General features: G+C 69.0%; 54 protein-coding genes and 3 pseudogenes (2 of these 57 running past the window's edge). 24 read left to right on the top strand and 33 right to left on the bottom strand.

Annotated elements, in window-relative coordinates; genetic code table 11:
* Positions 1–1,957: the 5' portion of an alpha/beta fold hydrolase gene (locus BLR21_RS33445; RefSeq protein ID WP_090012460.1), read on the bottom strand. 890 nt of this gene lie to the left of the window's left edge; 1,957 of the gene's 2,847 nt are visible here — the first part of the coding sequence; it begins with the start codon at positions 1,955–1,957; its stop codon lies off the left edge, out of view.
* 357 nt (positions 1,958–2,314) lie between these two features.
* Here BLR21_RS33445 and BLR21_RS33440 point away from each other — a divergent pair, with 357 nt between their 5' ends.
* Positions 2,315–3,319: a TerC family protein gene (locus BLR21_RS33440; RefSeq protein WP_090012457.1), complete on the top strand. Its 1,005-nt coding sequence runs from the start codon at positions 2,315–2,317 to the stop codon at positions 3,317–3,319.
* Positions 3,320–3,333: 14 nt separating this feature from the next.
* Here BLR21_RS33440 and BLR21_RS33435 read toward each other — a convergent pair whose 3' ends face one another.
* On the bottom strand, positions 3,334–4,536 hold the full coding sequence (locus BLR21_RS33435; RefSeq protein ID WP_090012455.1) for a metal-dependent hydrolase family protein: 1,203 nt from the start codon (positions 4,534–4,536) through the stop codon (positions 3,334–3,336).
* An 89-nt stretch (positions 4,537–4,625) separates the two neighbouring features.
* Here BLR21_RS33435 and BLR21_RS33430 point away from each other — a divergent pair, with 89 nt between their 5' ends.
* Positions 4,626–6,485 carry a S9 family peptidase gene (locus BLR21_RS33430; RefSeq protein WP_090012452.1) on the top strand — a complete coding sequence of 620 codons (1,860 nt, stop codon included), beginning with the start codon at positions 4,626–4,628 and terminating at the stop codon, positions 6,483–6,485.
* Here the strand turns inward: BLR21_RS33430 and BLR21_RS33425 are convergent, their stop codons facing one another.
* Together BLR21_RS33425 and BLR21_RS33420 are read right to left on the bottom strand one after the other, a co-directional pair.
* Positions 6,486–7,142, bottom strand: a complete 657-nt coding sequence (locus BLR21_RS33425; protein WP_030466547.1) for an RES family NAD+ phosphorylase — start codon at positions 7,140–7,142, stop codon at positions 6,486–6,488. It lies immediately after the preceding gene.
* A 28-nt stretch (positions 7,143–7,170) separates the two neighbouring features.
* Positions 7,171–7,755 (bottom strand): DNA-binding protein, encoded by a 585-nt coding sequence (locus BLR21_RS33420; protein WP_090012450.1) that lies wholly within the window; start codon positions 7,753–7,755, stop codon positions 7,171–7,173.
* A 156-nt stretch (positions 7,756–7,911) separates the two neighbouring features.
* Between BLR21_RS33420 and BLR21_RS33415 the strand changes: the two genes are divergently transcribed.
* The gene (locus tag BLR21_RS33415) at positions 7,912–9,081 is read left to right on the top strand and encodes a glycosyltransferase 87 family protein (RefSeq protein WP_090012448.1); all 1,170 of its coding nucleotides are present in this window, start codon (positions 7,912–7,914) and stop codon (positions 9,079–9,081) included.
* Here BLR21_RS33415 and BLR21_RS33410 read toward each other — a convergent pair.
* The gene (locus BLR21_RS33410; protein ID WP_090012446.1) at positions 9,023–9,568 is read right to left on the bottom strand and encodes an HdeD family acid-resistance protein; all 546 of its coding nucleotides are present in this window, start codon (positions 9,566–9,568) and stop codon (positions 9,023–9,025) included. The two genes, BLR21_RS33415 and BLR21_RS33410, sit on opposite strands and share 59 nt — an antisense overlap.
* A gap of 54 nt (positions 9,569–9,622) precedes the next feature.
* Between BLR21_RS33410 and BLR21_RS33405 the strand changes: the two genes are divergently transcribed.
* Positions 9,623–10,144, top strand: coding sequence for a hypothetical protein (locus tag BLR21_RS33405; RefSeq protein ID WP_090012443.1), 522 nt, complete (start codon positions 9,623–9,625; stop codon positions 10,142–10,144).
* Here BLR21_RS33405 and BLR21_RS33400 read toward each other — a convergent pair.
* The 8 genes from BLR21_RS33400 to BLR21_RS33365 all read right to left on the bottom strand — a co-directional run bounded on the left by BLR21_RS33400 (position 10,141) and on the right by BLR21_RS33365 (position 18,622).
* On the bottom strand, positions 10,141–11,034 hold the full coding sequence (locus tag BLR21_RS33400; protein WP_090012440.1) for a hypothetical protein: 894 nt from the start codon (positions 11,032–11,034) through the stop codon (positions 10,141–10,143). The genes BLR21_RS33405 and BLR21_RS33400 overlap by 4 nt on opposite strands.
* A 176-nt stretch (positions 11,035–11,210) precedes the next feature.
* Entirely contained in the window at positions 11,211–11,924 is a 714-nt protein-coding gene (locus tag BLR21_RS44765) for an immunity 49 family protein (protein ID WP_090012438.1), read from the bottom strand.
* Positions 11,925–12,032: 108 nt separating this feature from the next.
* Entirely contained in the window at positions 12,033–12,506 is a 474-nt protein-coding gene (locus tag BLR21_RS33390) for a hypothetical protein (protein WP_090012435.1), read from the bottom strand.
* A 6-nt stretch (positions 12,507–12,512) separates the two neighbouring features.
* Entirely contained in the window at positions 12,513–12,983 is a 471-nt protein-coding gene (locus tag BLR21_RS33385; protein WP_090012433.1) for a hypothetical protein, read from the bottom strand.
* On the bottom strand, positions 12,955–17,235 hold the full coding sequence (locus BLR21_RS42865; RefSeq protein ID WP_090012431.1) for a hypothetical protein: 4,281 nt from the start codon (positions 17,233–17,235) through the stop codon (positions 12,955–12,957). Before BLR21_RS42865 ends, BLR21_RS33385 begins: the two co-directional genes overlap by 29 nt.
* Positions 17,235–17,543 carry a type VII secretion target gene (locus tag BLR21_RS33375; RefSeq protein WP_090012429.1) on the bottom strand — a complete coding sequence of 103 codons (309 nt, stop codon included), beginning with the start codon at positions 17,541–17,543 and terminating at the stop codon, positions 17,235–17,237. Before BLR21_RS33375 ends, BLR21_RS42865 begins: the two co-directional genes overlap by 1 nt.
* A 35-nt stretch (positions 17,544–17,578) precedes the next feature.
* Complete coding sequence (locus BLR21_RS33370) at positions 17,579–18,109, bottom strand: YbaB/EbfC family nucleoid-associated protein (RefSeq protein ID WP_090012426.1); 531 nt, start codon at positions 18,107–18,109, stop codon at positions 17,579–17,581.
* A 138-nt stretch (positions 18,110–18,247) separates the two neighbouring features.
* On the bottom strand, positions 18,248–18,622 hold the full coding sequence (locus BLR21_RS33365; RefSeq protein ID WP_090012423.1) for an FKBP-type peptidyl-prolyl cis-trans isomerase: 375 nt from the start codon (positions 18,620–18,622) through the stop codon (positions 18,248–18,250).
* A gap of 144 nt (positions 18,623–18,766) precedes the next feature.
* On the opposite strand from BLR21_RS33365, the gene BLR21_RS33360 reads away from it, so the two are divergent.
* Entirely contained in the window at positions 18,767–20,728 is a 1,962-nt protein-coding gene (locus BLR21_RS33360; RefSeq protein ID WP_090012421.1) for a beta-propeller domain-containing protein, read from the top strand.
* On the opposite strand, the gene BLR21_RS33355 is transcribed toward BLR21_RS33360, so the two are convergent.
* Positions 20,718–21,473 (bottom strand): EI24 domain-containing protein, encoded by a 756-nt coding sequence (locus BLR21_RS33355; protein ID WP_090012522.1) that lies wholly within the window; start codon positions 21,471–21,473, stop codon positions 20,718–20,720. The two genes, BLR21_RS33360 and BLR21_RS33355, sit on opposite strands and share 11 nt — an antisense overlap.
* Positions 21,474–21,565: 92 nt before the next feature.
* Between BLR21_RS33355 and BLR21_RS33350 the strand changes: the two genes are divergently transcribed.
* On the top strand, positions 21,566–22,831 hold the full coding sequence (locus BLR21_RS33350) for a helix-turn-helix domain-containing protein (RefSeq protein WP_090012419.1): 1,266 nt from the start codon (positions 21,566–21,568) through the stop codon (positions 22,829–22,831).
* A gap of 261 nt (positions 22,832–23,092) precedes the next feature.
* Here BLR21_RS33350 and BLR21_RS33340 read toward each other — a convergent pair whose 3' ends face one another.
* Complete coding sequence (locus BLR21_RS33340) at positions 23,093–23,836, bottom strand: GNAT family N-acetyltransferase (RefSeq protein ID WP_218131043.1); 744 nt, start codon at positions 23,834–23,836, stop codon at positions 23,093–23,095.
* 61 nt (positions 23,837–23,897) lie between these two features.
* On the opposite strand from BLR21_RS33340, the gene BLR21_RS33335 reads away from it, so the two are divergent.
* On the top strand, positions 23,898–24,263 hold the full coding sequence (locus tag BLR21_RS33335) for a hypothetical protein (RefSeq protein WP_090012417.1): 366 nt from the start codon (positions 23,898–23,900) through the stop codon (positions 24,261–24,263).
* Here the strand turns inward: BLR21_RS33335 and BLR21_RS33330 are convergent.
* Both BLR21_RS33330 and BLR21_RS33325 read right to left on the bottom strand, forming a co-directional pair.
* On the bottom strand, positions 24,234–25,154 hold the full coding sequence (locus tag BLR21_RS33330) for a YihY/virulence factor BrkB family protein (RefSeq protein ID WP_256335102.1): 921 nt from the start codon (positions 25,152–25,154) through the stop codon (positions 24,234–24,236). The genes BLR21_RS33335 and BLR21_RS33330 overlap by 30 nt on opposite strands.
* A complete protein-coding gene (locus BLR21_RS33325; RefSeq protein ID WP_030476799.1) occupies positions 25,141–25,326 on the bottom strand; it encodes a hypothetical protein in 186 nt (61 codons plus the stop codon). The genes BLR21_RS33330 and BLR21_RS33325 overlap by 14 nt, the downstream gene beginning before the upstream one ends.
* A 96-nt stretch (positions 25,327–25,422) precedes the next feature.
* Between BLR21_RS33325 and BLR21_RS33320 the strand changes: the two genes are divergently transcribed.
* On the top strand, positions 25,423–27,036 hold the full coding sequence (locus BLR21_RS33320) for a hypothetical protein (protein ID WP_090012411.1): 1,614 nt from the start codon (positions 25,423–25,425) through the stop codon (positions 27,034–27,036).
* On the opposite strand, the gene BLR21_RS33315 is transcribed toward BLR21_RS33320, so the two are convergent.
* From BLR21_RS33315 to BLR21_RS33310, 3 genes and pseudogenes are all read right to left on the bottom strand, one after another.
* The gene (locus tag BLR21_RS33315; RefSeq protein WP_090012408.1) at positions 27,029–28,171 is read right to left on the bottom strand and encodes a cysteine desulfurase-like protein; all 1,143 of its coding nucleotides are present in this window, start codon (positions 28,169–28,171) and stop codon (positions 27,029–27,031) included. The two genes, BLR21_RS33320 and BLR21_RS33315, sit on opposite strands and share 8 nt — an antisense overlap.
* A gap of 122 nt (positions 28,172–28,293) precedes the next feature.
* Positions 28,294–28,434 (bottom strand): annotated as a pseudogene (locus BLR21_RS44760) (YqeB family protein); the annotation flags it as partial.
* A 15-nt stretch (positions 28,435–28,449) separates the two neighbouring features.
* Entirely contained in the window at positions 28,450–29,529 is a 1,080-nt protein-coding gene (locus BLR21_RS33310) for a GNAT family N-acetyltransferase (RefSeq protein ID WP_476737560.1), read from the bottom strand.
* Between the two features lie 117 nt (positions 29,530–29,646).
* Here BLR21_RS33310 and BLR21_RS33305 point away from each other — a divergent pair, with 117 nt between their 5' ends.
* Complete coding sequence (locus BLR21_RS33305) at positions 29,647–30,150, top strand: DinB family protein (RefSeq protein WP_090012403.1); 504 nt, start codon at positions 29,647–29,649, stop codon at positions 30,148–30,150.
* Positions 30,151–30,282: 132 nt separating this feature from the next.
* On the top strand, positions 30,283–31,383 hold the full coding sequence (locus BLR21_RS44560) for an endonuclease (protein WP_338061082.1): 1,101 nt from the start codon (positions 30,283–30,285) through the stop codon (positions 31,381–31,383).
* Here the strand turns inward: BLR21_RS44560 and BLR21_RS33295 are convergent.
* Complete coding sequence (locus tag BLR21_RS33295) at positions 31,370–31,816, bottom strand: NUDIX hydrolase (RefSeq protein ID WP_090012517.1); 447 nt, start codon at positions 31,814–31,816, stop codon at positions 31,370–31,372. The genes BLR21_RS44560 and BLR21_RS33295 overlap by 14 nt on opposite strands.
* A gap of 10 nt (positions 31,817–31,826) precedes the next feature.
* Between BLR21_RS33295 and BLR21_RS33290 the strand changes: the two genes are divergently transcribed.
* The gene (locus tag BLR21_RS33290; protein WP_090012397.1) at positions 31,827–32,888 is read left to right on the top strand and encodes a DNA polymerase IV; all 1,062 of its coding nucleotides are present in this window, start codon (positions 31,827–31,829) and stop codon (positions 32,886–32,888) included.
* A gap of 28 nt (positions 32,889–32,916) precedes the next feature.
* Positions 32,917–33,129 (top strand): hypothetical protein, encoded by a 213-nt coding sequence (locus tag BLR21_RS33285; protein ID WP_030476787.1) that lies wholly within the window; start codon positions 32,917–32,919, stop codon positions 33,127–33,129.
* Here BLR21_RS33285 and BLR21_RS33280 read toward each other — a convergent pair.
* Positions 33,108–33,293, bottom strand: a complete 186-nt coding sequence (locus BLR21_RS33280) for a hypothetical protein (RefSeq protein WP_143027999.1) — start codon at positions 33,291–33,293, stop codon at positions 33,108–33,110. The two genes, BLR21_RS33285 and BLR21_RS33280, sit on opposite strands and share 22 nt — an antisense overlap.
* A gap of 486 nt (positions 33,294–33,779) precedes the next feature.
* On the opposite strand from BLR21_RS33280, the gene BLR21_RS33275 reads away from it, so the two are divergent.
* From BLR21_RS33275 to BLR21_RS33265, 3 genes are all read left to right on the top strand, one after another.
* On the top strand, positions 33,780–33,959 hold the full coding sequence (locus BLR21_RS33275) for a DUF397 domain-containing protein (protein ID WP_090012392.1): 180 nt from the start codon (positions 33,780–33,782) through the stop codon (positions 33,957–33,959).
* 181 nt (positions 33,960–34,140) lie between these two features.
* The gene (locus BLR21_RS33270; RefSeq protein WP_090012390.1) at positions 34,141–34,995 is read left to right on the top strand and encodes a helix-turn-helix domain-containing protein; all 855 of its coding nucleotides are present in this window, start codon (positions 34,141–34,143) and stop codon (positions 34,993–34,995) included.
* A 290-nt stretch (positions 34,996–35,285) separates the two neighbouring features.
* Positions 35,286–36,878: a hypothetical protein gene (locus BLR21_RS33265; RefSeq protein WP_143027997.1), complete on the top strand. Its 1,593-nt coding sequence runs from the start codon at positions 35,286–35,288 to the stop codon at positions 36,876–36,878.
* A 55-nt stretch (positions 36,879–36,933) separates the two neighbouring features.
* Here the strand turns inward: BLR21_RS33265 and BLR21_RS33260 are convergent, their stop codons facing one another.
* Both BLR21_RS33260 and BLR21_RS33255 read right to left on the bottom strand, forming a co-directional pair.
* A complete protein-coding gene (locus tag BLR21_RS33260; protein WP_256335101.1) occupies positions 36,934–37,824 on the bottom strand; it encodes an SRPBCC domain-containing protein in 891 nt (296 codons plus the stop codon).
* A gap of 2 nt (positions 37,825–37,826) precedes the next feature.
* Entirely contained in the window at positions 37,827–38,138 is a 312-nt protein-coding gene (locus BLR21_RS33255) for an ArsR/SmtB family transcription factor (RefSeq protein ID WP_090012383.1), read from the bottom strand.
* A 101-nt stretch (positions 38,139–38,239) separates the two neighbouring features.
* On the opposite strand from BLR21_RS33255, the gene BLR21_RS33250 reads away from it, so the two are divergent.
* Complete coding sequence (locus BLR21_RS33250; RefSeq protein ID WP_176929912.1) at positions 38,240–39,376, top strand: aminotransferase-like domain-containing protein; 1,137 nt, start codon at positions 38,240–38,242, stop codon at positions 39,374–39,376.
* A complete protein-coding gene (locus BLR21_RS33245) occupies positions 39,373–39,996 on the top strand; it encodes a class I SAM-dependent methyltransferase (RefSeq protein WP_256335100.1) in 624 nt (207 codons plus the stop codon). Before BLR21_RS33250 ends, BLR21_RS33245 begins: the two co-directional genes overlap by 4 nt.
* A 655-nt stretch (positions 39,997–40,651) precedes the next feature.
* Here BLR21_RS33245 and rnhA read toward each other — a convergent pair.
* From rnhA to BLR21_RS44465, 4 genes and pseudogenes are all read right to left on the bottom strand, one after another.
* A pseudogene (rnhA, locus tag BLR21_RS33235) lies at positions 40,652–41,095 on the bottom strand (ribonuclease HI); the annotation flags it as partial.
* A gap of 11 nt (positions 41,096–41,106) precedes the next feature.
* Positions 41,107–41,484, bottom strand: a complete 378-nt coding sequence (locus tag BLR21_RS33230) for a DUF1801 domain-containing protein (protein ID WP_030476779.1) — start codon at positions 41,482–41,484, stop codon at positions 41,107–41,109.
* Between the two features lie 51 nt (positions 41,485–41,535).
* Positions 41,536–42,189, bottom strand: coding sequence for a hypothetical protein (locus tag BLR21_RS44135; RefSeq protein WP_256335099.1), 654 nt, complete (start codon positions 42,187–42,189; stop codon positions 41,536–41,538).
* 44 nt (positions 42,190–42,233) lie between these two features.
* Positions 42,234–43,196, bottom strand: coding sequence for an amidase family protein (locus BLR21_RS44465; RefSeq protein ID WP_090012376.1), 963 nt, complete (start codon positions 43,194–43,196; stop codon positions 42,234–42,236).
* Positions 43,197–43,206: 10 nt separating this feature from the next.
* Here BLR21_RS44465 and BLR21_RS33215 point away from each other — a divergent pair, with 10 nt between their 5' ends.
* Both BLR21_RS33215 and BLR21_RS33210 read left to right on the top strand, forming a co-directional pair.
* A complete protein-coding gene (locus BLR21_RS33215) occupies positions 43,207–43,788 on the top strand; it encodes a DUF7711 family protein (protein WP_143027996.1) in 582 nt (193 codons plus the stop codon).
* A 39-nt stretch (positions 43,789–43,827) separates the two neighbouring features.
* Complete coding sequence (locus BLR21_RS33210; RefSeq protein WP_143027995.1) at positions 43,828–45,120, top strand: hypothetical protein; 1,293 nt, start codon at positions 43,828–43,830, stop codon at positions 45,118–45,120.
* Here the strand turns inward: BLR21_RS33210 and BLR21_RS33205 are convergent.
* Complete coding sequence (locus BLR21_RS33205; protein WP_090012367.1) at positions 45,051–45,728, bottom strand: MBL fold metallo-hydrolase; 678 nt, start codon at positions 45,726–45,728, stop codon at positions 45,051–45,053. The genes BLR21_RS33210 and BLR21_RS33205 overlap by 70 nt on opposite strands.
* Positions 45,729–45,866: 138 nt before the next feature.
* Here BLR21_RS33205 and BLR21_RS33200 point away from each other — a divergent pair.
* Positions 45,867–46,826 (top strand): annotated as a pseudogene (locus tag BLR21_RS33200) (acyltransferase family protein); the annotation flags it as partial.
* Between the two features lie 47 nt (positions 46,827–46,873).
* On the opposite strand, the gene BLR21_RS33195 reads toward BLR21_RS33200, so the two are convergent.
* A complete protein-coding gene (locus BLR21_RS33195) occupies positions 46,874–47,626 on the bottom strand; it encodes a maleylpyruvate isomerase family mycothiol-dependent enzyme (protein WP_090012365.1) in 753 nt (250 codons plus the stop codon).
* Between the two features lie 225 nt (positions 47,627–47,851).
* On the opposite strand from BLR21_RS33195, the gene uvrA reads away from it, so the two are divergent.
* The 3 genes from uvrA (at position 47,852) to BLR21_RS33180 (ending at position 51,507) form a co-directional block, all read left to right on the top strand.
* Positions 47,852–50,731, top strand: coding sequence for an excinuclease ABC subunit UvrA (gene uvrA / locus BLR21_RS33190; RefSeq protein ID WP_090012363.1), 2,880 nt, complete (start codon positions 47,852–47,854; stop codon positions 50,729–50,731).
* A complete protein-coding gene (locus tag BLR21_RS33185) occupies positions 50,731–50,913 on the top strand; it encodes a hypothetical protein (protein WP_143027994.1) in 183 nt (60 codons plus the stop codon). The genes uvrA and BLR21_RS33185 overlap by 1 nt, the downstream gene beginning before the upstream one ends.
* 129 nt (positions 50,914–51,042) lie before the next feature.
* The gene (locus tag BLR21_RS33180) at positions 51,043–51,507 is read left to right on the top strand and encodes an SRPBCC family protein (RefSeq protein WP_090012506.1); all 465 of its coding nucleotides are present in this window, start codon (positions 51,043–51,045) and stop codon (positions 51,505–51,507) included.
* Here BLR21_RS33180 and BLR21_RS42860 read toward each other — a convergent pair.
* From BLR21_RS42860 to BLR21_RS33165, 3 genes are read right to left on the bottom strand one after another with little or no spacing between them, the layout of a single operon-like run.
* Positions 51,504–52,691: a hypothetical protein gene (locus BLR21_RS42860; protein ID WP_176929911.1), complete on the bottom strand. Its 1,188-nt coding sequence runs from the start codon at positions 52,689–52,691 to the stop codon at positions 51,504–51,506. The genes BLR21_RS33180 and BLR21_RS42860 overlap by 4 nt on opposite strands.
* A complete protein-coding gene (locus BLR21_RS33170; protein WP_090012358.1) occupies positions 52,688–53,821 on the bottom strand; it encodes a hypothetical protein in 1,134 nt (377 codons plus the stop codon). The genes BLR21_RS42860 and BLR21_RS33170 overlap by 4 nt, the downstream gene beginning before the upstream one ends.
* Positions 53,822–53,856: 35 nt before the next feature.
* The gene (locus BLR21_RS33165) at positions 53,857–54,453 is read right to left on the bottom strand and encodes a TetR/AcrR family transcriptional regulator (protein WP_090012355.1); all 597 of its coding nucleotides are present in this window, start codon (positions 54,451–54,453) and stop codon (positions 53,857–53,859) included.
* 75 nt (positions 54,454–54,528) lie between these two features.
* On the opposite strand from BLR21_RS33165, the gene BLR21_RS33160 reads away from it, so the two are divergent.
* On the top strand, positions 54,529–55,347 hold the 5' portion of the coding sequence (locus BLR21_RS33160; protein WP_090012353.1) for an FAD-dependent oxidoreductase. Its footprint extends 339 nt past the window's final position; only the first 819 of its 1,158 coding nucleotides appear in the window; it begins with the start codon at positions 54,529–54,531; the stop codon falls past the right edge of the window.

The following is a 55,347-nucleotide window of genomic DNA, read 5'->3' as shown; positions in this document are numbered from 1 at the left end:
GTACACCGGCCAGGTCGGGGTCCGAGTCCTGCGCCATGCGGCGGCGGAACATCGCGATGATGCCGGAGCCGATCAGCACGAGCAGCGCGATCGCGATGCCCCACAGGGCCCCGGTCGGGAAGCCCTCGGTGACGTTGCGGCCGGGCACCACGGGCACCGAGATCTCGTCGGAGGCCAGCGAGATCCGGTAGGCGGCGGGCTGCTCGGCGTTCGCGAACGCCTGGTCCGTCGTCGACACCACGAGAGCCAGCTTGTGCTCGCTCTCGACGGGACGGACGGCGCCGGGCAGCGTCACCGTCACCTCGGCGGCGGAACCGTCGGGCGGCAGCGCCACGCGGAACGGCGCGACGATCGAGCCGGGCAGCGTGCGGGTGCCGTCCGCGGAGACGTCGTAGAGCTTCGCGAACAGGATCGCCTCGCCGGAGGACTGGTCACCGCGCGCGACGCGCAGCTTCACCGTGGACGAACCGGTCAGCAGCACCTGCGAGTCCAGGGCGTCCGAGGTGAACACCGCGGCCTGGCCAGGCATGTCGAGCGACAGCCGCGACGAGATCGCCGACGACCGCGACAGCGCCGAACCCAGGCCCGGCAGGTTGCTGATCGACGCCGGGTTGCCGCCCGCCGGGTTCACCACGACCTGCTCGCGCCCGCTGAGCTTCAGCGTCCTGCGTTCGGTGGAGGAGCCCTGGGCGAGACCGGGGTAGGACGGCGCCATGACCGTGCGCAGCGACGGCTGGCCGGACGAGCGGAACGCGCCCTGCACCGTGTACTCGAAGCCCGTACCGGGATCGGTGCCCTTGCCGCGCAGGTGGAAGTCCATCCAGTCGGCGATCGAGCCGCGCAGCGCGGTACCGGGGTTGCCGCCGTCGTGGCCGCCCGCGTACCAGACCATCTTGACCTGGGCGCCGGCCGCGGCGATCTGACGCGCGGTGGCGTCGGACTGGTCGAGACCGAACAGGGTGTCCTGCTCGCCCTGCACCAGCATCGTCGGCTGCTTGATCTGGTCGGTCACGGCCACGGGGGACGACCTGCGCAGCAGCTCGAGCGTCTGCTGCGAGGCACGGCCCTTCGTGGCGACCTCGGTGTAGGCGGCGCAGACCTCGGGCGTGAAGCGGCCGCACGCGCCCAAGGACGGCGTGGGTGGCTGCTGGCCCTGGGCGCCGGAACTGCCGCCCGGCTGCTGCTGCGGTGCCTGGACCGAGTTCTGGCTCGGCTCCCGCTGGCCCTGCTCGGGCGCGTCACCCGTGGGCGACGAGAGGTCGATCGACGTCATGCCCGCCGAGAAGAAGATGCCCGCCCACGAACGCTTGAAGACACCGTCCTCACCGAACGCCGTGGCGGACGGGGTGGCGTCCGCCCGCGGTGTCGCCAGCGCCGAGTTCGGCAGCAGCGCCTGCGCGAGGTCGTTGTAGGTGATGACGGGAACGAGTGTGTCGACGCGCTTGTCGACGCCCGCGAGCAGCAGTGACAGCGCACCGCCGTACGACGCGCCTGTCACGCCCACGCGGGGGTCGCCGCCGCTGTCCTTCTCCACCTCGTCACGTGTGCCGAGGAAGTCGAGGAGCTTCTGCGCGTCGCGGACCTCGCGGTCGATGGAGTTCAGCGCGATCTGGCCCGTGCTGCGGCCGAAACCACGTGCGGACCACGTCAGCACGACGAAGCCGCGCCGGGCGAACTCCTCGGCCTGCGTGTGCACGCTGCGCAAACTGCCGCCGAAGCCGTGCGCGAGCATGATCGCGGGCGCGGGCGTCTGCTGGGGGAGGTAGAGGCGGGTCTCGATCGTCACCGTCTGGGCGCTGTCAGCGCTCTCAGGTGCGTCGATGTTCGCTTCTTTGAAGGAAACGGCTACGGGGTCGTCTCCGGATCGAGTGAAGTACACGCCACCTGCGACGAGGGCGAGTACCACGATCAATGCGGGGATCGTCCACCTGCCGCGAAGGCGGGAGAGGCGGGACACGTCGATGACGATATGCGAGTTTTGCTGAGAACGGCCTGTCGGGATCCGGTCGCGGTCTCAGCATCAGTGGATCTTCAGCAGGGCTTCAGGTAGTGGTCGGCCCAACCCGAACGACACGCTGTGTATTCCCATCGCAGCTGGTTGCGTGGGTCTGCTCACCCTGTGTGGCGCTAACCGCTCTTCGTAGAGCACAATATTGATGCAGCATGGAGGGGAGTACTCCCTAAGCAGCGGTGTCGTCAGTACGGAGCTCGGCGTGGAGCTCCCGGTGCCGTTGGTCGTTCGAGAGATCGTCTCGGCGGCGGAGGAGACCTCCGGGTTTATCTGGCATGCGCTGAGAATCCCGGAGGTTGGGTTGTGAACGTCCCCGCATGGATGTGGATCGCGACGATCGTTGGTCTACTCGTTCTGCTGGCTGTGGACCTCGTGATCGTCGATCGGAAGCCCCATGAGGTGACGATCGGTGAAGCCGCCCGCTGGGTGATCTTCTACGTGGCGATGGCCGCCGTCTTCGGCCTCGGCATCTGGTACTTCTCCGGTGGTCAGTACGCGACGGAGTTCTTCGCCGGGTACATCACCGAGTACTCGCTGAGCGTCGACAACCTGTTCATCTTCTTGATCATCATGACGACGTTCAAGGTGCCCGCGATCCACCAGCACAAGGTGCTGTTGATCGGCATCCTGCTCGCGCTCATCATGCGAGGCATCTTCATCGCGGCCGGCGCGGCGCTCATCAGCCAGTTCAGCTGGGTCTTCTTCATCTTCGGCGCGTTCCTCATCTACACCGGCTGGCAGCTGGCGCGGGAAACCCACGACGAGGAAGAGGAGTACAAGGAGAACCTGATGCTGCGCATGGTGCGCAAGGTTTTCCCGGTCACCGACGACTTCCACGGCTCCAAGTCGTTCATCAAGATCGACGGCAAGCGCTTCGTGACCCCGATGTTCATCGTGATGGTCGCGATCGGCTCCACCGACCTGCTCTTCGCGCTCGACTCGATCCCCGCGATCTTCGGCCTCACCAAGGAGCCGTTCCTGGTGTTCACGGCCAACGCGTTCGCGCTGATGGGCCTGCGCCAGCTGTACTTCCTGCTCGGCGGCCTGCTCGCGAAGCTCGTCTACCTCTCGATCGGTCTGTCGGTGATCCTCGGCTTCATCGGCGTCAAGCTGATCCTGGAAGCCCTGCACACCAACACCCTGTCGTTCCTCAACGGCGGCGAGCCGTTCAACGTGCCGACCATCGGCATCGAGGTCTCGCTGTCGGTGATCATCGGCGTGCTGGCGATCACGACGATCGCCAGCCTGCTCAAGGTGCGCCGCAACCCGGATGCCGCGAAGCACATCGGCGCCGACGCCAACCACTAGAGCCGCACCACTGGCTACAACTGGGAAACGCCGTTCTGGTAGACGGCGCGGACGGCCTGCTTCAGGGTTCCGGCCTTCACGTGCTGTTCGGCGTCACCCTCCACGAGTACGAGATCGGCGAGCTTGCCAGGGGCGAGCTCGCCGAGTTCGTTTCCGAGGCGCATGAGCTGGGCGGCGGACGTGGTGGTGGCGTAGAGCGCTTCGGCGGGCGACATGCCGTACTCGACCATCAGCGTCAGCTCGTTGAGGTTGTCGCCGTGCGGGCCGACGCCGGAGTCGGTGCCCATCGCGATCTTCACGCCCGCCTGGTGCGCCTTCTGGAACGACTGGAAGTGTTGCGAGACAACGGCATGGGCCTTGTCGAGGATCACGTCCGAGATCGCCACGCCGGCGGCGGCCTGGTCGAGCACCATGCGCGGGGCCATCAGCGTCGGCACGAGCCACGTGCCGTTCTTGAGCATCTCTTCGACGCCCTCGTCGGTGAGGAACACGCCATGCTCGATGGACCGGACGCCGTTGCGCACGGCCGTGAGGATGCCGTCGCCGCTCATGGCGTGCGACATCACCGCGATGCCCGCGGCGCTGGCCTCCTGCACGATCATCGCGATCTCCTCGTCGCGGAAGTGCGCGTGCCTGGGGTTGCTGCGCGGGGACATCACGCCGCCGCTCGACGCGATCTTGATGATGTCGGCGCCGTGGCGAACCAGCGTGCGGATGACCTTGCGCAGCTCTTCGGGGCCGTCGGCGACGGTGTCCGGCAGGCCGGGGTGCAACGGCGGTGAGACGTGGGCGCCGCACTGCATCCAGTCGTCGTTGTGGCCGCCGGTCTGCGAGACCATGTTGACCGCGATCTGCATGCGCGGGCCCTGGATCAGGCCGCGCCGCACCGCCTCCGCGACACCGAGGTCCGCGCCGAGCGCGTCGCGGACCGTCGTGATGCCGCACTGCAGCGTCGCCTTCATGTTCCCGATCGCCTCGTAGAACGGCAGCGAGAACGGCGTGTTCAGCGACCGCACCAGATCGGCGCCGCTGAACATGAAGTGCACGTGGCAGTCGAACAGTCCCGGCAGGATCGTGTGGCCGGTCGCGTCGACCACGGTGTCGCCGTCGAGCCCGATGCCCACGTCGACGATGCGGTCGTTCTCGACCACCACGTCGCCGGGCTCCGTCGCCCGGCCGGTGAAGACCCTGCCCCCAGAGAACACGATGCGCGTCATACGCGGGAATCTATGCGCTGAGTCAATTTTTGTGATCGGTCAACAAATAACTCTGAGCGTTGCTAACAAGTTCTGTTAGCGTCCACGCCGTGCGCCCTGAAGACCTGCAGCTGCTCACCACGCCCGGCACCGTAGCCGTGTCCGGAGACCTGGTGCTGGTCAGCATCACCACGCCCGACCTCGACCAGAACACGTACCGGGGCGGTCTGCACCGGGTGTTCCCGGATGGCACGACAATACCGTGGACGCACGGTGATCGTGACAATGCGCAGCGCATTTCCCCTGACGGCAGGCTGGTCGCGTTCTTGCGCGTCAGTGGAAAGTCGAAGCCGCAGCTCTACGTCGTTCCGGTGGACGGCGGCGAGCCTCGCCGGCTGACCGATCTGCCGCTGGGCGCCGGTGCCCCGGTGTGGTCGCCGGACTCGTCGCGCCTCGTCTTCGTGGCCCGCGTGCCTGAGGAAGGCCGCTACGGCACGACCGACGGCGGCCCCGAGTCCGAGGCGCCGCGTCGCATCACGCGCCTGGACTACCGCGTCGACGACGTCGGCTTCCTCGCCGACCGCCGCCCGCGCCTGCACGTCGTCGACCTGGACGGTGTCGTCTCCGAGGTCACCGACGGCGCGCACGACGTCTCCGACCCGGCCTGGCTCGACGACTCGACGCTGGTGTTCGTCGCCCCGCGCGACCTCGGCGTCTCCGAGACCCTGCACTCCGACCTGTACACGGTCCCCGCCGCCGGCGGCGAGGCCTCGCTGCTGGTGCGCGGCGCCGGTGAGGTCTCGATGCCGTTCGTGGCCGACGGGTCGCTCTACTGGCTGGGCACCGAGTTCACCGGGATCGAGGCGGTGGCGCGCAACCACGGCCTGTGGAAGTCGCCGGTGGACGGTTCGGCTCCCGTCCGGCTCACCGACGTCGAAACCGTCGACGTGGAACGGCTTTCCGGCCAGCCCGTGGCCGACTCGTCGGGCGTGCTTTTGGTCGTGCGCAACCGCGGTGCGTTGGAACTGCAGCGAATCCCGTTCGACGGCGGGCCCGGCGAGGTGCTGGCGGGTTCGTCGGCCGCCGTCCGGTCGTTCGCCTCCGACGGGTCCACTGTGGTCGCGGTCGTGTCCACTGCGGACAGCCCCGGCCAGGTCGAGTTCGTCGGAACCGGTGTGCGCACGGCGTTCTCGTCGGTCTCCGCACGCCGAGTCGTGGAGCTCTCCGGCTCCGCCTCCGACGGCTACCCGGTGCACGGCTGGCTCGTGCTGCCCGAAGGCGACGGCCCGCACCCGGTCGTCATGGCCGTGCACGGCGGCCCGTTCATGTACCACAGCTGGGGTTTCTTCGACGAAGCCCAGGTCTACGCCACCGCCGGACACGCCGTCGTGCTGCCGAACCCGCGCGGCTCGGCGGGCTACGGCCAGGCCCACGGCCAGGCCGTGATCGGTAAGTTCGGCACGGTCGACGTGGACGACGTCCTGTCCCTTTTGGACGTCGCGCTCGCCCGTGAGGACTGCGACCCCGAACGCGTCGGCGTGATGGGCGGCTCGTACGGCGGTTTCATGACCTCGTGGCTGTCCGCGCACCACGGCGAACGCTTCAAGGCGGCCTGGAGCGAGCGTGCCGTGAACGCCTGGGACTCGTTCTCCGGCTCGTCGGACATCGGCTACTTCTTCGCCGACGCCTACTGCGGCACCGACCCCGAGGCGCAGCGCGCGATGTCGCCGCTGACCTACGCCGAGAAGATCAACCTGCCGTTCGCCGTCGTCCACTCCGAGCACGACTGGCGCTGCCCGCTGGAACAGGCGCAGCGCATGTTCGTGGCGTTGAAGCGGCGCGGGGTCGAGACGGAGATGCTGATCTTCCCCGGTGAGGGGCACGAGTTGACCCGGTCGGGGCAGCCTCGGCACCGGAAGCAGCGGTTCGACGCGGTGCTGGAGTGGTGGGACCGCTACCTCAAGGCCTGATCACCCCAGCAACGTGTAGTTCAGCTCCTCGCACACGCGCGCCAACGGCAGATCCAGACCCGGATGGTCCAAAGGAAGCAACACGTCTGGGGCGGCCGGCAACCCGGAAGCCCCAGGCGGGTCCCACAGGCAGATCGCCGGGTCGCCCGAGTCCATCGACGACCGGTACCAAAGCCCGTCCAACTCCGGGTAGGCCGCCCGAATCGCCCGCGACCACGCCTGGGTCACCAGCTTCGGCCCGGTCGAGATCTCCTGCGAGGCCCCGACGCGCGTGGGCCACAGCCCGCCCAGGTCCAGCAGCCTCAGGGTGCGGCGAGGCCGGAGCACCACCAGGAACGGCGAGCGGGTGCGGCGGTCCACGATCGACGTGGCCTGGAAGACCTCGGCGATCGACGTGCGGACGGACAGGCCGAAGTACAGGACGCCGTTCTCGTGGTCCTGGACCGGGCTGCCGTCGTCGGCCGGTTGCTGCGCGTCGAAGCGCGCGTGCGGGAGTGGGCCCGTGTAGCGGAACGTGTTCCAGCGCTGGGGGTGGGAGCCCTTCGCGGTGAAGACGCGGACCAGCCGGGTCGCCCGGTGCACTGCCACCACGTCCTCGGTGCGGCGCAGGTGCGCTTGGAGCACGGCAGGGGCAGGCGGCTGCGGAAGCCGTGACATTCGGGTCCTGTCGGGTGTTCGGGAACGCTCAGGCAGGTGTGCCGAGCGTGGAGGCCAGGGCGGCGACTCGGCGCGGGTCCCCTCCGGCGAGGAGCCAGTCGCGCGGGGTCGCGGGCTTGCCGTCCACGGGCAGGTCCTCCTGGAGGGTGGTCATGAACGCGGCGACGACGAGCGCCGGTTGGTCCGGCGGGATCTCCGCCAGCACGGTTTCGAGGCCCGGCAGCACGCCGGTGCCCGCGAACTGCCACGCGGGCAGGCGCCAGCTGCCTCTGTCCTTCCAGCCCACGAGCCTGCCGACGCCGAGGCGGTGCCGGATGCGGCTGGTGTCGACCTGGAGCTGGCGCGCGGCCTCGTTCACGGTCAGCGCCGAGTCGCGCAGCACCGCGTGCGCCACGACCGTGCGGGTGCGTGGCTTGGCGTCACCGGGGCCCGCGGGCGAGAGGTCGAGGCCCACGTCGGTCAACGCCGCCTGCTGGTCCGGCGTGAAATAGGTGGCCGGTTCCGGGTGCGGCGGGGCGAGCCTTCGTGCCGCGTCGGCCACGAGGGCCAGGAACTCGTCGGGACTCACCTGCAGGCCGGCCTTGGCCAGCACCGTCTCCAAGGCTGGACTCATGCGCACAGAATAGCCCGTGCGTGCGCATCTGTGCGCCCTACGAACGGTCTAAGCAGGAACAATCGACGTTGCGCGCTCACGCGACGACGCTACGTGAGAATCCCCGGTCCGGACCGGTGACGTGGGCCTCATCTGGCACATCGATACCATTCCCCGATGCAGCTCGACCGCACCGCCAAGCGGGTCGTGGTGGCGTGGTCCGCCGTCATGGTCGCCACCGTCACCTACGTCATGCTCCGCCCACCGGGGTGGTCGCTCGACCTGCGCGTCTACCGCAACGGCGGCGCGGCGTTCCTCAAGGACATCCCCCTCTACGCCGAGGGTTTCGCCAAACCGCTCGGCGGGCCCGACCTGCCCTTCACGTACCCGCCGATCGCGGCCGTCCTGTTCAGCCTGCTGGCGCTCGTGCCGCTCGGCGTCGCGATCTTCGCGGTGGCGGCGGCGAACCTCGCGATGCTCACGGGGTTGTGCCTGATCGCGGCGGGACGAGTGGTCGGCTGGGGCCCGGACGCGGTCAAGTGGGGGCTGGGCGCGGCGGCGGTGTCGTCGATCTTCGACCCGCTGCGCGAGACGCTGTGGTTCGGGCAGATCAACCTGCTGCTGGGCCTGCTGGTGATGGCCGACTGCCTGCTCGAACGCACCCGCTGGTGGCCGCGCGGCGCGTTGATCGGGCTGGCGGCCGCGATCAAGCTGACGCCGGCGTTCTTCGCGTTGTTCTTCCTGGCGCGACGGCAGTGGAAGCCTGTGTTCGTGTCCATCGGGTCGTTCTTCTTCTTCGTGCTGGTGGGGTTCCTCGTCTCGTTCGGCGACGCGAAGGAGTACTGGACGCACGCGCTGCTCGATCCGGCCCGCGTCGGTCGTCTCACCTACGCGTCGAACCAGGCGATTCGCGGCACGCTCGCGCGCTTCGGCCTGGAGAACGGCGCCCAGGTCGGCGTGTGGCTCGTGCTGGCGCTTCTGGTCGTGGCAACGGTGTGGTGGCTGGCCTCGCAGCTCGGGGAGATCGAGGCGTTCTTCGTCGTGGCGATCGGCGGCCTGCTGATCTCGCCCGTGTCGTGGGGCCACCATTGGGTCTGGATCGCGCCTGCGCTCGTGCTGCTCTCACGGCCTGCGATGCGCCGCCACTGGGCGTCGTGGGCGATCGTGGCGGTGTTCGCCATCGGGCCGCACTGGCTGTTCCCGCGCGACAACGACGTCGAGCGGAACTGGGCGTGGTGGCAGCAGGTGATCGGCAACCTCTACGTGTTCGTCGGGGTCGCCGTGCTGGTCACGCTTGCGGTACGCGTGGTGCGAGACCGCCGTCGAGCTGCTTCAACCGCAGGCTGAACAGCACCAGCACCACACCCCACAGGATCGCGAACACGCCGATGGTGATCACGAACGCCAGCGCGCCCGCGGCCGGGTTCACGACCAGGATGATGCCGAGCAGTACCGTCAGCGCGCCGGTGACGATGTAGAACCACTCGTTCGTCATCACCTTGCGCAGACGGATGGCGTCGACGATCTGCAGCACGCCGGTGACGAGCGCCCACACCGCGATGAGGAGCAGTAGAGCCGTCGCGGTGATACCCGGCCAGAACAACGCGATCAAGCCCGTGACCAGGCCGAGCACGCCGATGAGGCCGAGTGCCCAGCGCGCGGGCCACTCCTTGTGCGTCAGCGTCAGGTACAGCATCGTCGCGCCGTCGAAGAGCGCGTAGGCGCCCCACAGGATGATCAGCGCGAGCAGGGTGAGGCCGGGCCAGATCAGGGCGGCCAGCCCGAACAGGACCGCGAACACCCCGCGCACCGTGAAGAGCCACCAGCGTTGCATGGTCCGAGATCGTCTCGGCTGTCGCCGGAGCCTGCAACCTGAGACCCTCGTTCGGTGCTGATCCGAGTGGCTGACTGGGAACGGATCCGGTCCGGCGAGATCACGCTGCAGTTCCGGCGGTGGAAACGGCCGACTGTGCGCGCCGGCGGGACGTTGCGGACGTCGCAGGGCGTCCTGGCGATCGACGCGGTGGACGTCGTGTCGCGGGTGTCGCGGGCGGAGGCGGTGGCGGCCGGGTTCCCGACCGTGAAGGCGCTGAAGTCCTCAGTGGACGGACGAGAGGGCGCGCTTTACCGGATTCGCCTGCGTTTCGTGGGCGAGGACCCTCGCGTCGAGCTGCGTTCGTCGTCCGATGTGGACGGACTGGAGCTGAAGGAGGACGCCCTCGCGTTGCTGCGGCTGATCGCCGCCAACCCCGGCGTGCGGGCCGCGGACCTGGCCGCGTCGGTCGGCCGCGAGAAGCTGCCGTTCAAGGCGGACGTCCGCAAGCTCAAGGCCAAGGGGCTCACCGAGTCCCTCGAAGTGGGGTACCGCCTCTCCCCGCGGGGAGAGGCGTACCTGCGAACCCTGGACTAGCTCTGACCCGTGATGAGCGAGACCGCCCGGTCCTGCGTCTGCTCGTTCACCTCGGCGATCTGGAAGCCGCGCGCCACCGCGTGCGCCACCAGCTCCGGCTCCGGCGGCAGGCCGTACTTGCGCAGGTAGTGCGGCACGGCGCCGGCCCAGATCCACGTGCCGTCGGTGCGGAAGTTCAGCGGCACGTCCTGCTCACCGCTCTGCGAGAACTCGTCGAGGTCGTAGCTGCGCGCGGCCAGCACGACCGGCGCCGACTCGAGGTAGTTCAGCAGGCCGTCGAGCACCTGCGGGTCGACCGGCTGACGGTTCACCATGATGCGGCCGTCGTCGTTCTTGCCGTCGTACACGCGTGCCGTGCGCAGCTCACCCGAACCGGCCTGCGGCTGGGCGGGCGGCACCTGGTACTCCTGCTGCGGCGGCTGCTGGGGTTCCGGCTCGGGCGCGGGCAGCGGCGGCAGGCCGACGCGCTGGCGCCACCAGTCCGGGATCTGCTGGTCCGGCCGCGGGAACGTCTGCAGCTCGTCGCGGAAACCGATGGGCGGCGGCGCGTTGCGCCAGCGCGGCTCGTCCTCGGCGTTGAAGTCCACCGTGAACGCCGCGGGCGCCTCGATCTCGTACGTCGCGCTCAGCCACGTGCCCCGCTCGGGGTGGTACATGCCCCCGCGCAGGTGCCCGAACATCTGCACGACGTCCATCGGCGGCCGCACCGGTCGCAGCTGGCCATCGGGCCCCGCGAACGCCAGGTCGACCTCGATGTGCCGGCCTGCCGCCCGGTACTCGGCCCGGATGCGCTGCCAGCCCTGCGGTACGGCCGGCAGCATGGCACGGCCGATCTGCCGCACCAGCTGCTGCTGGTCCTGCTCGCTCAGCGGTGTAGCCGGCTGGCTCATGTGGTCCTCGCCCCTCTCCCCGTGAAAGCCCGCTGATCTTATCGGGCTGCCGCGACGCGCGCGGGCCGGTCACACACCCCGCGCCGTTCGCACCACGTTGAGTGGGTGTAGGCGCCCGCGGTTCCAGCCGATCGGCGGCTTGACCGGGTGCTCTTGAGCGGGGGCCGGGTGGCGTTTCAGAGTTGTTTCTCGCTGACCCAGGTTCCGTCGAGGAGGTTCTTGGGGAGGTAGCCGGATTCGACGGTGATGTCGACTCCGGCGTCTTGGGCGAGGCAGGCGATGGCGAGGACACGCCAGGCGATGAATCCCCCGGGGTCGTTCGCACGCTCGGCTGTGGCGGTCCAGTACTGCCTGTGGAGTTCGAGGGCTTTGGCGAGTGACTCGTTGAACCTGGCGAGCGCTTCTCCCCCGGCGTGCCGTTCGCCGCCATGTTGTCGATGACGCTGTCGACGTACTTCGGGTGGCCCTGCTGGAAGTTCTCTCCCTCGTACCTGCGGGTGCCCGGGGGCGAGTCGCGTACCGCGTCTGCCGCTGTGTGCTCGCCGGCGATCTCTTTCTGGTAGACGTCTTCCGCGGTTTTGGTGCGGTCGAGCAAGGCTTCGCGGCGGTCGATGATGTCCTGCGCCGCCGATTTCTGATCCGGGGTCGCGTTGTGCTTGACCTCGGGCATGTGCTCGAACGCGCTCGGCTTGAGCGGCGGGACGAAGGTCGGTTCGCTGTCGTAGTCGATCTGACAGCGCCGTGTCGACGCCGTAGGTGGAGCGGAACGAGAGGTTTAGCCGCTGCCAGTCGCAGGCAGCTTGGTAAGGAGCATGCCGCCCACTTCGCGCACGAGCTCTTCCTGCTCGGGCGGGCTCAGCGGAGCCGGGTCCGTCCTCAGAGGCCCTCACTCAGAGATCGGCCGGTGGGTGGCCGCGAGCCGCCTGGCCGGGCGCCGCCCGCAACCAGCGAGGGATCTGCTTGTCCCACACCGGGTCGACCAGCTTCCGTTCAGCAGGTCACGAGCTCGCCTGAGCGAGGCCGTCGCGGTACCAGTCCGGTTGATGCGACTCGACGCGCGGGAAACGGCTCTGCTCCAGCTCGAACTGGTCGGGTGCGGGCCAGGACGAGAAGTCCGGCCTGGCGTCCCAGTTGAACTTGATGTTGAACGTGTCCGGCCGGTCCAGCTTGTACTGGGCGCCGAACCAGGTTCCTTCGCCCTCGGCGTACATGCCGCGGCGGAGGTCCTGGAAGCGGTGCCACGTCTCCAGCGGCGGATCCCAGTCTCGCATCACGCCGTCCGCCCGAACGACCCCGACGCGGCCGTCGCTGTGCCTGCCGACCACGCGGTATTCGATCTGCACCCGCTGCCAGTCCTCCGGCAGGGCGTCGAGCAGCATCAGCGTCAGCTGGTCGAGCACTTCCTTCTGTCCGGCGGGGTCGAGCGTGGGCCAGCCAGTCATCGCGTCCGGTTCCTCCTTCGGATCGGTCACCCGACCCTATCGTTCGTTCTGCCAGCCACTGGTCTCCGCCTCGGCGGCGAGGTCGACCTGCTCGCGCAACCAGTCCGGCACGTGCTCCTCGGCGCGCGGGAAGAACTCCAGGTCGCGGACGTACGTGCCAGGATGCGGCCAGGCACCCCGGCGCCACTCGGGCTTCTCGTCGTAGTACAGCCGCACGTCCGGCTCGCCGCCCTTGTGCAGCGTGATGGCCGCGGAGTACCAGGTACCCCGGCCCTCCTCGTAGCAGGCGCCGCGGAACTCCGCGAGTTTCGGCGAGAACGCCTTCTGCAGCGTCGCGGGCTTCGTCGTCCCGTCCCCGGTCACCACGGACAGTGACCACATACTGGTCAGGACCGTCGACTGCACCGAGACCCTCGCGGTCTCCCAGCTCAGCGGTGTGGACAGCTCGATGATCTCAAGCAGCTCCGCGAGCAGAGGTTCAGCGCTTGTAGGGAGTTTTCGGTCCATAGTTCGTATTCTCCGGAACGTTGACGAACTCTTTTTCGAAGATCTCGCGGGTCACCGAGCCGTCGGGGTTCTTGGTGACCTCTGTCCAGCGCATCGTGACGGTCTCGGGCAGGCCGTCCTCCCGCCTGGTCATCTGCACCTGGTAGTTCGCGATCTCCTGGTTCGGATGGCTGGCGAACTTGGCCAGCTCCGTCTCCTGGGCGCGCCACGTGGACTCGTTGAGGAACCCGTCCTTGTTGTGCCCGCTGTTGGACGCGTTCATCTGGCCGAACATGTTGATGTACTCGCCGGGGCCGCCCGCCTCGTTCGCGACGACGTGTCCGCCGGCCCACTTGACCTTGTCGTAGTCGGGATCCGTCGCGTACGCGGCCTTGCCCTCGCCGCCGGCGCGGCCCTGGGCACTGTACTGACCGGAGTCGTCGCGGTAGTTGCTGTCGGACTTCCCGTAGCTCGGCGTGCCCGTGACCGCGTCGGTCTGGCCGCGTTCGTTGGTGTGGAAGTCCCACTGGTCGTTGACGCGGTACTGGACGTCGCCCATCAGTGGATAGTCCAGGTCCGGGTTGAAGCCGTGCATGTCGTCGTTGCTGCCAGTCTTCTTACCGGCGGTGGCCTCCACCCACTTCACGTCGCCGTTGCCGTCCGTGAAGAACGTCGTCTTCGTGCCGTTCGGGTTGTTCACGTTGAACTGCGTGTTCGGCGGAAGGCTGGTGTGATCCGGCGGCATCGTGTGGTCGCGCAGCGGCGCCGGGACCGTCGGCACGTCCTCGAGCGCACGAGGCGGGCCGGGGGCGTCCCGGACGCGGTCGCGCGGCGGTGCGTCGACGTCGCGCGGCGAACCCAAGTCATCCGGCGGGTTCGGGTCGCGGGTGAAGTGCGGGTTGTCCGGGTCCGTGTGGCCCGGACGGTCGTAGTCGACGAACTTCTCGTCGAAGTCGGGCGAGGCCTCGTCGATCCTGCCGCGCCTGGGCGGCGGGTCGTAGTCGTCCTGGCCGTTGCTCGGAGACGCCGCGCGGTCCTGCGCGTCGGTCGGGTCGAGGTCCTTGTCGTTGTCGCGGGTGCCGGGTGCGAAGCCGTCGTCGCTGGCCTTGGACTTGGAGCCGTCCGGGTGGTGGGTTTCCCATTCGCCGTTCGGCGGGATCTTCGGTTCGCGGGTGCCGTCGGGTCGGATTTCGGCGTCGCTGGTGAAGACGCGGCCGTGGCTGTCGGTCCAGGCAGGTTTGGTGGGCGCGAGGACTGGGGCGTCGAGGTTCTTGGACAGTTGCTGTGCGAAGTCGTTGCTGGCCGCGTCGCAGCCGATCAGGCGAACCGGTTTGCTGCCGTCGTAGCCGCTGTGCCGGAGCATGTCGGCGTACTCGGCGGGGGTGTAGTCGTGGCCGCCGATGCGTGCCTTGCCGTCCGGGGTGATGTGGACGTCGGCGGTGAAGTAGCGCGGGTCGTTGGGGACCTTGTGGGGGAGGTCGCCTATGTCCTTGTCGCCGCCGTGGTGGGAGACGCCGGCCGGGGTGCTTTCCGCGTGGCGGGCGTGCGCGTCCTCCGGGGACGGGCGGTCCGCGGGCGGGGCGTCGGGGTCGTGGCTGTTCGGCGCGTCCGGGTCGTGAGGCTTGTCCGGGGTGTTGTCGTGCGGCTTGTTTCCGTCCGGGCCGTGGTGGGGGGCGTCGCTGTCCGGGGTGCGGTGTGGTGCGTCCGCGTCGGGGCGATGGGGCGCGTCGGGACGGTGTGGTGTGTCAGGCCGGTGTGGTGTGTCGGGCCGGGACGGTGCCTGGGCAGTATCGGTGCCGCGGTGGCGGGGGCCGTCCGGGCTGTGCGGACGCGAGCCGTCGGGCCGGGTGCCGTCAGGACGTGAGCCGTCAGGGCGGGTGCCGTCGGGACGGGTGCCGTCGGGCCGGTTGCCGTCGGGACGTGAGCCGTCAGGGCGGGCGCTGTCGGGACGGTTGCCTGGGCCGCTGCCGTCCGGGCGGGACGGGCTGTCGGGGCGGTGCGGTGCGTCCGGACGGTTGGGGGCGTCGGGACGGGACGGTCCGCCGTGCGGGGTGTTGGGCCCGCCGTGCGGTGCGTTAGGTGCGTGCGGTGCGTTGGGCGCGTGCGGGGTGTTGGGGCCGTGCGGCGCGTTCGGGCTGTGCGGTGCGTCGGTGCGTGACGACGGCGTGGTGCTGCCGTGCGGTGCGTTGGGCGCGTCGGGACGCGACGGTCCGCCGTGCGGGCCGGACGGTCCCGTGTGTGGTGCGTTGGGGCGTCCTTGGGGTGCGTCCGGGCGTGAGGACGGCGCGTTCGGGGTGTCGGTGCGGGCTGAGGGGGCCGACGGGGCGTGCGGGGTGCCTGCCGAGGGCGCGTGTGGTGTTCCCGCGGAAGGGCTGTGGGTCGGCATGTTCGGAGTGGACGGTGCCGACGGGGCGTGCGCTGCGGCTGCCGAAGGTGTGGTGGCGCGGCTTGGGGGAGTCGCGTCTGGGCGGCCCGTGTTCGGGGAGCCGGTCGACGGGCTGTGCGGGGTGCCTGCCGAAGGTGCGTGCGGCATGCCACCTGACGGTGCGCCGCCCGAAGGCATTCCGCCCGAAGGCGAGGAAGGCATCGACGGGCTGGAAGGCATCGACGGGGCCGGCGGCGCGGTCGGCATCGACGGCGGACGTGCGGGGGCGTCGGCTCGGGACGCCGACGTCGACATGTCGGGGGAGCGCGGCGCGGGGGCGCTGGGGGCGCCGCTGCTGCCGGGGGTGCCGGTCCAGCCCTGGCCACCCGTCGGGGGACGGCCTCCTGCCGAGGGAGACGACGGTGCGTTGCCGCCGCCGGCGTTCGGGGCGCCGCCGCCCATCGGGCCTGCCTGGGCGGGCGTCGATGAGGGGGAGCTGTCCGGGGCACGGGTGGGGGCCTGCGGGGCGTCCGGGCGCAGCGGTGCCTCCGGCGGTGCCACCGAGGACTGGACGGTCTGGCCCGTGTTGCGGGGTGCGGCCGGTGCGTCCGGGGTCGACGAGGTGTGCGGGGCGCTCGGGCCCGCCGGTGCGGAAGGCGAGCCGGGAGAGCCCGGAGAGCTGTCGGGCGTGCGCGGGGCCGAGGCGTTGTCGGGAGTGCGCGACGGGGCGTCGGGCGTGGAGCTGTCGGGGGTACGCGAAGGCGACGGCGCGGACGAGGGCGACGAGCTGTCCGGAGCACGCGAAGGTGCGTCCGGCGACGAGGGCGAAGAAGGCGACCCCGGCGAAGAAGGCGACCCCGGCGAAGAAGGCGACGACGGTGACGAAGGCGACGACGGTGACGAAGGTGAGGAGGGCGACGAGGGCGAACTGTCCGGAGAGGACGGTGACGAAGGCGAGGAAGGTGAACTGTCCGGAGTGGACGAGGAAGGCGAGCCGTCGGGAGAGGAGGAAGAAGGCGAACCAGGCGAGGACGGCGAGAGGTCCGGGGCGTTGGTGCTGTGGAACAACCCACCGGGCTTGATGGACTTCGTGGAGATCACGTCCAGGCCGGTCACCTTGCCGACCAGCTTGCCGACGACCTTCATGATCTTCGTGAAGATCTCGACCAGCTTGCCCAGCAGCGGCGAGACCTTCTTGATGGTCTTGATGAGCTTCTGGATGAGCTCGCCGATGCGCGTCGCCCACTTCGAGATCGCGGTCACGGCCTGCGCCACGATCACCGGCGTGCCGAAGCCCAGCGTGAACACGGCCTCCAGCACCCACGTGATCAGCTTCGCGACCAGGTCGGCGATCAGGTCGCGCACCATCTCGCGCACGAAGCCGACGACCATACCCATCACGCCGACGACGGTGCCGACCGAGCCCGCGGCGGAAGCCGCGCCGGACAACGCGTCCAGCTGCTCGCCCGCGGACTTGCGGTAGGCGTCGGCCGCGGTTCCCGTCCATTCGCCGGTGCCGTCGACGGCGGCCTTGTAGTCGCCCGCGATCTTGCCGAGCTCCTGTGAGACGTTGCCCCACGTCGTCGAGTACGACTGGATCACCGGCGGGTCGCCCGCCAGCCAGTCCAGCGCGTCCTTCAACGGCTGCACGTGTTCCATCAGGAACGAGGCCGCGGACGACAGCAGCGTGCCGAACGGGTCGATCGCCATCGAGGCGGCGTCGGCGACCAGGCCGACGACGCCGAGGCCGCCCTCGATCCAGTTGCCCTCGGAGATGCCCTTGTACGCGTCCACCGCCGAGTCGGCGATGGAGAAGCCGGTCGCCCAGCCGTTGTCACCGGTGCCTGCGTTGAAGAACCCGGACGGCTCGGCAGGCGCCTGAGCCACCAAGGGGTTCGGCGACGACATCAGGCGCCGCCCTTCAGCGTCCGGATGATCTGGTCCTCGACCTCCTGGTAGTGCTTGGCGGTCGCGGTGACCTTCTTGGCGGTGACGTCCATGGCCTCCGCCGCGCCCTTCAGCGCGTCCATGCCCCACTGTTCGACGGGGTCGAGCAGCATCCGGAACGGCTGGCAGATGATCCCGTACGCGTCAGTCGGCATCGACACGGTGTTCGCCGCGTCCACTGCCCCCTGCAAACGCCCGTGCAGGCCCTCCAAGGCCTTGGCGTGCGCTTCCAGCACGTCCGAGGTGACGTTGAAACCACCGGCGGTCATCGAACCCCCTCAAGTTCGAGCAATGGACAGGAAGATCAGGAGAGCACGGACTGCCCGCCGAAGTCGTCGTCGTCATCCGGCGGCCGGCGGCGGCGCGGGGGAGGCGGCGGCGTCGGCCGCGACGGCGGCGGAGCGTCTTCCTCGACCCGGAAGTTGATCTCGTTGCGGTCGTACGGCGTGCGCGCCGGCTCCTCGGCGGGCGGCGCGGGGAAGTTCTTCTTGGCCTCGTCGAACAACACGTTGGCCGTCTCGTCCTGCGTGCCGATCGTCTCGGCCATGGCTTCCTGCAGCAGTTCGGGAATCCGGGACTGCGCGCGCTGCAGCAGCTTCATGATCTCGCCGCTCACCTCGGACATGCGCTTGCCGGAGGCGGACTCCTGAATCACCAGGTTCTGCAGGATCCCGTTGGACCCGACCAGGATCTCGATGGAACCGTCCGCGGAGCGCTCGGAGATCGTCATCCCCTGCACGCGCGTCGCCATCTCCTGATAGCGCGCGGCGCGTTCCTGGATGTTCTGGTTCCAGTTCGCGAGCATCTGCTCGGACCCGGCGATGTCCTCGGGCACCTGTGTTCCCTCCTGAGGCGGCGACGGACTCAAAGGATGACGCAGCCCGATCCGGTCCAGTTCCACACCGGGACCAAATCGGCCGTGCAGACCAAGCGGCGTTCCACTGATCGGATCAGTGGAACGCCGCTCGCTCGACTAGTTCACACCCAGCAGGTCGACGACGAAGATCAGCGTCTCGCCGGGCTTGATCACGCCACCGGCACCGCGGTCGCCGTAGCCCAGGTGAGGCGGGATGACCAGCTTGCGGCGGCCACCGACCTTCATGCCCTGGACGCCCTGGTCCCAGCCGGCGATGACACGGCCGCCACCGAGCGGGAACTGGAACGCCTCGCCGCGGTCCCAGGACGCGTCGAACTGCTCACCGGACGAGTGCGACACACCGACGTAGTGCACGGAGACGAACTGACCGGCCGTGGCCTCCGCACCGTCGCCAACGGTGATGTCCTCGATCAGCAGGTCGGCGGGCGCCGGGCCGTCGTGCGGGTCGACCTCAGGCTTCGTGGGGGCCATCACAACTTCCTCTCGGAACGGGGTTGTTCGCGGTCGATCCAATCACGCGGGGGCGCGCGCGGCCGAATGGCCTACGCGGAGCAGCTGCGGAGAAAGGCCGGGAAGGGCGGCAACCCTTCCCGGCCTCGCTTACGTCCTGAAGACATGAACGGCAAGAAGCTGTTGGCCGGTGCCGCCGTGCTGGCCGTCGCCGGAGTGTGTGTGAGCTCCGCGGTGCGGGACGAAATCCCCGCGCCACCACCGATCGTGGACCACGGGCCGGTGCGTCTCGTCGCGTTCGACTCGTGCGACAACGCGGTGGCCGAACTCCGCCGTGCCATGGCCCCGTACGTCAGCGCGTACGGCCTCGGGGGCGGCAACGTCACGTTCGCCGAGGGCATGGCGACGGACAACAGCGCGGGGGTCGCGCAGAAGAGCGTGCCCGACGCGCGCACTGCCACGCCGCCCACGCAGCAGCAGGGCCACTCGACGACCAACGTCCACGAGCAGGGCGTCGACGAGCCGGACATCGTGAAGACGGACGGGAAACGCGTCTTCTCCATCGCCGACGGCAAGCTGCGCGTGATCGACGTGGCGAGCAAGGCCGTCACCGGCACCGTCGACCTCGGTGAGCGCCGTGCGAGCCAGCTACTGGTCTCCGGCGACCGCGGGTTGGTGGTGACCGAAAGCCCTGTGCCGATGCTGGAGCCGACGCTGCCACCCGGCCGCCCGTCGTTCGCTCCGCAGTCCGGCACCGAGCTCGTTCTGGTGGACCTCAAGGGGCTCAAGGAGATCAGCAGCCTCAAGACCGACGGCTTCTACCTCGACGCCCGCCAGATCGGCGGCACCGCCCGCGTCGTCGTCCGCTCGCAGCCGCGCATGCCGTGGGTGTACCCGGACCAGAAGACGAACGAGGCGGGATCGTTGCGCCGCAACAGGGAGATCCTGCAGAGCGAGCCCATCACGTCGTGGCTGCCGCGCTACGAACTCGACGAGAGCGGCGCCAAGTCGAGCGGAACCCTGGTCGACTGCGCGAACGTCAGCCACCCCGTGGTGCACTCGGGGACGTCGATGCTGACCGTGCTGACGTTCGAGCTCTCCGGCAAGCTGGGCACCGGACAGCCGGTCTCGATCGTGGCCGACGGCGACACCGTCTACGGCACCGACCGCAGCCTCTACATCGCCGACGACCACCGCCTGCTGCCCGAACTCCCCTCCAGGCCACCGGTGCAGCGCCCGATCACGACGGCGATCCACCAGTTCGACATCAGCGCGCCCGGACCGCCGAAGCACGTCGCGTCCGGCGACGTCAACGGCACGCTGCTCAACCAGTACTCGCTGTCCGAGCATGACGGCGTGCTGCGCGTCGCCACCACCACGGGCACCGAAACCCGTTGCTGCTGGCGGATGCCGGCGGAACTGCTGCCGCAGCGGCAACCCGCGCCACCGCAGTCGGAGAGCTTCGTCACGACGTTGCGCCGCGACGGCAACCAGCTCACGAAGCTCGGCCAGGCCGGCGGACTGGGCAAGGGCGAGCGGATCTACAGCGTGCGGTTCATCGGCAGGATGGGCTACGTCGTCACGTTCCGCCAGACCGACCCGCTCTACACACTCGACCTGAGCGACCCCAGGCAGCCCAGGGTGACGGGCGAGCTGAAGATCAACGGGTTCTCCGCCTACCTGCACCCGGCGGGTGACGGGAAGCTCATCGGCGTCGGCCAGGAGGCGACCGACCAGGGCCGGACGACGGGCACCCAGGTGTCGTTGTTCGACGTGGCCAATCCCGCGTCACCGCAACGGATCGCGCAGTACCACCTGCCGGACACGAGCTCCGAGGCCCAGTTCGACCCGCACGCGTTCCTCTTCTGGCCGCAGGACGGCACGCTGGTGATCCCCGTGGCGTCGTACAAGGCGCACTACGAGGTCTCCTCGCTGGTGCTGCGCGTCGACGGCAACCAGTTGCGCGACGCCGGCAAGATCGTCGAACCGTCCAGTCAGGACTACGGCGGCGGGCAGCGGCGCACGATCGTGATCGGCGACCAGCTGTGGTCGATCTCCAGCGCGGGCGTGCAGGTCAACGCGCGCAACGGCCTGGCCCAGCAGGCCTGGCTGCCGTTCACGCGGTAGCGCGGTCCCCGTTGAGCAGGCGGTGCGACAACACCGTGCCGCCTGCCATCGCCGCCGGGATCACGACCAGCGCGGCGAGCGGGACCAGGCACAGCAGGTAGGTGGGCACGGCGAGCCCGAGCACCAGCCCGCGCCGCGTCGCGAGGATCTGCCTGCGCTGCTTGAACGACCGGCCGCGGCGGGTGAACGGGATGCCGGTGAGTTCGATGCCGAGCAGATAGCCGTTGATGCACACGGCCAGCACCGGCACGACCGTCTGCCCGACGATGGGGATGAACCCGCAGAGGAACAGCGGGATCGCGAACAGGATCGACGTGCCGACGAGCAGCAGCGTGCTGCGCAGCCCCACGAGGAACCCGCGCCACCAGCCGATCTGCTCCGCCTCCGGCACACCGCCGAGCTCGTCCTCGACCTCTTCGGAGATGTACTCGTAGAACGGGCCGCCGATCATGATCGTGATCGCGGTGAACAGCAGCACGCTCAGGCCCAGCCCGGCCGCGATCACCGAAATTCCGACGGCGACCTCGGCGACGTTCTTCCAGGTGTCGCTCCACGAGTCCGCGAAGCCCGTCAGCCACCCGGCGATCGCGTCGATGTTCGTGAGCAGGAACACCCAGCCGGTGATCATCAGCACCGTCGTGATGACCGCGGGCAACGCGCCGACCAGCACCCGCTTGGGTGAGCTGAACACCAGGCGGAACCCACGCAGCAGCAGACCGACACCGGCACCGAAGTCCTTGATCACGCGCGCAGGATAGTCGGTTTCGTCCCCTGTCGAGACGAGGTGGAGCGTTTTCGCCGCGAACGGCATGATGGCGGCCCCGAGCGTGGGAGGCGATGAGGTTGAGCGACCCTGCTGTGCACGCCGTCGTCGTCCCGGACGGTCCGCTGCCGATGCTGCCGCCGTCCACCTGGGAGTCGAGGGCCGTGCGGGACGCGGTCGCCGCGGAGTCGCCCGGCGCCGTGATCGCGATCGCGCGCAGGGCCCACGGTCTGCGCCAGGACGAGCTGGGCGCGCTGGCCGGGTTCTCCCAGTCGGCGATCTCACGGCTGGAGTCCGGCAGCAACATCGCCTACGACCTGCGCGTCCTGCGCACGTTGCAACGGCTGCTCGGCGTTCCCTCCCACCTGCTCGGACTGACCGACCGCACGGTGCCGATGCGGTCGGGCGACGTTGTGGTCGGCATGGAGGGCAAGGCGCTCATGGCGTTGTGCGCCTCCGCCGTCTTCAACGCGGACAACGACGACGACGCGGTGAGCCAGTTGCTCGTGCTGCGCCGGATCATCAACGACGCGCACAACTGGCGCGCGACCGGCGCCCTCATGCCCGCCGTTCGCAGCATGTACGACGTCATCGACGCGTTGCGCCGCAACGCGCGTGGCGAAGTCCGTCGGCGGTTGCTCGGCACGGGCGCGATGTACGCGGAGTTCTTCGGCTGGCTGCACGAGGAGGTCGGGGACCTGCGCAACGCGTCCGCGTGGACGTCACGGGCGTTGGAGCAGGGGCAGGCCGCGGACGACAGGGACGTCGTCGCGTACTGCTACGTGCGGCTGAGCCAGCTCGCGGAGGCGGACGGCGACGACGACCGCGTCATCGGCCTGGCGCGCGCCGCACAACGCGAGACCGGTGCGAGCCCGGTCGTGCGCGCGATGGCGTTGCGGCAGGAGGCGCGCGGTCTCGCACGGGCGGGCCAGGACGCGTGCATGGCGCGGTTCGACCTCGCGCAGGCATTGGTGCTGGAGGTGCCTCCGCCGCAGTCCGACGAGTACTCGATCGGCTACTGCTTCACCGACCTGCACGTCGAGCTGCAACGCGCCGCGAGTCTCGTCGACCTCGCCGACCATCGTCGCGCCATCGACGTCTACACGCAGCTCATGCCGCGGTGGGGCAGCGCGTGCCAGTGGGAGCAGGGCGTGCACACGGCCACCCTCGCCTACGCGCACGCCGCCGCCGGTGATGTGGAACGGGCCGTCGAGCTGGGGTTCGTCGCGCTGGACCTGGCCCGTGTGACGGGCTCGCAGCTCATCGTGAACGAGCTGGCCAGGCTCGGGCCGTGGGCGGCGACGCCCGCGATGGCCGAGCTCACGGCGCAGCTCCGGTAGTCGCTGTATGCGAGTTCCGCATACGTGGCCCGCAAACCACCGTGCGGCCACCACGCTCTACGCATGGCTGTATTGCTGGTCCGCAAGCGTGCGGGTGTCGTAGGTGAGACACAACGCACGTGCCACCTCGTGCCCGTGCCTGACGACGAGACGCCGCTCGCGTTGACCGCCTACTGCGGCGAGCTCATCCGTCAGGGCGAGGCCGAACTGCTAGCCCGGCCGTCCGGTATGCCGTGCGTCGACTGCCTGTTCCGGGTGCCACTAGGTCGAGGCGATGCAGGCCGTGCCGATCCGGCGGAACCCGACGCGCTCGTAGACCCGCGCGATCTCCTGGCTGCCGGCCGACAGGAACACCAGCTCAGCGCCCCTTTCCAGGGCATCACGTGCCAGTGCGGCGGTGACCGCGCCACCGAGGCCACGCCGCCGTGCCGCCGGCAACGTGCCGATGCCCGCGATCTCGACGACGTCACCCGCCCGTTGCGCGGTGCCCACCGCCAGTACGCCCTCGCCTGGCAGGTCGGCCACCGCGTGCCGGTGGCGGGTGCTCCCCGGGACGGCGCCTTCGAGCGCCGCGTCCCGTTCCGCCACACCGGCTTCACCTCGTCCCGTGCCCGGCGACGAGAACGCCAGTTCCGCCACGACGGATACCTCGGCAGGCAGCGTGCCGAGCACGCGCACGTGCGGATGCGGTTCCGGCAGCTTCTCAGGGTCGAGCACCAGCAACGGAGCTTGGAGCACCTTCAAGCCGGCCTGCCGGGCGACGTCGAGCAGGCCCGGCGTCGTCTCGTGCAGCCACTCGAACGCTTCGGGCACACCGAGTTCGAGCTGTCGTTCGCGCACCTCCAGCACGTCGGCGACCGTCGGCCGCCCGCCGGGGAACCGGGGACGCGCGTAGTACGGGTAGCCGTCGCCCGCCTGGACGAACAGCACCAGCTCACCGTGGTCCTCGACGCGAGATCCCGGCCGGGGCACAGAGTCGTAAAACTTCTCCAGAATGGTGAGCACGAAGGATCACGCTAGCTACCTTTGGCGGTATGACGCACGGCAATTACCGCAGCGAACTGTCATGAGGGCCCTGGCGGCGCTCGTCGCCCTGCTCCTGGTCCTCACCGGCTGTGGCGGCGACGGCGAGGACCGGTTCGCGAGACCCGGCGCGCCCAAGCAGTCGCCGAGCGGGAAGTTCGTCGCGCACGCCGAGAGCGCGAGCGAGGTACGGGTGACCGACCGCAACGGCGGCGACGTGTTCCGCAAGTCCTACGAGTACGCGACGAGCTCGCGGGCGGACGGCATCGGCGTCGTGTGGCTGTCCAAGAAGGACCAGCTGTGGGTGCTGGTCCCCGGTGACACGACCGAACGCATCGAGGCCGGGCCCGACGGGGTGTGGACGGCGGTCGAGGCCGAGCTACCCGGGGAGATCACGCGGCTCGGGTGAGGGATCCTTCTCGCCCTGCGCGAGCCTCCTGCCGCGCTCCAGCTCCGCGTCGAGCTCGGCACCGAGCAGCACGGCGATGTTCGAGATCCACAGCCACACCAGGAAGACGATCACGCCGGCGAGTGAGCCGTAGGTCTTGTTGTAGGACCCGAAGTTCGCCACGTAGACCGCGAAACCGACGGTCGCGAGCGCCCACAGCACGATCGCGAGCAGGCTGCCGGGGCTGATCCAGCGGAAGCCGGGCTGCCGCACGTTCGGCGCCGCCCAGTACAGGATCGCGAACGCCAGGCTCACGAGCAGCAGGATGACCGGCCACTTCGCGATGTCCCAGACCGTGACCACGGTGTCGCCGAGCCCGATCGCGTTGCCGACCGCGTCCGCGACGCCGCCGGTCAGCACGAGCGCGCCGAGCGTGAGCGACACCAGCACCACCGAGCCCAGCGTCAGCGCGAGTCGCAGCGGCACCAACTTCCAGAACGGCCGGCCCTCCTCGACGTCGTAGACGGCGTTGCAGGCCCGCATGAACGCTCCGAGGTAGCCCGACGCGGTCCAGAACGCGGTCAGCAGACCGATGATGCCCAGCAGACTCGCGGCGTTCTGGCTCTTCCGCAGCTCCTCGATGGACGACTTGACCACGTCGCCGGCCTGGCCGGGCGCGACCTGGTCGACGTACTTCAGCAGCTCCTGCGTCGTCGCGTCGCCGAGCAGCGCGAGCGCGGACGTCAGGACGATGATGCCGGGGAACAACGACAGCACCGCGTAGTAGGTGAGCGCGGCCGCCCAGTCGGTCAGGTTGTCGTCGCCGAACTCCTTGACAGTCCGCTTGAGAACGCCCCACCAGGCGCCTTTCGGCAACCTGGCGGGGCCGTTGACGGTCCTACCTGCGGGCACGGCGCCATCCGAAGGAACGGGTACCGGTGCCGACACCGGCGAGGTGCAACGCGAGCAGCAACAGTCCGAGCACGACCAGGGTGTTGACCGTGATCACTTCACCGAGCGCCGCCTTCGCCAGGTCCAGGATCAGGGCGAGGCCGAACGAGACCGCGGCGATGATGGCCAGCATGTGTCCACCTCCTGCCAATTGGTAGAGCACTGTGTTGAGGTGCGGATACCCACTTCGTTGACGGGGAATCGCGCCGTTCGGAGCAACGGACGTGTCATGATCGGTCCCGTGGACGTCCAGCGCTGGCAAGCAGCCGCGGTTCCGTGGTGGGTGACCAAGGTCGGGCTCGTCGGTGGGTGGATCGCCGCCTTCTTCTTCACCGTGAGCGCGAACGAGGCGCCGTGCACGGCCGCGCAGCCGTGTTTGCCGGACCCGCTGTTCTCTCTCGCCGTGGTGCCGTTGCTGGCGACACCGTTGCTGCTGTTGTTCAACCGCGTGCTCACGGGCTGCGCGATGGGCGTGCTGTTCGGTGCGCTGGACATCACGCTCGACGGCAGTGCGGTCGCGAACCTGGCGTTCGGGCTGCACGCCGGTGCGTGTGCGTTGGTTGCGGTGTGGACGGTCCGGGCGCGGGCTGACCAGCACGAGGCGGCGGGCGCGACGATCGTTTCCCTGCCGGACCTGCCGCCGCAACGCGGAGTTCTGCGCGTGGTCGCCGTGCTGCTGGTCGTGTTCGGGTTCCTGACCTTCGTGCAGTACGGCCTCACCAACGCCGCGATCGAGCAGCACATCGCGAACGCCAGCCGCGTCGAGGCGCAGGTCGTCGAGATCAAGGACACCTACGAGGTGTGGGTGGAACTGCCGGACCGGCAGCGCGCCGCGTTCCAGCCGCTCGCGCCGGAGTCCTACCGGGTCGGCGACGAGGTGCCGGTGCTCGCGGACGGCACGTGGGTGCGGATGGAGAACGAACCCGAGGACGTCACGTGGTGGCTGACCATCGGCGGTGCCGCCGTGTTCTTCGCGATCATGCTGGCCGCGCGGGAACGCCGCCGCCGCGCGTTGTGGTCGGGCCCGGTGAAGGCGATCCGGCTGCAGGCGCGTCCGCTCGGGCCGCGCCGGATCCTGTTGCGGTACGGCAAGGAGGACGTCGCCACGGTCACCACGCTTGCCGACCTCGGGCTGGAGGAACCGCTCTACCACGACACCGAGCAGTTCGGCCGGGTGTGGCGCGGCGAGGAGGACCCGCCGCCAAGGCTCGACCCGGCCGAGGTCCTCGTCGCGGGGGAGTGGCACCACGGCGGCCAGGTGGCGTTGCTGGTCGAGGGAGAGGTCATGGCGACGAGCACGCTGAACCGCGTCCGCCCGCGCCACACCGTCCACAGTGCACACCTGCCGGGCCTGCCGGTCACCGCGGGCACACCGGTCGACCTGCCGCACGCGATCTGGCCGGGCGACCGGCGGCGGATCGAGGGCGTGGCGCTGCTGCTCGGCGCCGCCGGGGCGTTGATCGCGCTGAAGTCCTATCCGGAGCTGATCGTGCTCGGGCTGATCGGCGTGCAGTGCGTGCTATCGGCGGTGACGCGGTTCCAGCCGATGCTGCGTCTCGACCACAACTCGGTCGTGCTCTACACCGGCATCTTCACCTACCGCGTGCCATGGGCGCAGCTGCACGGCGTGCGGCGGTCCGGCCCCCAGCTCATGCTCGCGTTCGGCCCGCACGGCGACGTTCTCACGACACCGCACCTGCCGGACAGGGAGGCGGGCGAGAAGGTGATGTGGGCGCGCGCCCGGTCGTTGATCGCCGAACACCCCGGCGGCCGCGTGACGCGCAAGCTCAACATCAGCGTGCTCGTCGGCGCGGTCTACGCCGCGCTGGTGCTGTTCATCTGAGCTTGGCCACGGCCCGGAGCAGACGCTCCACATCGGACTCGTCGGTGTACGGCCCGATGCCCGCCCGCACGGCGCCCTTGTCGCCCAGGCCGAGCCACCGCGAGCACTCGATCGCGTAGAAGTGGCCGGCGGGCGCGTTCACGCCCTCGGCCCCGAGCCTGCGGTAGACCTCGGCCGGGTCCAGCCCGTCGACGGAGAACAGCACGGTCGGCGTGCGCGACGAGGCCTTGCCGTAGATGCGCACGCCGAGTTCCCGTAGCCCGGTCTCCAGCTTCTCGCGGAGGCCGAGCTCGTACTCCTCCAGGCCTTCCAGCGACCGCATGAACTCCACGGCCGCCGTCGTCCCGGCGAGCAGTTCGTACGGCAGCGTGCCCAGCTCGAACCGTTCCGGCACGGCGTTGCTCGACGGCAGCAGCTTGTCCGGCCGCAACGTCTCCAGCAGCTCGGGCGCCGCCGCCAGCACGCCGAGGTGCGGGCCGAGGAACTTGTACGGCGAGCACACGAAGAAGTCGGCGTCCAACGCCTCGACATCGACGGGCACGTGCGGTGTGTAGTGCACGCCGTCGACGTAGACGAACGCCGCCGCCTCGTGCGCCGCCCGCGCGATCTCCGCGATGGCCGGGCGCGTGCCGAGCAGGTTCGACGCCGCCGTGATCGCGACGACGCGGGTGCGGTCGGACAGCAGCTTCGTCACCGACTCGACGGGCAGCTCACCGGTCGTGCGGTCGAACGGCGCCCATCGCACCGTGGCCCGCGCGGCCTCGGCGGCCTGCACCCACGGCCTGATGTTCGCGTCGTGGTCGATCCTGGTCACGATGACCTCGTCGCCCGGCCGCCAGTTCTTCGACAGCGTGCGGGCGAAGTCGTAGGTCAGCTGGGTCATGCTGCGCCCGAACACGATGCTGCCGGCGTTGAGGAACTCCGCCATCGTGCGCCGTGCGGTCCGCACGATCTCCTCGGCCCGGCGCTCGGCGGCCGTGACGCTGCCCCGGTTGGAGACCGCCGAGGTCAGGGTGTTCCTGACCGCCTCGGCCACGACGTCGGGCACCTGCGCGCCGCCGGGCCCGTCGAAGTGCGCGGCACCCTCGCGCAGCGCGGGGAAGTGGGCGCGGACCGCAGCGACGTCATAAGCCATGCCCTCATGGTGCTGGAGCACCCACGAATCGGGAAAGGATCAACCGGAGGGTGCTTACCTGTTTGTTCGCGTCGAAGTCCGGGTCGATCAGCCTGCCGAACAGGCGCGGCGCGCCACCGGTAACCCTGCTCGGTGAAGGCCCGTTCGAGCCTCGCCCTGCTCAGGTCGGACTTCTCGCGGGCCAGTTCGGCGCCGCTCGGGGAGAGCAGCACGAGCTGCTTGCCGTCCGCGAACACCGACTCGACCTGATCGCGGCCGACCGAGCGCTCGGTTTCGGGTTATGGGAGGTAGAAGGTCAGCAGATCGCTCGTGACCGGCGGAAACAGCCTGGTCATCAACGCTGGTTTCGGGCCGGGGTAGACGTCGGAGAAGATCCGGCGCAGGCCGTCCATGCCGTGGGGGCCGAACAGCAGCGGCGCCAGCAGGTCCGGGGCGATGCCCGCGCCGCCCTGCGCGCCGGGGCCGAGCAACGTGCGGCCCCACTCGTACGGGCCGATCTCGGTGCCGTCCCAGCGGAAGCGCACGTGCGTGCGGTAGAAGCCAAGCACCACGTCGTCGGGCTCGTGGCCTCGCAGACGTTGTGCGAAGACCGGCCGCAGGTGCTCCAGCAGCTCCGGGATGGAGGGGATGCGCACCAGGTACTGGTCGAGGTCCGGTCGCCTGGCCTCCAGGTGTTCCTCCAGCGCCGGGTGCCGTTCGCCGATCTCGGCCGGGTTCACCAGTGTCACCAGAGCTTTCACGGCGTCGTCGTCGATGCCGGCGATCTCGCCGAGCACGACGTCGCCCTCTTCCTCCGGCGTGCTGCGGCCCGTGGCGACCGGGATGCCGTCGCGGTCGACGATCCACGTGGTCGAGCCGGTGCGGTCGATCAGCCAGCGCCAGCACGGCGTGCCATGGGCCACGCGCAGGTCCGCACCCTGCTGGGCGTCGTCCTGGAGCCTGTCCAGCACCGGGATGTCGGCCTCGGTCGCGCGCCGGATCGTGTGTCCCGCAACGGCTTTCGGCCTGGTGGCGAGCGGCCGGTTCTGCTTGACCGGGATCGAGTAGGTGTAGCCGAACTGCCGGTAGAAGTACGGGACGCCCATCACGAACTGGAGCAGGTGACCGCGTTCGGCCGACCTGTCGTGCGCCCAGCTCATCAGCTGCCGCACCAGGCCCCTGCCCTCGTACTCGGTGTCGGTCGCGACCTGTTCGATCTGCCCTGCCGGGATGTCCAGGCCGGCCAGCGTCACCGTCTCGTCCATCAACGTGAGGGTGGAGACGATCCGGCCGTCGTCGTCGGCGACTCCGACCCAGTCGCAGCCCGCGTCCGGATCGGTCATCAGCAGGCGGGCGTCGACGCCGTCACTGGGGTCCATGCGCGAGACGATGAGATTCTCGATCTGGGGAAGGTCTTCCGGTCGCGAGGTACGGATTTCCACGGTCGCAGTGTTTCCAGGGCGGTGGTTGTCCGCAAACGGATTTACGGTCGCGGCATGGACTGGAACAAGCAGTTGACGGACCAGCTCGAGTTCCACTGGACCGTCCAGGCGCGGCCGCGGCTGGAAGGGCTGACGGACGAGGAGTACCTCTGGCAGCCCGTGCCCGGCGCGTGGACCATCCAGGAGGACAACTCGATCGACTGGCAGTACCCGGCGCCCGAACCGACGCCGGTCACCACGATCGCGTGGCGGATGGCGCACATCATCGTCGGCGTGTTCAACGCGCGCACGGCTTCGCACTTCGGTGGCCCACCGGCCGACTACGCGACCTGGCAGTTCGCTCAGAGCGCCGACGAGGCGTTGAAACAGCTGGACGACGCGTACGAGGGGTGGATGGCCGGCGCGCGCACGGCCGACCTGTCGAAGGCCGTCGGGCCGGCGGAGGGACCGTTCGCGGAGGAGCCCATGGCGACGCTGGTGTTGCACATCAACCGTGAGGTGATCCACCACCTCGCGGAGGTCGCGCTACTCCGTGATCTGTACCTGAGGGAGAGCTAGAGCCTGTATCGACCTGGTCCCGTGACCGCTCGTTAACCATCCGTTGACCATGTACATCGATCGTGTGCAAAACATCCACACGATCGGGGAGTGCTCATGGCGCGGTGGAGTCCACTTGCTTTAGTCGTCGGTTTGCTGGCGGCGGTCGGCCTGTACGGGTCGACCGCCGCTGTCGCAGCAGCCCCGCTCACTGTCGCGCAGGCGATCGCGACCCAGAACGGGTCGTCGGCGACCGTCCGCGGTTATGTCGTCGGCCAACCCACGGCCACGACGACCGTCATCCGTTCGGGTTATCCGAACGACTACGCGCTCGCGCTCGCGGACTCGGCGTCCACGACCAGCACTTCGAGCATGGTCTACGTGCAGATCACCTCGTCGTTCCGTGCGGCGTGGGGCATGAGGTCGAACCCGTCGCTGCTGGGTAGGCAGATCGACGTGACGGGCTCGCTGAGCGCGTACTTCTCGCACGCCGGGCTGACCTCGACCACGGCGTTCGCGTTCGCCGGCACCACACCGCCGCCGACCACGACGGCACCGCCTTCGAACTGCCTCGCCTACTACGCGGCGGCCTGCGGCAAGTCCGGTGCGGCGCTGAAGTCGGCGTTGAACGGCATCATCCGCAGCCAGACCAGGCTGACCTACGCGCAGGTCTGGGAGGCGCTGAAGGTCACCGACCAGGACCCGGACAACTCGGCGAACGTGATCCTGCTTTACAGCGGCACCTCCCGCTCGAAGACGGCCAACGGCGGCGACCAGAACGACTGGAACCGCGAGCACGTCTGGCCCCAGTCGCACGGTCCCTTCGACACCAACACCCAGCCCGGTACCGACCTGCACCACCTGCGGCCCGAAGACGTGACGGTGAACGCGGTTCGAGGCAACCTGGACTTCGACAACGGTGGCAACCAGACCCACCCGGAGGCGCCCGGCAACGTCTTCGACGCCGACTCGTGGGAGCCGCGCGACGCCGTGAAGGGTGACGTCGCGCGCATGCTGTTCTACATGGCCGTGCGCTACGAAAGCGGCGACCAGTTGAACCTGGAGCTCAACAACTCGACGTCCAACGGCTCACAGCCGTACATGGGCAAGCTGTCGGTGTTGAAGCAGTGGAACCTGCAGGACCCGCCGGACGCGTTCGAGCAGCGCCGCAACCAGGTGATCTTCGACAGCTACCAGCGCAACCGCAATCCGTTCATCGACAACTACCGGTGGGCGGACTCTATTTGGCCGTAAGGCGTTCGAGGAAGGGGCGCTGCGCGGAGACGATCTTCGCGCTCGCCTCTTCCACGCCGAACCACTGGACGCGGTCGACCTCGGGGAACGTCCTGCGCTGACCCGACTTCGGCGGCCACTCCATCTCGAACGTGCCGGGCGTGACCGTCGCGGGGTCCAGGTCGCCTTCGAGCGCCCAGACCGTGATGACCTTGCCGGAGCCCTTGGCCTCGCCGAGCGGGATCAGCTCGCCGTCCGGCACCGGCAGCCCGAGCTCCTCCTCGAACTCCCTGCGCGCGGCCACCTCGGGCGTCTCGTCCTCGGTGTACTCGCCCTTCGGCACTGACCACGCGCCGGCGTCCTTGCGGGCCCAGAACGGGCCGCCCATGTGCCCGAGGAGCACCTCCAGCTGCTCGTGCCTTCTGAAGAGCAGGATTCCGGCCGACCGTTTCATACTGTCCAGCATGGCGGACTGGGTCCTGCACGTGGACCTCGACCAGTTCATCGCGGCGGTCGAGGTGCTGCGCGATCCGTCGTTGCGTGGCAGGCCCGTGGTGGTGGGCGGCAACGGCGACCCGACCGAACGCGCGGTCGTGGCCACCGCGTCCTACGAGGCGCGCGAGTTCGGCGTGCGCTCGGGACTGCCGCTGCGGACCGCGTTCAGGAAGCTGCCCGACGCCGTCTACCTGCCGGTCGACCACGCGCTGTACGAGGCGGCGTCGGCGGACGTGATGGCCGTGCTGCGCTCGTTCCCCGTGGTCGTCGAGGTGATGGGGTGGGACGAGGCGTTCGTCGGCATCTCGGCGGACGACCCGGTGGCGTTCGCGCGGTCGATCCAGGCGGCGGTGGTGGAGAGGACCGGTCTGCACTGCTCGGTGGGCATCGGCGACAACAAGCTGCGGGCCAAGATCGCGACCGAGTTCGGCAAGCCCGCCGGCGTCTTCCAGCTCACCAGGGAGAACTGGGTCGAGGTGATGGGCCACCGGCCGACGTCCGCGCTGTGGGGCATCGGCGCGAAGACCGAGCGCAAGCTCGCCGAGCTGGGCCTCGTGACCGTGACGGACCTGGCTTCCGCGCCGGTGGAGGAGCTGGCCCTGCGTTTCGGCCCGCGGATGGGCCCGTACTACCGGACCGTCGCCCAGGGCGCGGGGGACACGGTCGTGAGCGCGACGCCGTGGGTGGTGAAGTCCCGCAGCCACGAGAAGACCTTCCAGCAGGACCTGGTGTCGATGGACGACATCCGCCGCGAGGTCGTGGCGCTGGCGCACCAGGTGGCTGTAGACGTCGTCGCCGAGGGACGTCCTGTCGTGCGCGTGGGCGTGAAGGTGCGGTTCGTGCCGTTCTTCACGAAGGTGCGGCTGATGAAGCTACCTGCGCCGACGTCCTCCGCAGAGGAGCTGGCGGCCGCCGCCCTGGTCGTGCTGGACCGCTTCGAACACGGCCGTGCCGTCCGTCTTCTCGGAGTACGCGCGGAATTCTCCGACGATGATGTCGAACCGGAACCTTCTCCTTCGACGTATCAGTAAGTAGAGGATGCACCGCTAGGAGAAGAAGATGACCGAATCATCGCTCACACACCGCGACCGGGCCGTTCTCAGAGCAGTCGCCGACGGCCGCTGCGAGATCGCCGGAAGCTCCCTGCTCGTCGACGGCCTGTGCTGCGCCGACCAGTTCGCCGGGCTGCGGCTGAGGACCGCGGGCCTGATCAGCACCCGTCCGGGCCCCGCCGCGCTGACCACGGCGGGCTACGAGATGCTCGCCGCCTGATCTTTGCGGAAGACCGACATCAGGTACCGGTTCGAAAACCGATAGGTGCCGTCCTGGTTTTGGAACGGTTCGACCGCGGCTCTGATTTTATCCGCGACTTTCTCCTCCCCTTCGCTCTCGATGACGCGCTGGTAGCTGCCCACGCTCAGGAAGCTGCGCAGCATCGTGGCCTCGTCGGGAAGCACCTAAGCGCTGAACGCCGTCACGACGTCGAACGTGCCGTCCTGCCAAGGCAACCGCCCCAGCGGCACCTCGTGGAACTCGGCGGTGCTCGCCTGCCGCGCGAGCGCGATCATGCGATCTTCCAGGCAGGCATGGACATCTGCGCGCCCAGCGCTGCCCGCTGCCCGGCCTCGCGCCCCCACAGCTCGCCTTCCTGTTCCACCTGCACCCCGGTCATGGTGCGGACCCTAGCCCGCTGATTCCAAGTGATGTCAACGGTTCCGCATGCGCGGTGTCCTTGATGTGTCCTCTTTCCCTTGCTACGGCGTACCTCTGGCGGTGTTGATGACCGTCCCCGTTGATTTACTCTGAGTTGTGGCCTCATCGGGTTGGAGGCGTTCCCTCCGCCGCCCTCCCGGGGTGCACGCGGGCGGGCCGGGCCGAGGACTGTGGGTTCGGTCGGGGACCCCGTGCGATGGGAGCGACGAATGGCTTCACAGCTCAGGTGGATCCGCAGCTCGTACAGCAGCGCCAGCGGCGACAATTGCCTGGAGTGCGCGAGCACCGGTACGACCGTGTGGATCAGGGACTCCAAGAACGCCGGCCGACGACTCGAAGTGTCGCTGACAAGCTGGCTCGCGTTCGTTGCGGCAGCACTCCGGACCTGAGTCAATCGCCCGATCGTGTGGTCAAGTCTTGATCACGTCTTGGTGTGCCCCTGAAGTAGCCGCTCTTTTTTGGTGTATCTCCTTCTGCTGTCTGCCAAATGGTTGACAGCACTACGAGTATGCGCTTTTGGAGCGCTACCATTCTGCTACCTAGCAGAATGAAGGGAGACGTGTTACCACCGTGAACAGTCCCGTTGTTCTGCAGAAACGCCTGCTCGACGAGCTCAGGCAGATGCGGGACGATCTAGAACTCACCCAGCAGGCCGTCGCGGAGGCTCTCGACTGGTCGGTCTCAAAGCTGATCAGGGTCGAGAAGGGTGAGAACAAGGTCTCGGTCACCGATGTCCAGGCCCTGCTCTTCCACTACGGGGTGACGGACAAGGAGCGAGTCGACGAGCTCGTCGGGCTGGCCAGGGCCATCAAACGCTCGCGTTCCGCGTGGATGGACAAGTACAAGGGGTTCTTCAGCGAGCAGTTCGCCAGGTTCCTGGAACTGGAGACGTCCGCCATCCGATTTCGGCAGTGTCAGCTGAACGTCGTTCCCGGACTGCTGCAGATCTCGGACTACGCGCGCGTGCTGGTCGCCGGCAACGCTCCCGATGAGGCCGCCATCGCGCGTGGCGTCGAGATTCGCCTGCACCGCCAGTCGGTGCTGGAGCCTGACGGTCCCGAGATCTTCATCATCGTCGACGAGGCCGTGCTGCACCGGGTGATCGGCAGCGAGGACGTGCTGCGGCGCCAGCTCGTGAGGATCAAGGAGGTCGCCGCGCTGCCGCACGTGACGATCCAGATCCTGCCGTTCGCCAAGGGCATCCACCCGGCGATGAAGAGTTCGTTCTCCGTTCTCGCCTTCTCCGAGGACGAGGACGACTTCGCGTTGCTGATCGAGCAGCCGTACAAGGACAACCTGCTCACCGCGGGGCCGGAACTGAAGGAGTACCTGAACTACTTCTACCAGCTGGAGAAGTTCGCCCTGCCGGCGAGCGAGACCCCGAACGTGATCGACCGGCGACTGGAACAACTGGGAGGCGTTTGATCGCTGTGGCCGGGCGGGTGGCTGCTGGAACAGCCACCTGCCCGATGGCAACCGATACCGACCCCAAGTCCCATGAGGCGAGGCGATGTCGCCGTTCGTCAGCGTATGACGTTCGACCCCTGATGAGTTCCGCCATCCAGGTCCCCTTCAGGTGATTGGCCCTCGCCGCACTGATCCAGCCCGGATCTGTTCGTCGAACCCGGTCCCCAGGAGGCGCACCATGTGCAGCAGCACCAGAAATCCCATCCTTCCCCTCGTTCCCTGCGCGCGAGACGGGGGAGGTCGGCGAGATGGGCATATTCGCTAGCTACAGCTGTAGCGACGGAGGGCAGATCGCGGCGCCGGTGGTCGAGGTATTGCGGGGGCATGGTTTCGACGTGCTCTGGGACGCCGATCTGAGCTCCTCTCATCCGATGTCCATCCAGGCCTGGATGGAGAACGCGGTCCGGGAACGCATCATCGTGGTGATCGTGTCGGAGTCGTACCTGAAAGCGTTGCTGTCCAACGATTTCATGGAACGCCTCGGTGTCCGCTACGAGCTGGGGCTGATCCGGCAGAAGCTCTACCACCACGTCGGGGCGGACAGGTGTCCGGTGGTGGTCGTCGTGCCGCCGGGGATCGAGGTGAACTCGCTGCCGGCCTTGCTGCAACAGCTCGTGGTTCATCGGTTCGATCCGAGCACTCGCGACGGTGAGGAGGAACTGGTGCGGAGTCTCAAAGCGCTTGAGGAGGGCAGCCGCAGCCGCCCGTCGCCCGCCGTGCGGGAGAGCGACGAGGTGTACCGCACCCGTGCGACGTTGAGCGGTCTGCAGGCAGAGCCGTTGTCCTCGGAGAAGGCGTACCTGCTGGCGCGGGAGCTGGTGGAGCGCGGCGCCGGTGACTTCGAACTGGTCAGAGGGTTCGAGTCGGTCGCGGCCGTGGCCAAGGCCCGCGGTGACGTCCGGCTGGTTCGGCGCCTGTCCGAGGTGTGCCTGCGGACGTTGGCGTCCGGGCCGCCGTTGAGGGGCGAGGAGGAGCTGAAGGCGAAGGTGCTCGTCGCGGGGCAAGCGTGGCATCTGCTGCGTGAGCACCGTTTCAGCGAGGCGACCCTGATGGCGCAGGACGGCACGCACATCGCGGAGAAGGTCCGCGATCTGAAGACGGCCGCGCGGGGGAAGCGTGCCGAGGCGAGGGTCTTCCTGCACCTCGCCGCCGAGGCGGTCGGGTACGACCACGAGTACTACCTCGGCAAGGGCGTGCACCTGTTGATGATCGCGAAGGAGCTGTTCAGCTCGATCGGCGGTCCGACCAGCGAGGAGCTCGGGGTGTGCGCCTCGCTGCACGCGGAACTGCAACTGCTTCGGTACGAGTCGACGGGGTGTCCCGATGAACTCGCGGCAGCGGTCCGGCGGGCGCACGCGGCCGAGACGGTGCTGACACCGGGAACGGAGCCCTATCACTGGCTAGCGGTGCTGCAGGCTCGGTTGTGCCTTGCCGACAAGAAGTACAACGAGGGCAAGGAACTGGTCACGGCCGTCATCGCCACCGCGGACTTCCCCGAGGTGGTGGCCAAGTCCCGGCAGGTAAGAGCCGACCTCCTGTTCGCCACCAGGGAGAAGGCCGCGGCGCTGCGCGACCTGGTCGCCGCGGAGGAGTCGTACCGGAGACTCGGCTGCGAGCGCGCCGCGGACACCTGCTGGTGGAAGATCGCGAGGTACGACGCCTCGAAGGTGACCGACGTCCGTCTCACCCCAGCCGACCTCGACCGGCTCGAGGAACTCGCGCCGAATCCGGGAGATCGGCGGCGCGCGGTGCTGGAACACGAGTTGAGGACACCGAGACGGCTCGTCCGGCGAAGTGCGCCGGACTGGGTGTGTCTCATTGACCGCGTGCAGCACGACTGAGGTCCTCGGCGCGGCCGGACCTCGGTTCGGGAACGGCCGCGCTCGTGATGTCCGGTCAGCGCCCGGAGTAGCGCCGGGCCAGTTCCTCCTCCCGGTCCGCGGGCCACGGGCAGCGGATCTCGCCCTGCGTGGCCGCGAAGAACAGTTCGAGGTGCACGTGCCAGGCCGCGAGCGCTGCGGGGCCGTGGGCGTTCTCCTGGACGAGCGTGACCGTGGTGCCCTGCAGCGGTACGTGCTCGAACTCCCAGCGCACCTTGCCGTGCGGCTCGCCGTCCTGCAGCCACTCGTACTCCAGCAGGCGCGGCGCCTCGGACGTCGTGACCTCGCCCGGCGTGATCCCGGGATGCGCGGCGCGGACCGGTACACCGTTCTCGGTGTCCTCGGTCTTCTCGGTGAGGAGCTTCCAGACGTCGTCCAGCGGCGCCCACACCAGATCGCGTTCGAAGCGCACGCCCTGCGGTTCGTCGGTGCCCTCGTCGAGGCCGAAGTGCCTGACGTAGTGCTCGATCCGCGACAGCCACTCCGCGGGCGGCTCGAACTCCGTGCCGTCGGCGTGCGCGACCAGGGCGTCGAGGCAGGTGGCCCAGCCCGGTGCGTCGCGGCCCACCGACAGCCTGTTCGTGACGACCGCGGTGAAGACCAGCAGGCAGCCGGCCTCGCGCGGCAGGATCTCGAAGCGCAGCACGTCGGTGAGCCAGCGGAAGGCGAAGACCTTCGGCGGGTCGGACTCCAGCAGTTCGCCCTCGCCGCCGTCGGAGTCCACCGGCGCCTCGTCGGGGAACGTGAAGCGCATCCTCCTGCCGTCGATCTCGACCTCGGCCGGGAACCAGTGCTTCATCTCGGCCGGATCGGTGACGACCCGCCAGACCTTCTCCGGCGAGTGCCGCAGTGTGCGCTCGAAGCGCAGCACGGGCTTGCCCTCGATCATCCGCAGTTCGGCGTCCACGGTCAGTCCCCTTCGATCTCGTCGAGTCGGCGTTCCAGTGCGTCGAGGCTCTTCTCCCACATCCGCCGGTACGGCGCGAGCCAGGCGTCGATCTCCGCCAGCGGCCCCGGCGAGACCCGGTACCAGCGCTTCTGGGCGTCGGTGCGCACCTCGACGAGACCGGCCTCGCGCAACACCCTGAGGTGTTTCGAGACGGTCGGCTGGGTGAGTGTCAGCCGGTCGACGAGGTCGCCGACCGGCCGCTCGCGTTCCCGCAGCAGGTCGAGGATCTCCCGGCGACTCGGATCCGCCAGCACGGCGAATGTAGATGTCATGCCAGCAATATAGCCCGATCGGCATATAGGCACCATCCAGCCCGTGAGACCGGCAGAAAATGGGCGTCCGGAGTCAGGCGGTGCCGATTAACGTGAAGTTCATGCACCGCACCCTCTCCGTGGCCAGTTCCCCGGTGCGCGACCTGCTCGCGCTGACCTCCCGCCCCGAGGTCATCTCGTTCGCCGGCGGGCTGCCCGCCCCCGAACTGTTCGACCTGGACGGTGTGCGCGCCGCCTACGACCTCGCCCTGCGAGACCGCTCCGTGCTGCAATACGCCCCCACAGAAGGAGATCCGGCGCTGCGCGACCTGGTCTCGGCGCGCCTGACCGGTCGCGGACTGCCCACGTCGGACGTCCTGATCACGACCGGCTCCCAGCAGGCGCTCGCGCTCGTGGCCACCGCGATGCTCGGGCCGGGCGCCGTCGTGGCGGTCGAGGAACCGACGTACCTGGCGGCGCTGCAGTGCTTCCAGATGACCGGCGCCGGGATCGTGCCCGTCGCGAGCGACGCCGACGGCCTGGTTCCCTCGTCGCTGCGGTCCGTCGTCGCCGCCGAGCAGCCAGGGCTGCTCTACCTGGTGCCGACGTTCGGGAACCCGACCGGCCGCACCCTCTCCGCCGCGCGCCGGGCGGAGATCGCGGAGATCGCCGCGGCTCATGACCTGTGGATCGTGGAGGACGACCCGTACGGCGAACTCCGCTACCGCGGCTCCGCCGTCCCCCCGCTCGCGTCGATGAGCGACAGGACCATCTACCTGGGCAGCTTCTCGAAGATCGGCGCCCCCGGCATGCGCCTCGGCTGGCTGAGGGCCCCCGCCGACCTGTTGCGCACCTTGACGATCGTGAAGCAGGCCGCCGACCTGCACACGTCCACAGTGGACCAGGCCGCCGCCGCGGCCTACCTGGCGAACAACGACCTCGACGCCCACATCTCCCGCCTGTGCGCCGAGTACGGCGCCCGCCGCGACGCGATGCTCGCCGCGCTGCCCGCGACCATGCCCGCCGGCACGACGTGGAGCGACCCGGACGGCGGCATGTTCGTGTGGCTGCGGCTACCCGGCGACGCGGACAGCGCCGTGCTGCTGAAGGACGCCCTGCAGCACGATGTCGCCTTCGTGCCCGGCGCGGCTTTCTTCGCGACGACGCCGGATCACGCGACGTTGCGGCTTTCGTTCACGGCCAACACGGTGGAGGAGATCGGGGAGGGCATGGCGCGCCTGGCGAAGGTGCTGCTGTGAGCCTGCTGGACGACGAGGCGCTGTGGAGTTCGCCGGTCGTCGCGAACTGCGAGATGAACCGCGAACGAGGTCTGGTGAGCTACCGCCGCGAACTGGGAAGCGATCTCGCGTTGAGACCGGGTGCCTGGTGGGTGGACCTGTGCTGCGGTTCGGGAAAGGCGCTGGCCGAGGCCGCGCGGGAAGACGTGACGATCACCGGGGTGGATTTGGTCGACCACCACGTGCGCGCACGTCGCGGACTGCGCTTCGTCGTCGCGCCGGTAGACCAGTGGAAGCCCACTAGGCCCGTCGACCTGGTGACGTGCGTCCACGGCCTGCACTACGTGGGCGACAAGCTCGGCCTGCTGGCACGGGCCGCGTCCTGGCTCGCACCCGCCGGCCGGTTCGTGGCGAACTTCGACGTTGCCAGTGTGCGCCGCGCCGACGGTACCCCGTTTGGTCGTATGTTGACCAAAGCTCTGCGGGACAACGGATTCCGCTACGACACGCGCAAGCGTCTGGTCAGCTTCGAAGGGCAGGGCAGGCCGAGCCTGCCGTTCGCCTACCTAGGCGCCGACGACAGGGCCGGCCCGAACTACACGGGTCAGCCTGCTGTCGATTCCCGCTACGAGCCGTTATGAGGCCCAAGGGCCGACGCCCGCCACGCGGTCGACCTTGATGCGCGTGACGACCCCCCGCTGGCGGGTTGTCCATCGACGGGAACTTCACCTCCCGGCCGAGGTAGGTGTGCGCGAGGCGTTGGAGCAGTTCCGTAGACGACGAGGTAATCCTGCAGGCCGTGGTCGTTGACGTTGGGCGTCTCGACCGACAGTACAACCCGGCCGTCGTTGCGGATGTTGCGCACCTTCTGGTGCTGCGCCAGGTGACCGGAGACGATCTCGTCGTCCAGCCCAGCCAGACGATGGTGACCTGCGGGGAACCGTCCTGGCCGAGCGTCAGGAGGTGGCCGAGTGCCTTGGACTCCAGCACCGGCCTGGCGGATTCGGGGAGCGCGTCGGCGACGCTACGCCGGTTCGCGAGCGCTCACGCGAACAGTTCGAGCGCGTTCTGGTGGCGGTCGCACCGGCCGCCGCCGGTGGCGATGGAGCACGGCGTGCCCTTCTTCGTGGTGGCACCGCACTGCAACGCCGGGTCGTGGATGTGACACAGGCCGTTCGAGCCCGCCGTGATCGGGCAGGGCGTGCCCTTCTTCGTGGGCGCGCCGCACGGTTCGCCGCTCAGTTCGCGCGGCTGCTTGGGCTTCGCGGCCTTCTTCGGCTTCGCCTGGGGCTGCTTGACTTCACGCCCCGTCACTTCTTCGACACCGCGCACGGCGAGACGGTCGGCGCGCTCGTTCTCCGGGTGACCCGAGTGGCCCTTGACCCAGTGCCACTCGACCTCGTGCCGGTCGGCGGCTTCCTCCAGGCGGCGCCACAGGTCGGAGTTCTTGACCGGCTCACGGGCCTTCGTGAGCCAGCCGTTCGACTTCCAGCCGTGCACCCACGACGTGATGCCGTTCCGGACATAGGTGCTGTCCGTGTACAGGTTCACGGTGGACGGGCGGGTGAGGCTCTCCAACGCCATGATGGGGGCCATCAGTTCCATGCGGTTGTTCGTCGTCGGGCCGATGTCACCGCCGTACATGTCCTTCTCGTGCGCGCCGTAACGCAGCACGGCACCCCAGCCACCCGGTCCGGGATTGGGACTGCACGCACCGTCGGTGTAGATCTCGACCTCCATGCGGCATGAGGCTACCGACGCGGTCCGACACCCTTGCGCTGACGGTTGTTCGCGATGATGTGGCGGAACATCTCGACGAGCGCCGGAGCGTTGATCGGCTGGTCGCGGTACACGGAGATCATGCGCGCGGTCTTGTTGCCGTGGCCGCTCGTGATGATGTTGTGCGGGTCCGGCACGATCGCCTTGTCGTAGAGCATCACATTCACGTGGTCCTTGGTGCCGAGCAACGCACACACGTTGCCGTCCAGCACGAAGTAGGGCCGGTTCGTGAACTTGATCGTCTCCTCGACGTCCGGGTCGGCCTCGTGCACGAGCCTGCGCACCTCGCGGCAGATGTCCTGCTGCCAGTCCGGCAGCCCGGCGATGTAGTCGTCAACACGTGTGTCCATAGCCCTGTGTCGCAGCCTCTCGCCGTTTCTCGACATCGTGCCGTGGGCGGTCTAGTGCGGCAGCCAGCTCGCCATGTCCGCCATGGCGTCCAGCGTCTCACGGCTCACCTGCCCGGACGCGGACTCGGTCTCGGCGATCACGACCTTGCTGCCGTCCGTCCGGGACGCGTAGTTCAGCCCGGAGAAGCGGATGTTCGCCAAGCCGAGCAACGGGGTGGCGAGCGGGCTGACGTCTCCCGTGCCGTGCACGTCGATCAGTTTCTTGAACTCTCCCGCGTCGCGCCGGTTCCGGAAGCCGACCCACGCCACGGACACCACCGCGACGTTGCCCCGGTCGTCGCCGACGGCGAAGAGCGTCCGATCGAGCGACCGGCACGGGTTGCGGGTGAAGTGCTCCCGCACCTGACCGAAAGAATGCGACACGCACTCCAGCGCGGGTGCGGCCGTGCGCTTGAGCGTCCGCATGTTCAGCTGACGCCACGCGCCGTCCGCGTCGCTGTTGCGGGCGGCCTTCCTGCCCTCAGACTTGGCCCTGGTGAGGTTGACCCCGGCCGAGTCGACGGTGGTCGTGGACGCGCCGCCACTGAGCGACAGTCCGCCGCCCGCCGTGAGCGACACCGCTAGCACCCCGGCCGCCACCACCGCGCCGGCCTTGCCTGCTCCCGGATCCGATCCGCCTCCGGCACCGCCGATTCTTCGCGTCATCCGTGGCCTCCTTCGGGGTGACGAGGACACCGCATGGGCCGTGATCAGCGAGGTGAATTGGGACCAAAGCACTCGATCGGGTGAATCTGTAGAACGGCACGGGCGGCGGCGACCAGGTCCGCTTCCCGGCCGTGCCGCGCCACGGCCTGCAGCCCGACCGGCAGGCCGCACGAGTCGAACCCGGCCGGGATGCTGATCGCCGGGTGTCCGCTGAGGTTGAACGCCCACGTCAGCGCCGTGTTGATGCGCAGACCCGGGCCGTCGTGCCCGTGCGGCGGGCCGGGGGTGGTCGGCGTGAGCAGCAGGTCCGTGGTCTCGAACAACGAGTCCAGCACCGGATTCGGGCCGCAGCGGTCCGCGAACCAGTCGGAGGCGGGGTCCTTGAGTGACAGCGAGACGGGGCGCGGGCGCAGGACGGCGGCCGCCTGCCAGGCGATCGACGCCTGTTCGTCGTCGACCGCGGCGAAGCCCAGGTCTGTGGACCAGACGGCGGAGGGCGAGCTGACCTCGGTGATGCCGAGGTAGGTCGCGAGCAGGGACGGGTCGCGGGTGAAGACGCCGACCGCCGCACGTTCGGACGAGGTCGTCTTCAGGCCGAGGACGCCGCACCACGCGGCAGGGACGCGGATCGAGCCCGCGCCGTCCACGCCGGTGGCCAGCGGCACGATGCCGGACGCCACCGCGACGGCCGAACCCGCGGACGAACCGCCCGGTGTGCGGTTCAGGTTCCATGGGTTGCGGGTGAGACCGCGAGAGTTGCGGCCCCACGTCTGCCACGGGGTGCTGCCATCGGGCGTGGTGGTCAGGCCGATCGGCACGCAACCCATGGCCACCAACGCTTCCCGGTGGCTTCGGCGTTCGCCTCGCTTCACCGCGATGGGCATGCCCGCGAACGGCAGCGAAGGGTCGACCTCAAGAGAGGGTGTGCGGAAGACCTCGTGGAACGCACACAGCGTGGGTTCCACCGACGCCAGCCGTGCCATCGCCTCGGCCACGCGGTCAGGCATGATCCACCTCGTGAAATGGACTCGCGCTGTGCACCACCTGGCCGAACTCGCCGAGAAGTGCGGCGAGCTGCCGGCCTCGTTCTTCCGCTTCCAGGTGGTCGAGGTGTGGGTGTTCGGCGAGCTGCTCGACGTCCCCCGGGATGTCGACGCCATCGAGGTCGCGCTGGTGACGGACCTGCCGGTCGAGGAGGTGCCGTGGATGAGCGAACCGGTCGGGGCCGAGCACTGGGCGAACTCGACGCGGCTGTCGCGCAACCCGTTCGAGGCGCTGTGGCGGTCGAAGGACGCTCCGGTGTGGAACCACCGCATCGAACGGCCCGCGCTGGTCTGGAGCGCGGCGGACGGCATCAACGAGGAAGCGCTCGTCGCGGTCAGCGACGGCACGGGTGAGCTCGTGCGCCTGGCCGCGCCGTCGGCGGAAGACCTGCGGCAGCGCGTCGAGGACGAGTTCGCGGTGAGCCTGAGGGCGTTGCGGCGCGAGAACCAGGCCTACACCGACCACCGCTGGAGCCCCGGCAAGCTCACGCCGTACTCCGACGCCCTGTGGCGCACGACCACCGGATATCTGGACCTGCTCGACGTGGTCAACTGACGCCGGAACCACCACGTCCGCCGCGCTAGATTGCGCGCCGTGCAGAACAATCGCCGCGAGCTCGCATGGCTCTGGGGCCCGGTGGCGCTGGTGCTCCTCGCTCTTTTCAACGTCAGCGACCACGCCCTGCTGTCGACACACGGCGCGCACTTCGGCGTCAGCAAGTACTCCGTCGCGACGCTGGGCCTCCCGGCGATAGCGGTGATCGCCGGCGTGTGGCTCACGAGGCACTGGCAGTGGCTGCTCGTCCTGGGCAGCGCTGGTGTGCTGGTCGCGTCGGTCGAGTCGCAGGTGCACATCTTCAGTCTGAGGCCGGGCACCTCCGGCATCATCGACGCGCTGGGCGTCGCCGGTGCGGTGCTGATCGTCATCGGCGTGCTGGCCGTCACCCGCGACGCCGCGATGGCCGCGACCGTGGTCGGCGTCCAGGTGCTGGCCACGCTGTTCCGCGGCATGGACTGGCTGGACAGCACGATTCCCCCGACGGCAGTCGTGTTCGCGCTGGCAGGGCTCGGTGTGCTCGGCGCCGTCCTCGCGGTCCACGCCGTGCACACGGACAAGGCGCCACGATCCGAACCCATCAGCCGCCGCGCCGCCATCTCGGGAACCGCGGCGGCACTGTTGCCGCTCGTGCTCCTGGGAGCCGGGATCCTGCTGCAGCAGGAACTGGTGCTGCCGCTGGCACGAGCGGCCGCGGGCGTGGCACTGCTGCTCTGCACCGCCGGCCTCACACTCGCCCTGGGCAGGGGAGCGTTCCTCAGGACCATGACCGCGGGCCTCGTGTTGCTCGCCGTGGCCGCGCCCCTCAACTTCGGGCTCTACTTCTCCGCCAGCCAGTTCGGCACGTACGCACCGGCCGCCGTGGTCGGCCTGGGCGCCGGAATCCTCGCCGCGCAGCTCGGCCGGTCGACCGTGGCCGGTACCGCCGCCTGCGCCGTACTCGCCGCCGTCATGGGGCTGGTCGCCGAGGTCACCGGTTCCTACTCGGACATGACCCACAGCGCGCTCGGCTCGCTGATCGTCGCGCTGGGTGTGCTGGCCGTGACCTCCGCCGTCGCCGCGGCCACCCCCGCACTGGTGGACCTCCGCGCGCTGCCCGTCGCGCTCGGGCCGTTGCTGATCGGCTTCACGCTGGCCTTCCGTCAGCTGGTCCAGCCGTGGCTCGCCTACGAGAAGAGCACGACCCAGTTCCCGGAGCAGTACTACATCTCCGTGTGGGTCGTGCTGCTCGTGCTCGCCGCCTTGGCCCTGGCCGTGGGCCTCTACCAGCCCCGGGAACGCCACTCCGGGAGTGAGGGGCGCTCCTTGCCGAGCGTCGAGTCGTCGCCGTGACCGGGGTAGAACCACGTGTCGTCGGGCAGCACCGCGAACACCCGGTCCTCCACGTCGTTGATCAGCGACGCGAAGTTGTCGGCGGACGTGGTCTTCCCCACACCCCCCGGAAAGAGTGAATCTCCGGTGAAGAGGTGCGGGCGGCCGTCCGGGTCGTCGTAGAGGACCGCGATCGAGCCCGGTGTGTGGCCGCGCAGGTGGATGATCGAAAGCGGGACTTCTCCCACGTTGATGGTGTCGCCGTGGTCCACGAGGACGTCCGGCGGGACGGGGAGGACGGCGGCGTCCAGTTCGTGGGCGACGGTGTTCGAGCCGTGGGCGCCGGCCAGTGCTCCGAGTGCCTGCCAGTGATCGGCGTGCTGGTGCGTCGTCACGATCGTGCGCAGCCGCGGGCGGTCCGGGAGGAAGCCCAGCAGGTCCGACAGGCGCTCGTGGTCGTTCGCCGCGTCGATGAGCAACGCTTCGTTCGTGGACCGGCAAACCAGCAGGTAGGCGTTGTTGTCCATCGGGCCGACGGAGATCTTCGTGATGGTCAGCGCGGCCAGGGTGCGGCGGGCCGCGGGACCCTCTGGATCGACGTGTCCGGTGTAGTTCTCGTGTACGTCCACGGTGGCTGACGGTAGTCGTTCGAAGCGGTGCAGCGCACACCTTCAGGTTGCATACAGGTTGCACTCATAGGGTAAGTAAAGGTCGACTCATAGTCGCCGCTTGCCCCGAAAGCACCAACGAACAGGTCCCCGCCTCTCGTGATTCCAGCGCAACGACAGCAGCCCCGGACTGCCCGCAGGGTCAGCTGGGACGTCCTCCGCGTCGTCGCCATCGGGTGCGTGTTGCTCCACCACGCCACGCTCACGAGCGTCAGCAGCCATCCCGACCTCGGGCCGTTGCCGTTCACCTTCCCGATGTCGATGGGCGCCAGCACGTTGATGGTCGTCTCGGCGTTCTTCGCCTGTGTGTCGCTCGACAGCGGCAAGTCAGGGCGGTTCCTGTGGAGAAGACTCGCCAGACTGCTGCCCGCGTACATGGCGGCGGTGCTGCTCACGTTCGCGGTGCAGAGATGGATCGCGCCGGAGGGGTGGAGCCAGCTCGACGGCAGAGACGTCGTCTACAACCTGTTGCTGATCAACCAGTGGATGCCGGACGTTGACATCGTCGACTTCGCCTACTGGACCGTGCCGGTGCAGCTCACCGCGTTCGTCGCCGGTGCCGTGCTCGTGAAGTTCCTGAGAGGTACCCCGCTCCGGGGCTTCCTGTGGGCACTCGTCGTCACGCCGTTGCTGATGAGGCCGTTGCTGGACCACTCGCACGCGTTGTTCGTGGTCTACAACGGTCTCGCGCTGCACAGGGCGCAGTTGTTCGCGGCCGGAATCGCGATCTGGCTCTGGCACAAGGACAGGCTCAGGACGCCGCACCTCGCCGCGCTCCTGACGGCCACGCTGGTCGCGCAGGCGATTCACACGACCGAGTACGGGTCGACGCTCGGCTTCGCCGTGTTGCTACTCATGGTGTGTGCGGCGGCCGCCGGCCCCGACTGGGTGTTCTTCACGCCCATCGCGCGGCCCGTGACGTGGCTCGCGGGCATCTCGTACGGGGTCTACCTCGTGCACCAGCAGATCGGCACCGTGGTGATGGACCGCATGCACGCCGTTGGGCTGCGGTCCTGGTGGCTCCTCGCCGGCTTCGTCACCTCGGCGCTGGTGCTCGGCTGGGCGATGACGAAGTTCGTCGAACGCCCCGCCTACAGGCTGCTCACTCAGATCCAGTCGGGCAGGTCCGGCAGCTCTCCGCGCAGGCCGGAGCCGTCGGTCCGGCCTGTCAGCCATCCCAGGACGGCGCTCGCCGACCCGCTGACGGAGTTGCGGCTCACCGGACCGCTGACGGTCCAGCTGCGCTGACTGCCGTCGGGCAGGGTCACCTCGATGCCGAACGGGTCGACCCTGCCCTCGAACTGCTTCACCGCGTCGTCGAGGAACTCCTCGACGAAATCGGCGGGCAGGTCGGCGAACCCGACGCCCGCGTCCAGGTCGATGAGGTGGATCCAGATCTCGCGCAGGCGGAACAACGGCACCGTGGACGCCGGGATCGACTGGCCCTTGGGCGCGGTGACCTCCGAACGCCACGCGTGCGCCGGGAACTCCCGGCACGCGACGTCGAACCGCTGGCAGGCGGAGTCCAGGTCGGCCTTGAGTACCTGCAGAAGCCGGCGGGCACCCTCTTCGATGTCGGCGTCGCGATCCGTGCGCGACGCGTAGGCCTGATGCTCGACCCCGGTCTTCGCCCAGGTGAGCAGGTTCACCAGCGCGTCGGCGTTGCGCGCGAGGTGGGTGATGACGTGTCCGCGGGTCCAGCCGGGCAGCAGGCTCTGGCCGCGCACCGCGGCCTCGTCCAGCTCCTCGACGACCTCGTACAGCACGTCCGTCGCCTCCCGCACGGCGGTGATGTGCCGGTCGGGCACCCCTCGCGGTGCAGGTACGGACGTGTGCTGCGTGGACGGCGTGTAGGTCATGTGCTGCCTCTCCCCGACGTTGAGGCTCGTGATCGAAGCGTCCAGCCTATGCGTAATGCCAGCTCAGGGGAATGAGATAGCCACCAGAACCGTTTTTGTCAGGGGTGCGCCCTAGCATGGTCGGCGGGTCGGTCGCAGCCTCCAATCCGATGCTAGTACTCTTCGAACGCTTGTTCGGGAGAGGGTGGCGTGAGTGACCCGCCAATCGCAGCCGAAGGGACCCCAGTGGCAGACCGTCTTGTTGTTCGCGGCGCCCGCGAGCACAACCTGCGCGGCGTGGATATCGACCTGCCGCGGGACAGCCTGATCGTCTTCACGGGGCTGTCCGGCTCCGGCAAGTCGAGCCTGGCTTTCGACACGATCTTCGCCGAGGGGCAGCGCCGTTACGTCGAGTCGCTCTCGGCCTACGCACGCCAGTTCCTCGGGCAGATGGACAAACCCGACGTCGACTTCATCGAGGGCCTCTCGCCCGCGGTCTCGATCGACCAGAAGTCCACGAGCCGCAACCCGCGCTCGACCGTGGGCACGATCACCGAGGTCTACGACTACCTGCGCCTGCTCTACGCCCGCGCCGGCAAGCCGCACTGCCCGCAGTGCGGCGAGGCGATCGGCAAGCAGACGCCGCAGGAGATCGTCGACCAGGTGCTCGCGATGGAGCAGGGCACCAAGTTCCAGGTGCTCGCGCCGGTCATCCGCGGCCGCAAGGGCGAGTACCTCGACCTGTTCCAGAACCTGCAGACGCAGGGCTACTCGCGCGCGAAGGTCGACGGTGCCGTCTACGCGCTCGCCGACGTGCCCAAGCTCAAGAAGCAGGAGAAGCACCACATCGCGGTCGTCATCGACCGTCTGAGCGTCAAGTCCTCGTCCAAGCAGCGCCTCACCGACTCGGTGGAGACGGCGCTGCGGCTCGCGGACGGCCTGGTCGAACTCGAGTTCGTCGACCTCCCGGAGACGGACCCGAAGCGGATCAGGGGCTTCTCGGAGAACCTGGCGTGCCCCAACGGCCACCCACTCGCGATCGAGGACCTGGAGCCGCGGTCGTTCTCCTTCAACTCGCCGTACGGCGCGTGCGTGGTCTGCACGGGCATCGGCGTGCGCAAGGAGGTCGACCCGGAGCTCGTGGTCACGGACGACGAGCTGAGCCTCGAAGAGGGTGCGATCGCGCCGTGGGCCGGCGGGCAGACGGCGGAGTACTTCACCCGGCTGCTGCAGTCGCTCGGCGAGACCATCGGCTACCGGATGGACACGCAGTGGCGGCACCTGCCGGCCAAGGCGCAGAAGGCGATCCTGCACGGCATCGACGAGCAGGTGCACGTCCGCTACAAGAACCGCTACGGCCGTGAGCGCTCCTACTACGCCAACTACGAGGGCGTCATCCCGTTCCTCGAACGGCGCCAGGAGCAGACCGAGTCCGACTACATGCGGGAGAAGTACGAGGGCTACATGCGCGAGGTCCCGTGCCCCGCGTGTGCCGGTACCCGCCTCAAGCCCGAGATCCTCGCGGTCACGCTGCACCACGGCAAAAAGGGCGACAGGTCGATCGCCGAGGTCTGCGCGATGAGCGTCTCGGAGTGCTCCGACTTCCTCGACGGCCTCAAGCTCGGCAAGCGCGAGTCGATGATCGCGGGCGCGGTGCTCAAGGAGATCCAGGCCCGCCTGCACTTCCTGCTCGACGTCGGCCTCGACTACCTCTCGCTCGACCGCGCGTCCGGCACCCTGTCCGGTGGCGAGGCGCAGCGCATCCGGCTCGCCACGCAGATCGGCTCCGGCCTGGTCGGTGTGCTGTACGTGCTGGACGAGCCGTCGATCGGCCTGCACCAGCGCGACAACCACCGGCTGATCGAGACGCTGACGAGGCTGCGCAACCTCGGCAACACGCTGATCGTGGTCGAGCACGACGAGGACACGATCCGCGCGTCGGACTGGGTGGTCGACATCGGCCCCGGTGCCGGCGAGCACGGCGGCAAGGTCGTGCACAGCGGCCCGTACAAGAAGCTGCTCACGAACAAGGAGTCGATCACCGGCGCCTACCTGTCGGGCCGCAAGTCGATCCCGATGCCCGCGAAGCGCCGCAAGATCGACAAGAAGCGGCAGCTCACCGTCGTCGGCGCGCGCGAGCACAACCTGCGCGGCATCGACGTGTCGTTCCCGCTCGGCACGCTCACCGCGGTCACCGGCGTGTCCGGTTCCGGCAAGTCGACGCTGGTCAACGACATCCTGGCCACGGTGCTCGCGAACAAGCTCAACGGCGCGCGCCAGGTGCCCGGCAGGCACACCCGGATCAACGGCCTGAACGAGGTCGACAAGCTGGTGCGCGTCGACCAGTCGCCGATCGGCCGCACTCCGCGGTCGAACCCGGCCACCTACACCGGCGTGTTCGACCACGTCCGCAAGCTGTTCGCGGCGACCACGGAGGCCAAGGTCCGCGGTTACCAGCCAGGCCGCTTCTCGTTCAACGTCAAGGGCGGCCGCTGCGAGGCGTGCGCGGGCGACGGCACGATCAAGATCGAGATGAACTTCCTCCCGGACGTCTATGTGCCCTGTGAGGTCTGCAAGGGTGCGCGGTACAACCGCGAGACGCTGGAAGTGCACTACAAGGGCAAGACGATCTCCGAGGTCCTCGACATGCCGATCGAGGAGGCGGCCGCGTTCTTCGAGCCGATCAACGCCATCTACCGCCACCTGCGCACGCTGGTGGAGGTGGGTCTCGGCTATGTGCGGCTGGGCCAGCCGGCGCCGACGCTGTCCGGTGGTGAGGCGCAGCGCGTGAAGCTCGCGTCGGAGCTGCAGAAGCGTTCGACCGGCAAGACGGTGTACATCCTCGACGAGCCCACGACGGGCCTGCACTTCGAGGACATCCGCAAGCTGCTGGGCGTGATCAACGGCCTGGTGGACAAGGGGAACAGCGTCATCGTCATCGAGCACAACCTCGACGTCATCAAGACGTCCGACTGGATCGTCGACATGGGTCCCGAAGGGGGCTCCGGCGGCGGTATGGTCGTAGCAGAGGGCACGCCCGAGCAGGTCTCGCAGGTCGAGAAGAGCTACACGGGGCAGTTCTTGCTGCAGGTGCTCGAAAATGAGGAGGTGTCAGCAGCAGGGTGATGATCCCACTCGATGCGCTGGCCCACCGCGAGCGCGCCCTTCAGGCGTCGCGCGGCGAGCCCACGGCGTACCCCTTCAGCCTCGTTGAGGTGCTCGACTCGTCGGAGCAGGCACTCCGCCGCGTCGCGGCTGTCGGTTGGTTGCGGGCCCTGGAACGGCTTCCTCATCTAGTCGACAAGTGAACTCGTGCGGCCTAGTGAGACAGTGGAGTCTCACTAGAGCCGTAGTACAGCCGGTGAGGAATTCCCGGTCCGCTGTGAGATGTGCCCAGGAGCTGTCACCCGGACGAGGTATCCGGGATGATGGTGGCCGTGTCACTGAACCGCTATCGCTTCCGCAGCGTGTGGCACGTCGACGCGTCCCCCGCTGATGTGTACGAGGTGCTGTCCGACATCGCGAACTACCCGCTGTGGTGGCGCGAGGTCCGGAGAGCCACGAAGATCGACGACGAGACCGGCGAGCTCAGGTGCCGGTCGTTCCTGCCGTTCGACCTGGTCGTGCAGGTCAGGCACAGCATTCGCAACCAGCAGGCCGGTCTCCTGCGCGCCACGTTGTCCGGTGATCTCGAAGGCTATGCGAGCTGGGAGATCATCGGCCGTGACGGCGGTACCGATCTCCTGTTCGACCAGGAGGTCGTGGTCAACAAGGCGTTGTTGCGGCGCCTGGTGCTCATCGCGAAGCCGTTCTTCCGCGGCAACCACGACGTGATGATGCGCGGCGGCTTCAAGGGCCTGAAGGCCGCGCTTGAGGAGAAGGCCGCCAGCCGCGAGTCCTAACGCTGGTAGTCGCCCAGCTGCACGACCATGTTGTCGGTCGTCCGCACGCATTTCAGCGGTATCTGGAAGTGGGCGAGATCGCCCTCGTAGGGCCACGAACACGACCACTCGCCTGAGGTCCAGAACAGCCCTTGACCCTCCGCCTGCCCGCTCTGGGTCGCCGCCCGGTAGCGGTCCGCGATGTCGATGGCCGCCGTGCACCCGACGCCGTTGAGGTCCGTGACCTTCTGGGCGCCGTCACGGCAGACGACGGCTTCGAACTCGCATGTCGCGCCCCACGCCGTCCACACCTCCGCCGGAATGGAGAGGCAGGGCAGCACTGTGCCGGAACGCAGGTACCGCCAAGCCTGGTCCTTGTACTCGAAGAGCACGGCGAGATCGTCGAACCGGGCCGGGGTCGTGTTCGCCGTGGAGAGGACATACCGGTCCTGCTGGCATCTGATGTCGAAGTAGCGCACGTCGGGCCCCAGCGGATGTGCGGCCGCGAGCACCTCCGGGGTCGCCTCGTCGCACGGGGCCCTGAGCCGCCCGGCGACCAGACCGGAGGGGACCGAGATCTCCTTCATCGTGGTGACGAGCTCATCGGGCAGTGCGGGGAGCGGTGGTTGCCGGGAGTTCGCCGCGGCCGCGATGGTGTTGAGGTCCTTGGTCTGCTCGGGTGTGAGCCGATGCCCGACGAACCGGAACTCGATCGTCACACGGGCCCGCGCGGCCCGTTCACCGACGGTCGCGCGGACCTCGTCGAGGCTCTTGCCGCACATGTCCAAGCCGCCGTGCGCGAACAGGACGATGCGGTTCGTCTCGTTGCCGTGCAAGGGGCGGAAGCCCGCGAAGTCGTCGATCGCCGCGAGAAGGCCGTTCAGCACCGTCGGCCTGCCGCTCGGGGTGATCGCCCGGGCCGCGGCGCCGATCTCACCCGCCTGTCCGGTGCCCGGTGCGACCAGCTCGGACGTCGCCGGGGAGTCGCACGAGCCGCCGAACTTGCGCAACGCCAGCGCGTCACCGGTCGCCATGTTCGCCGCGGCGGTCCCTACCGCGTCCGCGACCTCGCGGAAGTCCGGGGAGTCGGACGCGTCGACGAGGAACGTCGTGCGATGGCCGGGGGTGAGGAAGAGCCAGAGTCCACCGGTCACCAGGCCCAGCACCAGCAGCACCACGGCTCCCGCCGCGACCCGGCGCCTCACCGCCTGCCTCCCGGGCCAAGCGCGCGCAGGTCCGTCAGAGCCTTCGTCATGGTCCCGGCCTCGGCGTTGTACGCGTCGGCGGCTCTGGAGTAGCCGGCCAGCGGGTCCGTCAGGTCCTCTCCGGACCGCGCCGACCCGATCAACGTCCCGGCCGCGGCGACCACCTCCGTCTGCAAGGTGCGCAGCCGGACAGCCTTGTCCCGCAACCGGACCGCGTCGGCCGAGGACCCGATGCGGCTGTCGAGGTCCTCGATCTCCAGGTCGACGACGGCGTCGCGGGCGTCGGTCAGGGCGGCGTCGGCGACGTCGAACCGGCCGTTCCTGATCGCGGTGGTGGCCGTGTTGAGCTTCTCGACGGCGGGGTTGAGGACGTTGACGACCGACTGCGACGATCGCAACACCGGCTCCACGTTCGCGAACCAGTCCAGATGGCGGCGCAGCTCGTCCGGTGAGGTCGCGAAGGCCGGTTCCTGCGTTTGCAACGACGCCGCCAGGTCGGTGAGGCCGCGAGTGTCCTCGACCTGGTAGCCGACGAACCGGAACTCGATCTTCAGTCCCGCCGTGGCCACCCGATCGCGGATCTGCGCCCGGACGAACGCGCTGTCGGTGTCGCAGGCGTCCTCGCCGTGCCGGGTGACGACGATGATCCTGTTGACCTGCTTGGCCTTCAGCGCCAAAGGGGTGGTGAAGTCGCCGACCGCCTCGAGGATGCCGCGCTGCAGCGTGGCTTTCGCGCCCTGCCGCACTGATCGCGCGGCCTCGGCGATCTCCTCCTGGTTGCCGGTGCCGAATCCGACGAGCCGGGTGGTGTTGTCCTCCGCGCCGCACTCGCCGCCGAAACTGCGCAGCGACTGGGAGTCCCGCTCACCCGAGTTGCCGGCGACGGCGGTCAGCGCCTCGACGACGCTCGGCAGGTCGCCCCCGGCCGCGTCGATCAGGAACGCCGTCTTGTACAGCGGCGCGAACAGCAGGCGGTATCCCACGATCCCGCCGGAGACCAGCACGACCACCAGGGCGACGGCCAGCGTCAGCCACAGGCCGCGGCGCCGGGGCTTCAGCCCGGCCTGCGTCTTCTGGATCGCGGACGACAGCTTGTCCGCCGCGCTGACGGGGAGCGCCATGTCGTCCATCTCCGCAAGGTAGCGAAGTTCGGGGACGAATGAAGTCAGGTTCGCGCAGACAGGTGCCGCACCAGCATCGCCAGCTGCTCCGCGTACTTCGCGGCGAACTCGGGCGTGGTGGGGTCCTCGCCGGTGATCTGGCCCGCGCTCTGCCGCAGCGTCAACGGCGCTGAGGCCGCCGCCATCAGTGCCAGCAGCAGGAACGCGGGGTCCAGGCCCGCGGGGAGTTCGCCGGCGGCCTGACGGGCTCGCATCTCCTCCACCTGGCCCTGGAAGAACTCCTCGTCGGTCGGTGGGCTGTCGCCTGCCAGGTTCGCCCACGCCCACATGCGGCCGTGGTCGCTGAGCGTGGTCATGACGAACCCCGCCACCACCTCGTCCAGCGCCTGGTGCTGGCTCGCGAGTTCGGCGGCGGACGAGTGCCAGCTCGTGGCGAGCTCCTTGTAGATGCCTTCCTTGCCGCCGAAGTAGTACGAGATCAGCTGCTTGTTCACGCCCGCCCGTGCCGCGATGTCCGTCGTGCGCGTGGCCGCGTATCCCTTCGCGCCGAACTCCGCCGCGGCCGCCTCCAGGAGCAGGGCCCGCGTGCGTTCCGGGTCGCGCTTGCGTTCCGAGGCGCTGGGAGAGCGGCGTTGATCCACGGCGACACGGTATCCGACCGGTCGTTATCAACCAATGGGTTGACTTAATCAACCATACGGTTGAAACTTGCCGGCATGAGGATCGCAGTGATCGGTGGGGGAATCGGCGGGCTGTGCCTGGCGCACGGGTTGCGCAGGGCCGGCGTGGACGTGGCGGTGTACGAGCGCGACCTCTCGCGCACGGATCGCCTGCAGGGGTACCGGGTGCACATCAATCCGCACGGTGCCGCTGCCTTGAAGGAGTGCTTACCCGCGGCGAACTGGGAGCGGTTCGAACGGAGCGCGGGGACGGACGGCAACGGGTTCGGGTTCCTGACCGAGCAGCTCAAGCCGCTGCTGGTGCTCGATCCGGACGAGGAGAAGCACTACTCGGCCAGCCGGATCACGCTCCGGCAGGTGCTGCTCGACGGGCTGGACGTCCGGTTCGGCAGGCGGTTCGAGCGCTACGAGCAAGGCGACGACGTCAAGCTGTACTTCGAGGACGGCACGGCCGAGTCCTGCGACGTGCTGGTCGGAGCGGACGGCATCCGGTCACGGGTGCGCGCGCAGTACCTGCCGCACGCGGGCACGGAGAAGATCGGCGTCACGGCGATCGCGGGGAAGCTGTTCCTCGACGACAACGACTGGGTGCCGCGGGAGTTGGTCGACAGGGCCAACACGATCATCCCGACATCGCGGGCCGGCATGTTCCTGGCCGCGCACGACGGGCTCGGCGTGACCGACGACGACGGTCTGTTGTTCGACAACGTCCGTCCGTACCTGATGTGGGCCTACGCGGCCATGGACCTGACCGTCCACGATGGACAGGACCTGCAACGCGAGGTGCTCGCCAGGATCGCGCGGTGGAGCCCCGAGCTGACCAGGATCGTCGCGGCCTCGCCCGCCGAGACGATC

It is taken from the genome of Lentzea albidocapillata subsp. violacea (genome assembly GCF_900100275.1).
Taxonomy (GTDB): Bacteria; Actinomycetota; Actinomycetes; order Mycobacteriales; family Pseudonocardiaceae; genus Lentzea; species Lentzea violacea.
Note: the sequence above shows the minus strand (reverse complement) of the source record. Positions and strands in the feature narration are given on the sequence as shown.

What these genes read in the sequence shown, in the direction of transcription:
- BLR21_RS33435 (WP_090012455.1), bottom strand. Translation starts at nt 4,536, where the DNA reads ATGACGCGCATCGTGTTCTCTGGGGGCAGGGTCTTCACCGGCCGGGCG.
- BLR21_RS33285 (WP_030476787.1), top strand. Translation starts at nt 32,917, where the DNA reads ATGACCGAATCATCGCTCACACACCGCGACCGGGCCGTTCTCAGAGCA.
- BLR21_RS33420 (WP_090012450.1), bottom strand. Translation starts at nt 7,755, where the DNA reads ATGAGTCCAGCCTTGGAGACGGTGCTGGCCAAGGCCGGCCTGCAGGTG.
- BLR21_RS33185 (WP_143027994.1), top strand. Translation starts at nt 50,731, where the DNA reads ATGATCCCACTCGATGCGCTGGCCCACCGCGAGCGCGCCCTTCAGGCG.
- BLR21_RS33365 (WP_090012423.1), bottom strand. Translation starts at nt 18,622, where the DNA reads ATGGCCCCCACGAAGCCTGAGGTCGACCCGCACGACGGCCCGGCGCCC.
- BLR21_RS33335 (WP_090012417.1), top strand. Translation starts at nt 23,898, where the DNA reads ATGAGGGCCCTGGCGGCGCTCGTCGCCCTGCTCCTGGTCCTCACCGGC.
- BLR21_RS33305 (WP_090012403.1), top strand. Translation starts at nt 29,647, where the DNA reads ATGGACTGGAACAAGCAGTTGACGGACCAGCTCGAGTTCCACTGGACC.
- BLR21_RS33320 (WP_090012411.1), top strand. Translation starts at nt 25,423, where the DNA reads ATGATCGGTCCCGTGGACGTCCAGCGCTGGCAAGCAGCCGCGGTTCCG.
- BLR21_RS33195 (WP_090012365.1), bottom strand. Translation starts at nt 47,626, where the DNA reads ATGACCTACACGCCGTCCACGCAGCACACGTCCGTACCTGCACCGCGA.
- BLR21_RS33410 (WP_090012446.1), bottom strand. Translation starts at nt 9,568, where the DNA reads ATGCAACGCTGGTGGCTCTTCACGGTGCGCGGGGTGTTCGCGGTCCTG.
- BLR21_RS33350 (WP_090012419.1), top strand. Translation starts at nt 21,566, where the DNA reads ATGAGGTTGAGCGACCCTGCTGTGCACGCCGTCGTCGTCCCGGACGGT.
- BLR21_RS33295 (WP_090012517.1), bottom strand. Translation starts at nt 31,816, where the DNA reads ATGAAACGGTCGGCCGGAATCCTGCTCTTCAGAAGGCACGAGCAGCTG.
- BLR21_RS42865 (WP_090012431.1), bottom strand. Translation starts at nt 17,235, where the DNA reads ATGTCGTCGCCGAACCCCTTGGTGGCTCAGGCGCCTGCCGAGCCGTCC.
- BLR21_RS33230 (WP_030476779.1), bottom strand. Translation starts at nt 41,484, where the DNA reads ATGGACACACGTGTTGACGACTACATCGCCGGGCTGCCGGACTGGCAG.
- BLR21_RS33385 (WP_090012433.1), bottom strand. Translation starts at nt 12,983, where the DNA reads ATGGACCGAAAACTCCCTACAAGCGCTGAACCTCTGCTCGCGGAGCTG.
- BLR21_RS33310 (WP_476737560.1), bottom strand. Translation starts at nt 29,529, where the DNA reads ATGGACCCCAGTGACGGCGTCGACGCCCGCCTGCTGATGACCGATCCG.
- BLR21_RS33290 (WP_090012397.1), top strand. Translation starts at nt 31,827, where the DNA reads ATGGCGGACTGGGTCCTGCACGTGGACCTCGACCAGTTCATCGCGGCG.
- BLR21_RS33170 (WP_090012358.1), bottom strand. Translation starts at nt 53,821, where the DNA reads ATGGACGACATGGCGCTCCCCGTCAGCGCGGCGGACAAGCTGTCGTCC.
- BLR21_RS33325 (WP_030476799.1), bottom strand. Translation starts at nt 25,326, where the DNA reads ATGCTGGCCATCATCGCCGCGGTCTCGTTCGGCCTCGCCCTGATCCTG.
- BLR21_RS33255 (WP_090012383.1), bottom strand. Translation starts at nt 38,138, where the DNA reads ATGACATCTACATTCGCCGTGCTGGCGGATCCGAGTCGCCGGGAGATC.
- BLR21_RS33280 (WP_143027999.1), bottom strand. Translation starts at nt 33,293, where the DNA reads ATGCTGCGCAGCTTCCTGAGCGTGGGCAGCTACCAGCGCGTCATCGAG.
- BLR21_RS33425 (WP_030466547.1), bottom strand. Translation starts at nt 7,142, where the DNA reads ATGTCACGGCTTCCGCAGCCGCCTGCCCCTGCCGTGCTCCAAGCGCAC.
- BLR21_RS33400 (WP_090012440.1), bottom strand. Translation starts at nt 11,034, where the DNA reads ATGAGCCAGCCGGCTACACCGCTGAGCGAGCAGGACCAGCAGCAGCTG.
- BLR21_RS33265 (WP_143027997.1), top strand. Translation starts at nt 35,286, where the DNA reads ATGGGCATATTCGCTAGCTACAGCTGTAGCGACGGAGGGCAGATCGCG.
- BLR21_RS33415 (WP_090012448.1), top strand. Translation starts at nt 7,912, where the DNA reads ATGCAGCTCGACCGCACCGCCAAGCGGGTCGTGGTGGCGTGGTCCGCC.
- BLR21_RS33250 (WP_176929912.1), top strand. Translation starts at nt 38,240, where the DNA reads ATGCACCGCACCCTCTCCGTGGCCAGTTCCCCGGTGCGCGACCTGCTC.
- BLR21_RS44135 (WP_256335099.1), bottom strand. Translation starts at nt 42,189, where the DNA reads ATGACGCGAAGAATCGGCGGTGCCGGAGGCGGATCGGATCCGGGAGCA.
- BLR21_RS33315 (WP_090012408.1), bottom strand. Translation starts at nt 28,171, where the DNA reads ATGGCTTATGACGTCGCTGCGGTCCGCGCCCACTTCCCCGCGCTGCGC.
- BLR21_RS33275 (WP_090012392.1), top strand. Translation starts at nt 33,780, where the DNA reads ATGGCTTCACAGCTCAGGTGGATCCGCAGCTCGTACAGCAGCGCCAGC.
- BLR21_RS33360 (WP_090012421.1), top strand. Translation starts at nt 18,767, where the DNA reads ATGAACGGCAAGAAGCTGTTGGCCGGTGCCGCCGTGCTGGCCGTCGCC.
- BLR21_RS44465 (WP_090012376.1), bottom strand. Translation starts at nt 43,196, where the DNA reads ATGCCTGACCGCGTGGCCGAGGCGATGGCACGGCTGGCGTCGGTGGAA.
- BLR21_RS33375 (WP_090012429.1), bottom strand. Translation starts at nt 17,543, where the DNA reads ATGACCGCCGGTGGTTTCAACGTCACCTCGGACGTGCTGGAAGCGCAC.